General features: G+C 73.7%; 36 protein-coding genes and 1 pseudogene. 23 read left to right on the plus strand and 14 right to left on the minus strand.

The features are described 5' to 3' along the window. Positions 1-45: 45 nt before the first annotated feature. The 3 genes from ACTT8P_RS25125 to ACTT8P_RS25135 form a co-directional block, all read right to left on the minus strand. Entirely contained in the window at positions 46-1,866 is a 1,821-nt protein-coding gene (locus ACTT8P_RS25125; protein WP_442834004.1) for a thiamine pyrophosphate-requiring protein, read from the minus strand. A gap of 142 nt (positions 1,867-2,008) precedes the next feature. Further along, positions 2,009-2,419: a four-helix bundle copper-binding protein gene (locus tag ACTT8P_RS25130; RefSeq protein ID WP_442834005.1), complete on the minus strand. Its 411-nt coding sequence runs from the start codon at positions 2,417-2,419 to the stop codon at positions 2,009-2,011. Between the two features lie 20 nt (positions 2,420-2,439). Next, on the minus strand, positions 2,440-2,781 hold the full coding sequence (locus tag ACTT8P_RS25135) for a plasmid stabilization protein (RefSeq protein ID WP_442834006.1): 342 nt from the start codon (positions 2,779-2,781) through the stop codon (positions 2,440-2,442). A gap of 141 nt (positions 2,782-2,922) precedes the next feature. Here ACTT8P_RS25135 and ACTT8P_RS25140 point away from each other — a divergent pair, with 141 nt between their 5' ends. Both ACTT8P_RS25140 and ACTT8P_RS25145 read left to right on the plus strand, forming a co-directional pair. After that, positions 2,923-3,726, plus strand: coding sequence for an SDR family NAD(P)-dependent oxidoreductase (locus ACTT8P_RS25140; RefSeq protein ID WP_442834007.1), 804 nt, complete (start codon positions 2,923-2,925; stop codon positions 3,724-3,726). A gap of 78 nt (positions 3,727-3,804) precedes the next feature. Next, positions 3,805-5,067: a cytochrome P450 gene (locus tag ACTT8P_RS25145; RefSeq protein WP_442834008.1), complete on the plus strand. Its 1,263-nt coding sequence runs from the start codon at positions 3,805-3,807 to the stop codon at positions 5,065-5,067. A 195-nt stretch (positions 5,068-5,262) separates the two neighbouring features. On the opposite strand, the gene ACTT8P_RS25150 is transcribed toward ACTT8P_RS25145, so the two are convergent. Then, entirely contained in the window at positions 5,263-8,064 is a 2,802-nt protein-coding gene (locus tag ACTT8P_RS25150; protein ID WP_442834009.1) for an AAA family ATPase, read from the minus strand. Between the two features lie 150 nt (positions 8,065-8,214). Between ACTT8P_RS25150 and ACTT8P_RS25155 the strand changes: the two genes are divergently transcribed. From ACTT8P_RS25155 to ACTT8P_RS25200, 10 genes are all read left to right on the plus strand, one after another. Next, positions 8,215-11,088, plus strand: coding sequence for a LuxR C-terminal-related transcriptional regulator (locus ACTT8P_RS25155; protein ID WP_442834010.1), 2,874 nt, complete (start codon positions 8,215-8,217; stop codon positions 11,086-11,088). A 100-nt stretch (positions 11,089-11,188) separates the two neighbouring features. Beyond that, positions 11,189-12,178: a polyprenyl synthetase family protein gene (locus ACTT8P_RS25160; RefSeq protein WP_442834011.1), complete on the plus strand. Its 990-nt coding sequence runs from the start codon at positions 11,189-11,191 to the stop codon at positions 12,176-12,178. A gap of 28 nt (positions 12,179-12,206) precedes the next feature. Continuing rightward, a complete protein-coding gene (locus tag ACTT8P_RS25165; protein ID WP_442834012.1) occupies positions 12,207-14,228 on the plus strand; it encodes a tryptophan 2,3-dioxygenase family protein in 2,022 nt (673 codons plus the stop codon). An 85-nt stretch (positions 14,229-14,313) separates the two neighbouring features. Further along, positions 14,314-15,336 carry a polyprenyl synthetase family protein gene (locus ACTT8P_RS25170; protein WP_442834013.1) on the plus strand — a complete coding sequence of 341 codons (1,023 nt, stop codon included), beginning with the start codon at positions 14,314-14,316 and terminating at the stop codon, positions 15,334-15,336. A gap of 62 nt (positions 15,337-15,398) precedes the next feature. Beyond that, a complete protein-coding gene (locus ACTT8P_RS25175) occupies positions 15,399-16,568 on the plus strand; it encodes a cytochrome P450 (RefSeq protein ID WP_442834014.1) in 1,170 nt (389 codons plus the stop codon). 5 nt (positions 16,569-16,573) lie between these two features. Then, on the plus strand, positions 16,574-16,789 hold the full coding sequence (locus ACTT8P_RS25180) for a ferredoxin (RefSeq protein WP_442834015.1): 216 nt from the start codon (positions 16,574-16,576) through the stop codon (positions 16,787-16,789). A gap of 53 nt (positions 16,790-16,842) precedes the next feature. Continuing rightward, on the plus strand, positions 16,843-18,633 hold the full coding sequence (locus ACTT8P_RS25185; RefSeq protein ID WP_442834016.1) for an FAD-dependent monooxygenase: 1,791 nt from the start codon (positions 16,843-16,845) through the stop codon (positions 18,631-18,633). A 2-nt stretch (positions 18,634-18,635) separates the two neighbouring features. Further along, positions 18,636-19,025 carry a limonene-1,2-epoxide hydrolase family protein gene (locus tag ACTT8P_RS25190; protein WP_442834017.1) on the plus strand — a complete coding sequence of 130 codons (390 nt, stop codon included), beginning with the start codon at positions 18,636-18,638 and terminating at the stop codon, positions 19,023-19,025. A 2-nt stretch (positions 19,026-19,027) separates the two neighbouring features. Beyond that, positions 19,028-20,221 (plus strand): hypothetical protein, encoded by a 1,194-nt coding sequence (locus ACTT8P_RS25195; protein WP_442834018.1) that lies wholly within the window; start codon positions 19,028-19,030, stop codon positions 20,219-20,221. A gap of 26 nt (positions 20,222-20,247) precedes the next feature. Further along, the gene (locus ACTT8P_RS25200) at positions 20,248-21,018 is read left to right on the plus strand and encodes a transmembrane-type terpene cyclase (protein ID WP_442834019.1); all 771 of its coding nucleotides are present in this window, start codon (positions 20,248-20,250) and stop codon (positions 21,016-21,018) included. On the opposite strand, the gene ACTT8P_RS25205 is transcribed toward ACTT8P_RS25200, so the two are convergent. The 4 genes from ACTT8P_RS25205 to ACTT8P_RS25220 all read right to left on the minus strand — a co-directional run bounded on the left by ACTT8P_RS25205 (position 20,998) and on the right by ACTT8P_RS25220 (position 25,939). Next, positions 20,998-21,642 (minus strand): response regulator transcription factor, encoded by a 645-nt coding sequence (locus ACTT8P_RS25205; protein WP_442834020.1) that lies wholly within the window; start codon positions 21,640-21,642, stop codon positions 20,998-21,000. The genes ACTT8P_RS25200 and ACTT8P_RS25205 overlap by 21 nt on opposite strands. A gap of 305 nt (positions 21,643-21,947) precedes the next feature. Continuing rightward, positions 21,948-23,099 carry a flavodoxin-dependent (E)-4-hydroxy-3-methylbut-2-enyl-diphosphate synthase gene (gene ispG / locus ACTT8P_RS25210; RefSeq protein ID WP_442834021.1) on the minus strand — a complete coding sequence of 384 codons (1,152 nt, stop codon included), beginning with the start codon at positions 23,097-23,099 and terminating at the stop codon, positions 21,948-21,950. Then, entirely contained in the window at positions 23,096-24,925 is a 1,830-nt protein-coding gene (locus ACTT8P_RS25215; RefSeq protein ID WP_442834022.1) for a 1-deoxy-D-xylulose-5-phosphate synthase, read from the minus strand. Before ACTT8P_RS25215 ends, ispG begins: the two co-directional genes overlap by 4 nt. A 12-nt stretch (positions 24,926-24,937) precedes the next feature. Next, on the minus strand, positions 24,938-25,939 hold the full coding sequence (locus ACTT8P_RS25220) for a 4-hydroxy-3-methylbut-2-enyl diphosphate reductase (RefSeq protein WP_442834023.1): 1,002 nt from the start codon (positions 25,937-25,939) through the stop codon (positions 24,938-24,940). A 285-nt stretch (positions 25,940-26,224) separates the two neighbouring features. Between ACTT8P_RS25220 and ACTT8P_RS25225 the strand changes: the two genes are divergently transcribed. Next, positions 26,225-26,989 (plus strand): IclR family transcriptional regulator, encoded by a 765-nt coding sequence (locus ACTT8P_RS25225; RefSeq protein ID WP_442834024.1) that lies wholly within the window; start codon positions 26,225-26,227, stop codon positions 26,987-26,989. A 19-nt stretch (positions 26,990-27,008) separates the two neighbouring features. Here the strand turns inward: ACTT8P_RS25225 and ACTT8P_RS25230 are convergent. The 4 genes and pseudogenes from ACTT8P_RS25230 to ACTT8P_RS25245 all read right to left on the minus strand — a co-directional run. After that, positions 27,009-27,301: pseudogene (locus ACTT8P_RS25230) on the minus strand (UTRA domain-containing protein); the annotation flags it as partial. A 9-nt stretch (positions 27,302-27,310) separates the two neighbouring features. Continuing rightward, the gene (iolD, locus tag ACTT8P_RS25235) at positions 27,311-29,182 is read right to left on the minus strand and encodes a 3D-(3,5/4)-trihydroxycyclohexane-1,2-dione acylhydrolase (decyclizing) (RefSeq protein ID WP_442834025.1); all 1,872 of its coding nucleotides are present in this window, start codon (positions 29,180-29,182) and stop codon (positions 27,311-27,313) included. Continuing rightward, positions 29,179-30,060, minus strand: coding sequence for a 5-deoxy-glucuronate isomerase (iolB, locus tag ACTT8P_RS25240; protein WP_442834026.1), 882 nt, complete (start codon positions 30,058-30,060; stop codon positions 29,179-29,181). Before iolB ends, iolD begins: the two co-directional genes overlap by 4 nt. Before the next feature lie 29 nt (positions 30,061-30,089). Continuing rightward, on the minus strand, positions 30,090-30,968 hold the full coding sequence (locus tag ACTT8P_RS25245; protein WP_442834027.1) for a Cgl0159 family (beta/alpha)8-fold protein: 879 nt from the start codon (positions 30,966-30,968) through the stop codon (positions 30,090-30,092). A gap of 271 nt (positions 30,969-31,239) precedes the next feature. Here ACTT8P_RS25245 and ACTT8P_RS25250 point away from each other — a divergent pair, with 271 nt between their 5' ends. The 5 genes from ACTT8P_RS25250 to ACTT8P_RS25270 all read left to right on the plus strand — a co-directional run bounded on the left by ACTT8P_RS25250 (position 31,240) and on the right by ACTT8P_RS25270 (position 35,888). Further along, a complete protein-coding gene (locus ACTT8P_RS25250; RefSeq protein ID WP_442834028.1) occupies positions 31,240-32,277 on the plus strand; it encodes a sugar ABC transporter substrate-binding protein in 1,038 nt (345 codons plus the stop codon). Then, positions 32,277-33,317: an ABC transporter permease gene (locus tag ACTT8P_RS25255; RefSeq protein ID WP_442834029.1), complete on the plus strand. Its 1,041-nt coding sequence runs from the start codon at positions 32,277-32,279 to the stop codon at positions 33,315-33,317. Before ACTT8P_RS25250 ends, ACTT8P_RS25255 begins: the two co-directional genes overlap by 1 nt. Positions 33,318-33,322: 5 nt before the next feature. After that, a complete protein-coding gene (locus tag ACTT8P_RS25260) occupies positions 33,323-34,168 on the plus strand; it encodes an ATP-binding cassette domain-containing protein (RefSeq protein WP_442834030.1) in 846 nt (281 codons plus the stop codon). 1 nt (position 34,169) lies between these two features. Beyond that, positions 34,170-35,072 carry a sugar phosphate isomerase/epimerase family protein gene (locus ACTT8P_RS25265; protein WP_442834031.1) on the plus strand — a complete coding sequence of 301 codons (903 nt, stop codon included), beginning with the start codon at positions 34,170-34,172 and terminating at the stop codon, positions 35,070-35,072. A 402-nt stretch (positions 35,073-35,474) separates the two neighbouring features. After that, entirely contained in the window at positions 35,475-35,888 is a 414-nt protein-coding gene (locus ACTT8P_RS25270; protein WP_442834032.1) for a VOC family protein, read from the plus strand. Between the two features lie 14 nt (positions 35,889-35,902). Here ACTT8P_RS25270 and ACTT8P_RS25275 read toward each other — a convergent pair whose 3' ends face one another. Beyond that, complete coding sequence (locus ACTT8P_RS25275; RefSeq protein WP_442834033.1) at positions 35,903-36,907, minus strand: Gfo/Idh/MocA family protein; 1,005 nt, start codon at positions 36,905-36,907, stop codon at positions 35,903-35,905. A 56-nt stretch (positions 36,908-36,963) separates the two neighbouring features. Next, positions 36,964-38,136, minus strand: coding sequence for a Gfo/Idh/MocA family protein (locus ACTT8P_RS25280; protein WP_442834034.1), 1,173 nt, complete (start codon positions 38,134-38,136; stop codon positions 36,964-36,966). Between the two features lie 127 nt (positions 38,137-38,263). On the opposite strand from ACTT8P_RS25280, the gene ACTT8P_RS25285 reads away from it, so the two are divergent. The 5 genes from ACTT8P_RS25285 to ACTT8P_RS25305 all read left to right on the plus strand — a co-directional run bounded on the left by ACTT8P_RS25285 (position 38,264) and on the right by ACTT8P_RS25305 (position 42,907). Continuing rightward, positions 38,264-39,271, plus strand: coding sequence for a LacI family DNA-binding transcriptional regulator (locus tag ACTT8P_RS25285; RefSeq protein WP_442834035.1), 1,008 nt, complete (start codon positions 38,264-38,266; stop codon positions 39,269-39,271). Between the two features lie 129 nt (positions 39,272-39,400). Beyond that, the gene (locus ACTT8P_RS25290) at positions 39,401-40,051 is read left to right on the plus strand and encodes a GntR family transcriptional regulator (protein ID WP_442834036.1); all 651 of its coding nucleotides are present in this window, start codon (positions 39,401-39,403) and stop codon (positions 40,049-40,051) included. A gap of 93 nt (positions 40,052-40,144) precedes the next feature. Beyond that, a complete protein-coding gene (locus tag ACTT8P_RS25295) occupies positions 40,145-40,855 on the plus strand; it encodes a 4-carboxy-4-hydroxy-2-oxoadipate aldolase/oxaloacetate decarboxylase (RefSeq protein WP_442834037.1) in 711 nt (236 codons plus the stop codon). Continuing rightward, positions 40,852-41,976: a 4-oxalomesaconate tautomerase gene (locus tag ACTT8P_RS25300; RefSeq protein ID WP_442834038.1), complete on the plus strand. Its 1,125-nt coding sequence runs from the start codon at positions 40,852-40,854 to the stop codon at positions 41,974-41,976. Before ACTT8P_RS25295 ends, ACTT8P_RS25300 begins: the two co-directional genes overlap by 4 nt. Further along, entirely contained in the window at positions 41,957-42,907 is a 951-nt protein-coding gene (locus ACTT8P_RS25305; protein WP_442834039.1) for a catechol 2,3-dioxygenase, read from the plus strand. Before ACTT8P_RS25300 ends, ACTT8P_RS25305 begins: the two co-directional genes overlap by 20 nt. Positions 42,908-42,961: the final 54 nt, after the last annotated feature.

Raw genomic sequence — 42,961 nt, forward strand, 5'->3', positions numbered from 1 at the left:
CGACGGGTCCGTCGTGGCGCACCTGTCCCCGCTGGCGCGCCTGGGTCACTTGTCGCCTTCGGTGCTGTCGCCCTGGCGCTTCCCGCCGGGCAGCATCTCCTGCACCTTGGCCTTGAAGCCCTGCCGGACCATGCCGGTGCGGTCGCTGTCACCGTGCAGGATCGCGGAGGCGGCCGCCTCGATCTGGTCGAGGGAGGCGTGCGGCGGGATCGGCGGGACCGCCGGGTCGGTGCGGAAGTCGATGACGAAGGGCCGGTCGGCGGCGAGCGCCTGGTCCCAGGCGGACTCGACGTGCTTGGGCTTCTCCACCCGCACCCCGTCCAGGCCGATACGCCGCGCGATGTCCGCGTACGGCAGGTCGGGGATGTGCTGGGACTCCTCGAACTGGGGCGCGCCGGACATGGCCCGCATCTCCCAGGTGACCTGGTTGAGGTCGCCGTTGTTCAGCACGGCCACGATCAGCCGGGGGTCGGACCACTCGCGGTAGTACTTCGCCGCCGTGACCATCTCCATCATGCCGTTCATCTGCATCGCGCCGTCCCCGACGAGGGCGATCGCGGGCCGGCCGGGGTGGGCGAACTTGGCGCCGATGGCGTACGGCACACCGGGGCCCATGGTGGCCAGGGTCCCCGACAGGGAGCCGCGCATCGCGCCGCGCAGCCGCAGGTGACGGGCGTACCAGTTGGCGGCGGAACCGGAGTCGGCGGCGAGGATCACGTCGTCGGGCAGCTTGCCGTCCAGGGCGTGGACGACGTACTCGGGGTTGACCGGGTCGGCGCCGACGGCGGCTCGCCGCTGCATGACCTCCCACCAGCGGGCGACGTTCTTCTCGACCTTCTCCCGCCAGGTCCGGTCCTGCTTGCGGTGCAGCTTGGGCAGCAGCCGCTGGAGTGTCGCGCGGGCGTCACCGACGAGGTTGACCTCGTTGGGGTAGCGCAGACCGATCATGTGCGGGTCGATGTCGATCTGTACCGCGCGGGCCTGGTCCAGCTCCGGCATGAACTGCGTGTACGGGAAGCTGGAACCGATCATCAGCAGGGTGTCGCACTCCTGCATCAGCTCGTACGAGGGCCGGGTGCCCAGCAGCCCGATGGAGCCGGTGACGTAGGGCAGATCGTCGGGCAGCGCGTCCTTGCCCAGCAGGGCCTTGGCGACCCCGGCGCCCAGCACGTCCGCCAGCCGTTCGACCTCGGCGCGGGCACCGCGCGCGCCCTGGCCGATGAGCACGGCGACCTTCTCGCCGGCGTTCAGCACCTCCGCGGCCCGCTCCAGGTCCTCCTCGGCCGGCACCGGCACGTAGCGGCTCAGCCCGAGACTGGAGGGCACCATCTTGAAGGCGTGCGTGGGCGGGCTGTAGTCCAGTTCCTGCACGTCGGCGGGGAGGATGATCGCGGTGACCGTGCGCTTGGCGTACGCGGTGCGAAAGGCCCGGTCGATCAGGTTCGGCAGCTGCTCGGGCACCATGGCCGTCTCGCAGAAGTCCGAGGCGACATCCTTGTACAGACTGGCGAGGTCCACTTCCTGCTGGTAGGAACCGCCCATGGCACTGCGGTTGGTCTGACCGACCAGCGCCACCACCGGCACGTGGTCCAGCTTGGCGTCGTAGAGCCCGTTCAGCAGATGGATCGCGCCCGGACCCGAGGTGGCCGCGCACACCCCGATTTTGCCGGAGAACTTGGCGTAGCCGACGGCCTGGAACGCGGCCATCTCCTCGTGCCGGGCCTGCACGAACTTCGGTTTGTTGTCCGCCCGTCCCCAGGCCGCCAGCAGGCCGTTGATGCCGTCGCCCGCGTAGGCGAAGACATGGTCGACCTCCCAGTCACGCAGTCGTCGGAGAATGTAGTCGGACACCTTCGTGCTGGCCATGCGAGCTCCGTTTCTGCGGCAGGGGGCGTGGGGGCGCGCCACTCCACGGGAGAGTGGGTAACCGCGCGGCCGTGCGGGAAACGTCGCCGGCACCGGGCGGGACCGGCCGCGTGGGCGTCGGCCCGGGGAGGTGGGAAGGCCGTCAGCCCAGGGAGGTGAGCAGGTCGTTGCACGCCTGTTCGCAGCGGCGGCACGCCTCGGCGCAGACGCGGCAGTGCTCGTGCCGCTCGGCGTGGCTCGCGCACTCGGCACCGCAGGCTTCGCAGACAGCGGCGCACGCGGTGAGAACAGCCCGCGTGAGGCCGGTGTCGTAGCCCGTGCGGCGGGAGAGGACGGCGGCGGTCGCGGCGCAGATGTCGGCGCAGTCGGCGTCGGTCCGGACGCACTTGGCCAGCTCGGTGATCATCTCCTCCGACAGGCAGGCGTCCGCGCACGCGGTGCACGCCTGGGCACAGGCGAGGCACTCCTCGACGCAGCGGGCGAGCCGGTCGCGGTCCACCCCGCCCGGGTCGGCGGGGTGGGCGGCGAGCACGTCCTTGACCACGGTGCTCATGGCGACCTCCTGGATGCGGGTCAGTTCCGGCCGAGGGCCTTGGCGAGCTGGTCCTTGTTCATCGTGGACCTGCCCTCGACCCCTTTCTCCTTCGCTTCCCGGTACAGCTGCTCGCGGGTCGGTCCCCCGCCCGGGTTCCCGCCGCGGGAGGAACGGGACTTCTCACCGCCGCGTCGCGACGGCGACTTGCCCTTCGTGGAACTTCGGCCGGCGGACCTCGCCTCCCCGGACCGCGCACGCTCCTTGTTCACGGTCCGGGCGGCGATCTCCTTCGCCCGGCCCTGGGACGCCCCGCGGTCCTCGGCGCTGTCCTTGATGTGCTCGTACTGGCGCTCCCGCTTGGCACCGGATCCTGCCGGCATGCTTGTCTCCTCCTGCTACCGGTCGTGCGAACAGTGCGACCTGATGAGTGCCGGACCGGGTTGCCTGCGTCGCGGTGACCAAACAATTCCGGCCCGGCTTCTCAGCTGTGTGCCCCGGGCCGGGGCGGTTACCCGGCCGTCATGACTGAGACACGGCCCCTTGCCCTGATCACCGGCGCGTCCAGCGGCATCGGCCACGAGCTGGCCCGGCAGTTCGCGCTGGGCGGCTACGACCTGGTGGTGAACGCGGAGAACGAGCGGCTGGAGACCGCCGCACAGGAACTGCGGGAGACGGGTGCGCGGGTCCGTGCCGTGCGCGCCGACCTCCGGTCGGGCGAGGGGCGCTTCCGGCTCCTGGACACGCTCGACGGTCTGACGGTCGACGTCGCCGTTCTCAACGCGGGCGTGGGCCGGGGCGGCGCCTTCGTCGACACCGACCTCGCCGACGACCAGGAGGTCATCGACCTCGACGTCACCGCGACCGTCCGGCTGGCCAAGCCGCTGCTGCGGGCCATGGTGACACGCGGCGCCGGCCGGCTCGCGTTCACCTCGTCCGTCGCCGCCACGATGCCCGGCTCCTTCCAGCCTGTCTACAACGCCTCCAAGGCGTTCGTGCAGTCTTTCGCCCAGGCCCTGGCGGAGGAGGTGAAGGACACCGGCGTGACGGTCACCGCCTTCATGCCGGGCCCGACGGACACGGACTTCTTCGACCGGGCGGACATGGCGCAGGACACCCGGATCGGCACGATGGACAAGGACGATCCCGCGCAGGTGGCCGAGCAGGCGTACCGGGCCATCGTGACGGGCGAGAAGAAGGCCGTGACCGGTTCGCTGAAGGCCAAGGCACAGGGCCTGGCCGGCAAGGTCCTCCCGGACGGGGTGAAGGCGGCGGCCCACCGGCGGATGGCGGAGCCGGGGTCTGGTGCCGAACCGGGCTCCGGGTGACCGGCGGGACGCGGAGGCGGCCGTGCGGTGATCGAACCGCGCCGGTGTCGCGCCAGCCGTCGTGGGCACTGGAGGGGCATGAGCGCCCGCCGACCGGTTCCCGAGTCCCTGGCCCTGCTGACCGAGGGGTACGCCTGGCTGCCCGACCTGATGCGCGCCGAGGGCGACAGGGCACGGACCCTGCGCGTCCTCGGCCACCCCGCCCTCGCGGTGCGGGGCCCGGACGCGGTCCGCTTCTTCTACGACGAGGAGCACGTCCGGCGCCACGGCGCGCTTCCCGGTCCGGTCCTGAGCACCCTTTTCGGACACGGGGCGGTGCACACCCTCGACGGCGACGCGCACCGGCAGCGCAAGTCGCTCTTCCTGCCCCTGCTGGAGGCCGACGCGGTGACCGGTTCGGCGAAGCACATCGCCGAGGCCTGGGACGAGGCCGTACCGCGTTGGCGGACACAGCCGCAGGTGGTGCTCTTCGAGGCCGTCGGCCGGGTGATCGCGCGTGGAGTCTGCCGCTGGGCGGGCGTGCCCCTCACCGAGGACGAGGAGGAACCGCTCGCGAGGGACCTGCTGGCCATGGTGGACGGCTTCGCCACGGCGGGACCCCGGCACTGGCGGGCCCGGCGGGCCCGGACCCGCCAGGAACAGCGGTTCGCGGACCTGGTGGGCTCGGTCAGGTCCGGGGCGGTCGACACCCCGACGGGTTCCGTGCTGGACCGCGTCTGCCGGCACCGTGACGCCGCGGGTGCCGAGCTGCCACCCCGGATCGCGGCGGTGGAACTGCTCAACGTCATCCGCCCCACCACCGCGCTGAGCTGGTTCGTGACCTTCGCCGCGCATGCCCTGCACCGCTGGCCGGAGCACCGGGAGCGGCTCCGGTCGGGCGAGGCGGCGTTCGCCGAGTCGTTCGCCCATGAGATCCGCCGGTTCTATCCCTTCGCACCGTTCCTCGGCGGTCAGGCCGTCACCGACCTGACCTGGCAGGGCCACCGCGTCCCGGCCGGCGGCCTGGTCCTGCTGGACGTCTACGGGCAGAACCACGACGAGCGGCTGTTCGAGGACCCGTACGCATTTCGCCCGGAGCGCTTCCGAGACCATCCGCCCGGCCGGGACGACCTGATCCCCCAGGGCGGCGCGGACCCCCGGACCGGCCACCGCTGCCCTGGCGAGGCGCTGGCGGTCGGCGTCCTGGAGACACTTGCCCAGCGCCTCGCCGGCCTGGACTACGAGGTACCGCCACAGGACATGACGATCCCCCTGAACCGCATCCCCACCCGCCCCCGCAGCGGAATGATTGTCAAGCTGGTCGCAGTCGGGCGTACAGCCGTACCGAGTTCGTCGGCGTGAAGTCCGTCCACAGGCGAAGTCTCCTGACGAAGTGGGTCCCTGCTTCGGCGTCCCGCCCGGCCCTGCCGGGCAGCCGTTGCCATGACGCCTCGACGCAGGTGCGGCCCACCGGCGGTCAGAAGTCTTTCGAGGACCGTCGAAAGGCCCAGGGAATGCCCAGGGCGTGCCCAGGGAGCCGGCCGGACCGGACCGGGGTCACGCCGGGTACTCGCCCGTCAGCATCGCCGAGGCGAGTTCCACCCGGGAGCGGTAGCCGGTGCGGCGGAACAGTCTGCCCAGGCGGCTCTCCACGCTCTTCTCGCTGCACATGAGCACGGCGGCCAGTTCACGGTTGGTCAGTCCCTCGGCCACCAAGGTGGCGAGCAGGTGCTCGTTCTCGGCGCTGGTCAGGTTCCGGCCGGGCACGGCGACCTTGTGCGCGCGCATCAGGCTCCGCAGCTGGGCCCGGCGCAGCAGCGCGTCGAGGTCGCCGTAGAGCGCGTACGCCTCGTGCAGCAGGGCCGGGTCGCCCAGGTGGTGACTCACCACGGTGGCCAGCGTGTCGGCCTGTTCCAGCGGCTGGGCGCGCCGCCGCGCGAGCCGTACCGCCTCCTGTGCCGCCGCCCGGTCGTGGTGGGCCACGGCGGTGGCGAGCAGTCGGCACAGCCGGGCCCGGCCGGTGCCGAGCAGTTCGGCGACCCGGCCGGCCTCCGCCACGCAGCGCAGGGCCGCGGCCCGGTCACCCGCGGCCAGTTTCGACAGGGTCCGCTTCAGCCACAGTTCGTCGGTGCCGACCACCAGCCCGCTCCGGACGGCCTGGGTGAGCCCGTCCTCGACCACCCGGTCGGCCCGGTCGGCCGCGCCCAGGGACCGGTGCAGATACGACTCCGGCCCGGCCAGCAGATGGAGCATCACCGGCTGCACCTCCCGGGCCCGGTCGATCACCTCCCGGGCCCGGGCGAGCCGGCCGCGGGCACCGAGGATGACGCTCGACTCCCGGCAGGTCAGGGTATGGACGGGCAGATCACCGACCGACAGGCCGGTGGCCAGACTCTCCCGGGCCAGGCTGAGCGCCGGGTTCCACCGGCCGCCCTGGCTGTCCGCCACCACCCGGTCCGGCACCGGCCGGTAGGTGGAGGGCATCCCGTGGGCGGTCAGCACCTCCTCCGCCCGGTCCAGTTCGCCGAACGTCAGCAGGACCCGGGCCAGCTGCGACAGCCGCTCGAACCGGTGCCGCGCCCCCGCCGCCCACAGCGGCCAGTGCGCCGGGGCGGCGACGGCCCGGTCGAACGGCTCGGTCCGGCCGACGAAGATCCCGATGCACTCGGTGAGGATCATGCCCAACGCGGCGACGACATCGTTGTCCTGGCTCCACACCTCCCGCCCGGCCGCCAGCTGCTCGTCCGCCTCCCGCCAGCGGTCGAGCTGGCACAGCGCGGCACACCGGGTGAGGACGCGGTGCCCCTCGCCGCCCGGCAGCGAGCGCCAGCCGTCCGCGCAGAACGCGGTGAGCGCCGCCCGGTCGGAGATCCCGCCGAGCGAGACGACGTACACCATCTCCAGTTCCAGCAGGGCCTCCGAGCCGACCAGGTCGGCGTGGTCGGACAGCACCGTCCAGGCGCTCTCCAGCGCCTCGGCGTACCGCAGATGGATGCAGCAGGTGGAGGCGTGCGCGACCAGTGCGCGGGCGCGCCGCTCCGGCTCCGTGATCAGGTCGATGGCGGCCCGCAGCCAGCGCTCCGCGAAGTACCCGTCGTCCAGCATCGCGGCGGTGCCCGCGGCGAGCAGTTCGACGGAGGCCCGCGCCGGGTCCACGAAGCGGCCCGCGGTGACCAGTTGCTCCGCCCGGTACCGGTCGTCCGCTTCGGCCTCGCCCGCCCACAGCGCGGTGACCGCCAGCCGGGCGAGCCGGCGCCGCTCGTACGGGCCGAGGCAGGTGGTCAGCGCGGACGCGAGCAGCGGCACCCGGAACCGCCAGTGGTCCGGCCCCGGCCCCTGCCGCAGCTCCCCCTCGGCGTACAGTTCGGCCAGCGCCGCCCGGACCTCGTCCGGCGAGGCGTCCACGGCCGCGGCGACCAGCCCGGTCGCCGCGGCGCCCAGCGGATGCAGCACGGCCATCGCCTTGGCCACCGGCCAGACCAGCCCGCCCAGTTGCTTCAGATGCTCCACCGGCGGCAGCGCGGACGGCAGCAGCGGCGGCCAGTCCGGTGACGCGAGGTAGGCGTGCCGGTCGAAGACCCGCAGCGAGCCGCTGCGCCGGTGCCCCGCCAGGGCGGTGAGCACGGCGGCCGGCCGGCCGCGGCACTCCCGGCGCAGATACCCGAGCAGCGACGCCGACGGCTGGGCCTGTAATCGCCCGGCGACCAGGGCGCGGACCTGCGACTCGCCGAGCGGCCGCAGCGACACCACCGCGGCGAGCCCGGCGGCGCGCAGCCGGTCCAGCGCGGCCCGGTCGCCCGCCGGGTCGGCCGGTGACGGGCGCAGCGCGCAGACGAACGTGACCGGTCCGCCCGCCAGCGTCCGGACCATCGGCAGCAGTACCGCGCGGGAGTCCGGGTCGGTCCAGTGCGCGTCGTCGACCAGGACGGTGAGCTTGTCGCAGGCGCTGAGCGACGAGCGCAGTTCGGCGGCCAGCTGACGGGGCAGGTCCGCACGCGGCGGCGTACGCGGGGAAGGGCGCGGGGCCGGGGCGGCGGGCCGGGCCGCGCGCCGCGGGTCACCGGCCCGGTTCAGGGCGACGAGCTCCGCGGAGAGCCGGGAGACCAGGGAGAAAGGGCGGTCCCGCTCGTTGCGCGCCACCCGCAGCGTCAGGGTGGCGACGTCCCGCGCGGCCAGCTCGTCCCGGACGGCGCTCAGTACGGAGCTGCGCCCGATCCCGGTCGGGCCCGTGACAAGGACCAGTGCGGCGGCGTCCGGCGAGGTGGCGAGGTCGACGACGCGTGCCACGGAGGCGTCGCGGCCGAACAGCGCCTGCGCCGGCCCGTCCGCGACGGGCGCGTCGCGCCAGTGGTTGATCACTTCACCAGTATGCCCAGCGCATCGGTCCGTAGGGCCTCCTGAACGTTACAATCACGTGCTCTCCCAAGGGAGTTGACGAGGCGAGCCGGCTCCGGCAGGGCGACGGTCCCGGGGTCGCGCCGCACCAGGCGTCGCGAGAGGAGGCCGGCGGTGGCCCGAGCACGTGCCGCGGTACGGGGCAGGGACCAGGAACTCGCGGTACTGCGCGCGGCGCGGACCGACGACGGCGGCAGACTGATCGTCCTCATGGGACCGGCCGGCATCGGCCGGACCGCGCTGCTGGACGAGGCCGGACGGATGCTGCGCGCGGCCGGGGCGCGGGTCCTGCCGGTGCGGCTGGGCACCGGACCGGACAGCGCGGGCGACGACGCGTTCGCCCTCGCGGCGCTGGCGCGCGCGGTGCGCGACCGGTTCGAGGAATTCCAGGAGACCGGGCTGGCGGACGCGCTCGGTGCGGTGGCCCGGCTGGGCGAGGCGGCCGGGCGGGACACCGGCGGCTGGACACCGGCCATGGTCACCGCGCTGGGCGGCCTGTTCGACCGGCTCGTCGGCCGCGGCGGCCGTACGGCCGTCCTGGCCGACGACGCGCACGCGGTCGCCGAGCCCGCCCCGCTGCTCACCGCGGCCCGCCGGTCCGGCGCTCTGGTGGTCGCCACCTGCGAGGAGCGCGCGGCGCACGCTCCGGGACCGGCCGAACTGCTGGCCACCGCCGACCAGGTGGTGCGGTTCGGACCACTGGCCGACGACGTGGCCGAGTCCCTGGTGCGCCGCGCGTACGGGGCGCGACTGGACGAGGCGCTGCCGGATCTGCTGCGCACCGCTCTGGGGCCGCTGTTCGGCAACCCCGGCACCGTGCTGGGCACCCTGGCCGACCTGCGCGGACGCGGGCGGCTGAGCATCTTCCGCGGCCGGCTGTGCCTGCGCACGCCGGCCGAGCCGATCGAACTGCCCGCCGGGCACCACCTGTTGCGCCGGGTGGCGGCGGCCGGCCCCCCGGCGGCGCGGCTCGCGGCCGCGGTCGCCCTGTGGGAGGGCGTGGGCGTCGGCGACCTGCCGCTGCTCGCCGAGGCGCTCGGGACCGGCCTCGACGACTGCGGACGGCTCCTCGACCGGCTGATCGAGGCGGAGGTGCTGGTCGCCGACCCGGCGGGCCGGGTGAGCTGCCGGTGCCCCGCCCTGGCCGCGGCCGTCGTCCGCTGCGCGGGCAGCGGCTTCGGCGTCGCGCTGCACGCGTCGGTCGCCGAGCGGCTGCTGGCCCGGCAGCGGCGGGGCGACGGAGTCGACCCCGTGCTGATCGCCGACCACGTCGCGCGCGGCGGGGCGTCCGTCGTGCTCGACGCGGCCGAGGTCGGCCGGCTGCTCGGGCTCGCCGCGGACGCCGAGCGGGAGCGGCCCGAGCGGGCGGCCCTGTGGTGCGTGGCCGCGCTGCGCCGCCTACGCCCCGGCCAGCCGGAACACGCCCGGACGCTGACGCGGCTGCTGCACCTGGTCGCCCGGACCGGACAGTACGAGCTGCTGCGCGAGGCGCTCGGCCAGTACGCGCACTACGCGGAACAGGGCCGCGACCCCGGCTCCCGGGCGCAGATCCACCTCGCGGCGGTCCTGGTCGCCCTGCACTCCGGCCGCCCGCCGGCCGAGCAGGCGGTGCGGTCGCTGCTGGACACGGGCATCACCGGCCGCGAGCGGTTCGGCTTCGCCCAGTGGTGGTTCGGCCGCCCGCCGGCGCCGGCGCCGGGGCGGGGGGCGGCGATGTGCGGGGACCTCGGTTCGGGGGAGGGGGCGGTGGGCCCGGCCCTGTCCGGAGCGGCGCCCCCCGTCCCGAGGGAGACGGCGGTCGCAGAGGTGCCGTCGGCCGTGGGAAGGGCGGCGACCGCGGGGGCGTTTCCGGCCGCGGGCGTCGTGCCGGGTCTGGCGGCGGTCGAGCGGATGGCGCTGCTGAGTACCGCGTTGACCGGTGACCCCGGTGCCTACGAGCGGGCCTGGCGGCGGTCCGGGCGGGCGGTGGGGCTCCCCGGGCCGGGCCGCGCCGCCGTGCCGGTCGTCGACCTCGCCACCATGACGCAGCTCGCGCTCGGCGCCCGCCACCGGGTCCCGGTCACCGGCGTGCTCGGCGTGTACCGCCGGGTCGTGCACGGCTACACCGGGGCCGACTGGACGCAGGCCATGTCCGCGGTCCGGGAGCTGGAACTGGCCGACTGCGAGGACACGTTGGTGCACCACGCGGCCCGGCTGCTGGCCGCCGACATGGACGCCGCGCGCGGCGAGCCCCGGCAGGCCGCGCAGTGGCTGGCCGACGTCGCCCCGGTGCCCGGCCTCGCCGTGCTGCGCGCCTGGGTCAGGATCGGCCTGTACAGCCGCACCGGCCACGACCGGCGGGCCGCGCCGCTGGCGCTGCGGGTCAGCCGGCGGCTGCGCGCGGCCGGCCTGCACGAGGGACTGCACCTGCTGCTCACCCGGGCGATACGGGTCGCCGCCTTCGTCGACGACCACGACGGCGCCGCCGACCTGCTGGCGGAGATCGAGCTGCTGCGCCCCGAGGCCGGACCGGAGGCCAAGGAGAGCCTGCTGCTGGCCCGGGGCCTGGTGCGCCGCGACGTCCGGCAGGCCCGGATGGCCACCGCCATGACGAAGGTGCGCGGTGATCTGCCGGCCCTCCTGGAGTCGTACCTCGTCATCGCCCGGTTCGCCGAGAACCCGCGGCCCTGGCTGCGCGACGCCCACGCCCTGGCCACCCGGTGCGGCGCGGCCGCGCTGCTGGAACGCGTCCGCGAGGTGACCCGCGAACGTGGCGTCCCCGCACCGCGGGCCCCCGGCCGCCGGGAGGACCCGGCCGTCACCGAGCGGCGGGTCGTCGAACTGATCGGCGAGGGCCTGACCAACCGGCAGATCGCGCTGCGCCTCCAGCTCAGCGAGAAGACCGTCGAGAACTACCTGACCCGGCTGTTCGCCCGCACCGGCTGCCGGTCCCGGGTCGAGCTGGCCGCGGCCAGCCTGGCCGGCCGGCTCACCCCGACGGTGACCTGAGAGCCTCTCCGGGACAAAGATGCCATCCCTGGGTCCCACTCGGGCCGAGGCCGCCCGGCGACGACGACAGGCCCGCTGAGGGCTGCCTAACGTCGTGCTCATGACCGACATCGATGTGCCTCAGGTCGCTGATCCCGAAGTGGCGCACATCGTGCGGGCCGAGGTCGAGAACCGATGGCCGCACGACGTTTCGGGACTCGACGAACTGGTGCGGTACGGACTGATGCCCTTCGGCAAGATGATGGGCCCCTGGCTGGCGATCCGCTCCAGCCTCGCGGTGGGAGGTGACATAACCACCGTGCTGCCCGCGGCGGTGGGCCTGGAATGCGTACAGGTCGGCGCGATGATGCACGACGACATCATCGACAGCGACGGGGAGCGGCGCGCCAAGCCGGCCGCGCACACCGTGTTCGGGGCCTCGGCCGCGATCGTCGGCGGCGACGGACTGTTCTTCCACGGCTTCGCCGCCCTCGCCGAGTGCCAGCAGGCCGGCGCCTGTGCCGCCCGGGTCGCGCAGGCCACCGCGGTGCTGGCCCGAGCCGGACTGCGGATCGGCGACGCCGCCCTGCGGGAGATCCGGATGAGCCGCGGCATCTGCTCCGTCGACACCTACCTCGACATGATCGCCGACAAGAGCGGCGCGCTGCTGTGGATGGCCTGCGGCGTCGGCGCCACCCTGGGCGGCGCCGACGACACCGCCCTCAAGGCCCTCAGCGAGTACAGCGACCAGCTCGGCATCGCGTACCAGATACGCGACGACCTGATGGCCTACGACGGCACCCGGGCCGGCAAGCCGAACGTCTCCGACGTGCGCAACGGCCGCCCCACCCTGCCGGTGCTGCTCGCCCACGAACGTGCCTCCGCGCCCCAGCGGGAGCGGATCGAGACCCTGCTCGCCGACGTCTCCGTACCGGTCGCCACGCGCTACGAGGCGATGGCGGAACTGGTGCACGCCTACGACGGGACGGCGGCGGCGCGCGAGGTGTCGCACCGCCATGTGCGGATGGCCGCGGCGGCGCTCCAGACCCTGCCGTCGAGCGTCCACCGGGACGCGCTGATGGATCTCACCGTGCCCGGTCGTCTGGTGTAGCGCGGACTCATCCCGAGGAGTTGGCCCGATGTCCTCCCCGACCTATGCGACCTATCTGCGTCTCGACGAGCTCCTCTCGTTGCAGCAGCCGCTCACCCCGGCGGACCAGCGGGACCTGAGCGACAGCGAGCGGCTGTTCATCGTGGTGCACCAGGCGTCCGAGACCCTGCTCAGCCAGGTCCTCGTCGACCTCAGACACATCGAGGCCGCCCCGTGCGGACCGGCCTGCTTCGCCCACCGGGTGCGCCGGGCGACCCGGGTGATCGACGCGCTGACGGGACAGCTGACGCTGCTGCGCCACGCGCTGCGCCGGGAGGAGTTCCTGCGGTTCCGGGACCGGTTCGGCACGGCCAGCGGGCTGGAGTCGGAGCAGTTCCGCGAACTGTTCACCCGGGTGAGGCAGTTGACGAAGTACGACGGCGACGGCGCCCCCCGGCCGGCGGGGACCGACCCGCTCGGCGAACTGGACGACGCCGTACGGCGCTGGCGCGGCACCCACCTGGAACTGGTCAGCCACATGCTCGGCGACCTGGCGGGCACCGGCGAGACCTCCGGCGCCGAGTTCCTGGCCGCCCGGCTGGACGGCACACCGGGGGACGGGCCGCCGGTCCGACCGCAGGACGCGCGACCGGCCCGGCCGGCGGCGCCGCCGGTCCCCGAGCCGGCCCCGGCCGCCCCCGCCACGCGCCCGTCGCTCGGACACGTGGTCGTCCTCGGCGGCAGTGTGGCCGGCCTGCTCACCGCGCAGGTCCTCGCGGACCACGCGGAACGGGTGACCGTACTCGAACGCGACCACGGCGACCAGTACGGCGACGGCCCCGCGCCCCGCTCCGGGGTGCCGCAGTCCCGGCACACCCACGTCCTGCTGACCAGCGGGATCAACGCCCTGGACGAGCTGTTGCCCGGACTGCCGGCCGAGCTGATGGAGGCCGGTGCGCCGCGCCTGGCGGTGCCCGGGGACCTCGGGGTGTGGCAGGCGGGGCAGTGGATATCCCGCCGCAACCCGTCCGAGCCGATCATGACCCCGTCGCGTCCGCTCCTGGAGCACCACGTCCGCCGCCGGGTGCTGGCCGACCCCCGCATCGAGGTGCGGACCGGCACCGAGGTGACCGGACTGCTCGGCCGCCCCGGCCGCATCACCGGCGTCACCGTCCGGGACCGGGGCGGCGACCACCCCGCCCCGCGGGAGGTGACGGCCGATCTCGTGGTGGACGCCACCGGGCGGGGCAGCCGTACCCCCCAGTGGCTGACCGGCCTGGGCGGCCGGCCGCCCGCCGAGGAGGTGGTGGAGACCGGGCGGGCGTACGCCACCTGCGCCTTCCACGCCGACGACCCGGCCGCCGACCTGCGCGGCTTCTACCTGGTGCCGGACGCCGGGCAGCCGTACGGCGCGATCGTGCTGCCCGCCGAGGGCGGCCGCTGGCTGGTCACCCTCTCCGGGCCGCGGGACCGGACCCCGCCCACCGACCCGGAGGGCTTCGTCGACTTCGCCGGCCTGCTGCCGCACCCGGCCGTCCACAAGTGGCTGAGCGCGGCCCGCCCCCTCACCCGGCCGGTGGGCTACCGGCACACCGCCAACCGGCGCCGCCGCTACGACCGCCTGGGCCGTGAGACCACCGGACTCCTCGTCGTCGGGGACGCGCTGTGCGCCCTCAACCCGGTCTACGGGCAGGGCCTGTCCGCCGCCGCCCTGAACGCGGTGGCGCTGAAGCACGAACTGGCCGGCCCCTACGCCCCTTCGGCGCACGCCCTGCAACGGGCGGTGCTGAAGTCCTCGGGCCGGGCGTGGGAGGTGGCGACCGGCGCGGACAGCCCGATGCCCGGGGTCACCGGCAACGCGGTGCGCACCGGCCCGGTCGCCCGGCTGCTCAACCGCTACCTCGGCCGGGTGCGCGACCACGTGCCGAGCGACCCGGTGGTGTGCGCCGCCAACCGCGACGTCCTGTTCCTGCTGACCCCGCCGCACACCCTGCTCACCTCGCCCAAGGTGCTGCGGCGGGCGCTGCTGAGCACCGCCGTACCGACCTCCCGTGACCTGCCCACGCCGTGACCACTCCCTGCCGACGAAGGTGCAGCATGCGACATACCCGCGTTCCCCGATGCCCGGTCCGCTCCGCCACCGGCCGGTGGGGCTCATGACGACGACACCCCTGCGGACCCTGACCCCGGTGCTCGACACCGGCCGGACGCTGGTCGGACCCGCCCTGCGCGACGCCGTCCGGGCCCATCTGGGACCGGAGATGAGCCGGGTCGCGCACTACCACTTCGGGTGGGCGGACACCGAGGGCCGGCCCACCGGCAGCTGGGGCGGGAAGATGGTCCGGCCCGCGCTGGCCCTGCTGTCGGCGCGGGCGGCGGGCGCGCCGGCCGCCGACGGCCTGCCCGCCGCGGTCGCCATCGAGCTGGTGCACAACTTCTCCCTGCTGCACGACGACATCATGGACGGCGACCGCACCCGCCGCGGCCGGGCCACCGCCTGGACCGTCTTCGGCGTCCCGGACGCCATCCTGGCCGGGGACGCGCTGGCCGCCGCGGCCACCTCCGTGCTGCTGGCCGCGCCCGGCCCGGGGGCCCGCCCCGCCACCCTGTCGCTGATGTCCGCCACCCAGCGGATGATCGACGGCCAGGCCTCCGACGTCGCCTTCGAGCGGCGCGACGACGTGACCCTCGCCGAGTGCCTGCGGATGGCCGGCGACAAGACCGGCGCGCTGCTCGGCTGTGCCTGCTCGCTCGGTGCCGAACTGGTCGGCGGCGACCCGGACCTGGTCGGCCGGCTGGCCGCCTTCGGCGAACACATCGGGCTCGCCTTCCAGCTCGTCGACGACCTGCTGGGCATCTGGGGCGATCCGGACCGGGCCGGCAAACAGGTGGGCGCCGACCTGCGGGTCCGCAAGAAGTCGCTGCCCGTGGTGGCGGCCCTGAACGCGCCGGACACCGACGAACTGCGCGCCCGGTACCTGAGCCAGGAACCGCTGACCGAGCGCGCCGTAGAGCGCGTCGCCGACCTGGTGGAACGGGCCGGCGGCCGGGACTGGGCGCGCGACGAGGCGGCCCGCCGGATCGCCGAGGCCGAGCGGTGCCTGGCGGCCGGCGTCCCGGACGACGTACGCGGCGAGCTGCTGGAGGTCGCCGGGTTCATCCTCGGCCGCCAGCTCTGACCCGCCCCCTTTGTCGAACACCTGACGCACCTGACGCACCTGACGAAGAGAAAGGCCCTCTCATGACCGAAGCCACCGAGATCCCCATCGGCGGCCGGGCCGCCGCCTGCCCGTTCGCCCCCGTCGCGGAACTGTACGAGGCGCAGAAGGACGACGCACTGCGCCGGGTCTCGGTGCCCAGCCCGATGCTGGGCGCCTTCGACGCGGTGGTCGTCACCCGGTACGAGGACGTCAAGAGCGTGCTCGCCGACGACCACCTGCGGATGGGCGGGTCCATGCCCTACCAGGCGGGCAACCTGCTCAGCTACGACGGCCCCGAGCACACCCGGCTGCGGCGCATGCTGACCGGGTCGTTCACCACCAAGCGGGCCCGGGAGCTGCGCCCGCAGATCGCGGGCGTCGTCGACTCGGCGCTGGACGCGGTGGCGGCGGCCGGTCCCGGCGCGGACCTGGTGCAGCTGTTCTGCACGCCCATCCCGACCCTGGTCATCTGCGAACTGCTGGGCGTGCCGTACGCCGACCGCGAGGAGTTCCAGCAGCGCACCGTGGTCGCGCTGGACTTCAGCTCCAGCCGCGAGGTCCAGATGCAGAAGGCCGCCGAGATGGAGGCCTACATGGCCGGGCTGGTGGCCCGCCACCGCGAGGAGCCGGGCGACAACGTACTGGGCCGGGTGGTGCGCGAGTTCGGCGACCAGCTGACCGACAGCGAACTGGCCGGCATCGGCAACATGCTGCTCATCGCCGGCCACGAGACCATCGCCAACACCCTGTCCGCCGCCATCGCCCTGCTGCTCCAGCACCCCGACCAGCTCGCGGTGGTGCGCGACGACCCCGAGGCGGTCGACGGGGCGGTCGAGGAACTGCTGCGGTACTGCGCCCCGGCCGCCATCCTGCCGCGCCAGGCGTCCGGAAACATCTGCGTGCGCGACCAGGAGATCAAGGAGGGCGAACGGGTGGTGGCGTCCGTACTGGCCGCCAACCGGGACCTCGGCGACGCCGACCAGGACCTGGACCGCCTCGACGTGCGCCGCCCGGTGCAGCGCCACCTCACCTTCGGCTTCGGCCCGCACCAGTGCCTGGGCCAGCAACTGGCCCGGATGGAGCTGCGGGTGGCGCTGCCCGCGCTGTTCGCCCGGTTCCCGGACCTGCGCCTCGCCGTCCCGCAGGAAGAGCTGGACTACCGCACCAACGCCCTGGTCTTCGGGGTGAACAGCCTGCCGGTCGCCTGGTGAGCGGCATGGAAGTGGAGACGGACCGGGCCCGGTGCTTCGCGGTCGGCAACTGCGCCGCGCTGGCACCGGCGGTCTTCGACCAGAGCGACGAGGACGGCACGGTCGTGGTCCTCGACGCGACTGTGCCCGAGGCCGAGCACGCGGCGGTCCGGGAAGCGGCCCTGCGCTGCCCCGCCTCGGTCATCACCGTGCACGAACACACCCCGGCCCGCCATGACTGACCCGCGGCACCGGACAGACCGCCAAGCACCGGAAAGACCTTCAGGGGAAAGCAATGCATGAGACAGAGGTGCCCGTCCTGGTCGTCGGCGGCGGGGGCTGCGGACTGGCCGCGTCGGTCTTCCTGTCCGAGGCGGGCGTGCGCCATCTGCTGGTGGAGCGCCGCGAGTCGACGTCCGTCCTGCCCCGGGCGCACTACCTGAACCAGCGCACCATGGAGATCTTCCGGCAGTACGGGATCGCCGGCGACGTCTACCGGGCCGGCTGCCCGCCGCAGCACATGAGCGAGGTGGTCTGGAGCACCTCGCTGGCCGGCGACGGACCGGTGGACGCCCAGGTGCTGCACCGGATGGAGTCCTTCGGCGGCGGCCGCCCCACCGGGCCCTACGCGGCCGACAGCACCGGCCCGTCCACCAACCTGCCGCAGCACCGGCTGGAGCCGCTGCTGCGCGACCACGCCGAGCGACGCGCCCCGGACAGCCTGCTCTTCCACCACGAGCTGACCTCGTTCACCCAGGACGAAGACGGTGTCACCGCGCTGGTGACCGACCGCACCACCGGCGAGGCCCGCACCGTGCGGGCCCGCTATCTGCTGGGCGCCGACGGCGGCCGGAGCGTCGGCAAGGCCCTCGGCATACCGATGGAGGGCGCCGGCGGCGGCTTCACCATCCTCTCGGTGCACTTCAGCGCGGACCTGTCGCGCTGGTGGCCCGGTGACTCGGTGCTGATGACCCACATCATCAGTCCCGAGGGCGAGGTGTCGGTGGTGGTCGCGACCGGGCCGAGCTGGGGGCTGGCCTCCCAGGAGTGGGCGCTGCACTTCAGGCTGCCGCCCGGTGCCGAGGCCGACCTCGGCGCTGAGGCGATCGCCGCCCGGGTGCGGCAACTGCTCAGGCTGCCCGAGGAGTTGGACGTACAGGTTCATCACGTCAGCGAGTACCGGCCGGAGGCGGTGGTGGCCCGGTCGCTGCGCTCGGGGCGGGTGTTCCTGGCCGGGGACGCCGCGCACCGGCAGCCGCCCGCCGCCGGCGGCGGCCTGAACACGGCCGTCCAGGACGCGCACAACCTGGCCTGGAAACTCGGCGCCGTCCTCGGCGGCCGGGCCGGTGCGGCACTGCTGGACTCCTACGAGTCGGAACGGCTGCCCGTCGCCCGGCGCAACGTGAGCTGGGCGATGACCTGTCTGCTCAACTACGGGGTGCTGTTCGCGAGCCTCGGCGTGGTGCACGGCCGCCCGGACGCCACCTTGGCCAACTTCACCGAACTCCTCTCCGACACCCCGATCGGCCGCACCCGGCGGACCGTGACCCGCGAGGTGTTCGGCACCCAGCGCATCGAGTACCAGGCCCACGACATCGAACTCGGCCACTCCTACGAGGCCGGCGCGGTGGCCCCGGACGGCACCGAGCCGCCGCCGCGCGACCCCACCGGCGCGGCCTACCACCCGGTCACCCGGCCCGGACACCGGCTGCCGCACGCCTGGCTGCGGCACGGCGACACCCGGGTGTCGACCCACGACCTGGTCACCGGCCACCCCGGCTTCGTACTGATCACCGGCCCGCTGAGCGAGAGCTGGGCGGTCGCGGCCAAGAAGGCCGCGGACACCCACGGGGTGCCGGTCACCGTGGTGTCCGTCGGCCGCCGGGCCGGCACCGCGGACTACTGGGACGCCGACGGCGGCTGGGCCGCGGTGCGCGGCACCGACGACGACGGCGCCCTGCTGGTCCGGCCGGACCACCACGTCGCCTGGCGCGCCGCGCACGCCGGCCCGCACCCGGACCGGGACCTCGGCGCGGCGCTGCGACGCGTCCTCGGGCACCCCGACGCCACGACCACCGGGAGCTGACCATGCCCGCCACCGACGCCGAACGCGTCGTGCACGCCTTCCTGACCGGCATGGGACCGACCCCCGACGACATCCGCAGGGTCATGGACGGCTTCCTCACCGACGACTGCGTCTGGCAGAACCCCGGCGCCCCGGTGTGCCGGGGCAAGCGGGACATCCTCGCGCTGCTGCCGCCGGACTTCGCCCGCCTGGAGGTCCGGTTCCGGCACCTGGCCACGGCCGGTGACACAGTGCTGGCCGAGCGGACCGAGAGCATGTACCGCGCCGACGGCAGCCCGATCGCCCGCCACCTGAACGTCATGGCCGCCTTCGAACTGCGGGCCGGCCGGATCAGCGCCTGGCGGGACTACTACGACCACACCCATCTCATCTCCGAGCGCCCGGACTGGTGACCATGACGCACAAGCGAACGGACCTGCTCGACCTCCGCGCCGACCTGGTGAGCCGGGTGCACAAGTTCGGCCCGGTGCTCGCCGAAGGGACCGCGCAGGGGGAGCGGGAGCGCAGACTGCCCGACGCCACCGTGCGGGCGATCGACGAGTCGCAGGTGAGCCGGGTGTGGACGGCACGCTCCTACGGCGGCCTGGAGGCCGACGTCCGCACCATGAGCGAGGTCGCCAAGGCGCTGTCCCACCACTGTCCGTCCACCTCGTGGGTGGTCAACAACATCAACGGCTCCAACCTGCTCGCCGCGAAGTTCCCCGCGGCCGCCCGGGACGAGGTGTTCGGCGCCGACCCCGGCGCCAAGCTGGCCTCGGTGTTCGCCGCCACCGGCACCGCCGTGCGCACCGACGGCGGCTTCCTGCTCACCGGCAGCTGGCCGTACGCCACCGGCATCCTGCACGACGACTGGGTGATCCTGGTGGCGCGGGAGGTGGACGCGGCCGGGGAGCCCGTGGGCGGGCTCTCGCTGCTGGTGCCCGCCGCGGACCTGACCGTCGAGGACACCTGGCACACCGTGGGCATGCGCGCCACCGGCAGCCACACCGTCGTCCTGCGGGACACCTTCGTGCCCGCGCACCGGGTGATCCCGGCCGAGGTGCAGCGGGGGCGGGAGAACGCCACCGACACCACCCTGGCACCGCTGTTCCGCACGGCGGCGATCGCCGCCATGGGCGTGGTCTGCGCCTCCGTGGTGGTCGGCATCGGCCAGGCCGCGCTCGCCCACGTCGTCGACAAGGCTCCCGGCCGGGGGATCGCGCCCAGCAAGTACACCAGCCAGCCCGGCTCCCAGACCTTCGTCTCCGCGCTCGGCGGCACCGCCCTGACCCTCGACGCGGCCGACCTGCACGTGACCCGGGCCGCCGACGTCATCGACGAGGCCGCGCACGCCGCCGTCGGGCTCCCGGAGAACGAACTGCGCCGCATCCGCGGCGACGTCGGCCAGGCGGTCAACCTGGTCACCGTCGCCCTCGACGAGCTGATGTGGGCGCACGGGGCGGCCGCCTTCGCCGAGTCCAACCCGCTCCAGCAGTACTGGCGCGACGCCAACACGGCGGCCCGGCACGCCCTGCTCAACCCGCGCATCGGCCGGGAACTGTACGGCGGCGCGTTCTTCGGCCTGGACCTCGTCGTGCCCAGTCTCTGAACCCACCCACCCAAGGAAGCTCCCCCATGGTCTGGTTGCCCCCCGTCCTCATCCCGATGTCGCAGGTCGCGCCGGTCACCCAGGGCCCGGCCGACGTACCGGACGCGCTCTTCTGGGCGCTGGCCGGCCCGACCGCGCTCGGCTGGCTGCTGACCTATGTGCTGGCCATCCGGCAGGCGCTGGTGGACCGGCGGGTGGGCATCCCCGCCTACCTGGTGGCGGTCAACTTCGCGTGGGAGTTCAGCCTGACCTTCGTACTGGAACAGACCCCGTCGCAGCGGCAGATCAACTTCCTGTGGGTGCTGTTCAACGCCGTCCTGCTGTACCAGGCGCTGCGGTACGGGCCGCGGGACTACCCGGCGCTGGGGGCCCGGGTCTTCAGGTGGTCGTTCCTGGGCGTGCTGCTGTGGGCGGCGGTGATGGTCGTCGTGGGGGCCAACGAGTTCCACGACCGGGAGGGCATGTACACCGGCATGATCATTCAGGTGCCGCTGAGCGCGGCGTTCCTGCTGATGCTCAAGCGGCGCGGGTCCAGCGTCGGACAGTCCATGCAGCTGGCCGCCGCCAAGCTGGTGGGCTCCCTCTTCGCCGGACTGACCGCCTTCGTCCTCTACCCGTCGCACCACCTGCTCCAGGTGCTGGTGCCGACCTACGTGGTTCTGGACGTCGCCTACGTGGTGCTGCTGCGCCGGACGATGCGCCTGGAGGGACGGCCGCCGTGGGCGTGGCGCGGGCCGGCGGCCGTCCCGGAGGCGGGCACCGAGTCCGGTGCCCGGTCAGATCACGCCGCTGCGTAACGCGTAGGCCACCGCGTGCGGCCGGTTGCGCAGGTTCAGCCGCCGGGTGACCCCGAACACGACGCGTTTGACCGCCCGTTCCGACAGGCACATCCGGTCGGCGATCTCAGCGGTGTCCAGACCTTCCGACATCAGCCGCAGGACGTCGATCTCCCGGGGGGTCAGCCCGGAGGTGTGCAGGCCGTGCGGTGAGAGCACCTCGCGCTGCATCCGCTCCAGCTGCCGCAGCAGTTCGCCGAGCAGCTGGGCGGGGAGCACGCCGCCGCCGGCCGCGGCGGTCAGCACCGCCTCCTCGATCCGGCCGCTGGTGGCGGCGGTCCGCGGCAGCACCGCGACCACGTTGCACTCCACCGCGACGAACAGTTCGCCGCGGTCGATCTCGGACGGGATCAGCACCACCGGCACCCGCAGGGTGTTCTTGATCCTGCGCAGCAGCGATGTCACCTCCACGGTCATCCGCTCGGCGACGACCACGGCGACGTCGACGGGATCGGGGCGGTCCGCCGACACCACTTCGATGTGCTGGGTGGCGGCGAGATGGCCGCTCACCGCCGACTGTGTGAGCGGGTCGGGCGCCCGCACCAGTGCTTTGGTGGTACGAGTCGGGGCATGGGGGGTGGTCATGGTGAGTCCTCCAGGAACAAGACAGCGTGTGCGCCTGGGCATTCGGTCGCGATGCCGGGCGCCGACGGTGGTACTTCCCGAGCCGGTTCGCGTCGCCGCGGGGTCGTCCGCTCAACACTTCCCAGTGGCATATGTCATGGGCATGACCGGCGTCGAATCGCACTGTTCCAGCACGTCAAAGCTCCCCGAGAGTGGCCTGAGGTGGTCCGTGACAGTCGGATAACGATGTCAGAAACCCTACTGGGGCCGACTTCGGGGAGCCGGGTGATCACGCTGTTGCCGTTGCCGAAGGGGGAATCCCTCGTTCAGCCGGCGACGACCTCCACGGCGCCGCCGTCGACCGGTTCCATGGTCTCGGCCAGGAGCAGGGCCTCCTCGATCAGGGTCTCCACGATCCGGTGCTCGGGGACCGTCTTGACGACCTGGCCCTTGACGAAGATCTGCCCCTTGCCGTTGCCGGACGCCACTCCGAGATCGGCCTCCCGGGCCTCTCCGGGACCATTGACCACACACCCCATCACGGCCACCCGCAACGGTACTTCCATGCCCTCCAGCCCCGCGGTGACCTCGTCGGCGAGCTTGTAGACGTCCACCTGGGCCCGGCCGCAGGACGGGCAGGAGACGATCTCCAGCTTGCGCGGGCGCAGGTTCAGCGACTGGAGGATCTGGTTGCCGACCTTGGCCTCCTCCACCGGCGGCGCCGACAGCGACACCCGGATGGTGTCCCCGATGCCCTGGCGCAGCAGCGCGCCGAACGCCACCGCCGACTTGATGGTGCCCTGGAACGCCGGACCGGCCTCGGTCACCCCCAGGTGCAGCGGATAGTCGCAACTCTCGGCGAGCAGCTCGTAGGCGCGGATCATGACCACCGGGTCGTTGTGCTTGACCGAGATCTTCAGGTCGTGGAAGCCGTGCTCGGCGAAGAGCGACGCCTCCCACAGCGCCGACTCGGCCAGCGCCTCCGGGGTCGCCTTGCCGTACTTCTTCATCAGCCGCGCGTCCAGCGACCCCGCGTTCACCCCGATCCGGATCGGCGTGCCGTGGTCCTTGGCCGCGCGGGCGATCTCGCCCACCTTGTCGTCGAACTTCTTGATGTTGCCCGGGTTCACCCGCACCGCGGCACACCCCGCCTCGATGGCGGCGAACACGTACTTGGGCTGGAAGTGGATGTCGGCGATCACCGGGATCTTGGACTTCCGGGCGATCGCGGGCAGCGCCTCGGCGTCGTCGGCGCTCGGGCAGGCCACCCGGACGATGTCGCAGCCGGCCGCGGTGAGTTCGGCGATCTGCTGGAGGGTGGCGTTGACGTCGGCCGTGACGGTCGTGGTCATCGACTGCACGGAGATCGGGTGCTCACTGCCCACCCCGACCGCGCCGACCGCCAGTTGGCGGGTGGGCCGGCGCGCGGCGAGCGTGGCGGCGGGCAGAGCGGGCATTCCGAGCGCGACCTGGGTCACCGCGGGGTCCTTTCCGGGAGGGAGGCGGGGGCGGGGGCGGGAGACACGGCGCCGTGCAGGGCCAGTACCGTGTCGGCGACGGACCGTGCGGTGAGGCCGTGTTCGGCGAGGATGTCCGGGCGCGCACCGTGCCGCAGGAACGCGCGGGGCAGCCCGAGCGCGTGCACCGGGGTGCGGACCCGGGCGTCGGCGCAGGCCAGGGCCAGCGCGGCGCCCACGCCCCCGGCGCGCACCCCGTCCTCCACACAGAGCGCGAGCCGGTGGCGGGAGACCAGGTGGGTCAGGGCGGGCGCGACCGGCAGCACCCAGCGCGGGTCGACGACGGTCACCCCGACGCCCGCCTCGGCCAGCAGCTCGGCCGCGCCCAGCGCGGTGCCCGCCAGGGCCCCGGTGGAGACCAGCAGGACGTCCAGCGGCCGGGACCGGGTGCGGTGCAGGATGTCCACGCCCTCCATCCGGGTCAGCGCGGCGATCTCCGGACCGGCGCCGCCCTTCGGGAACCGCAGCGCGGTGGGGCCGTCCTGGACGGCCAGCGCCTCGCCCAGCAGTTCGGCGAGCCGCACGGTGTCGCGCGGCGCCGCCACCCGCATCCCCGGCACCGTGCCCAGCAGGGCCAGGTCCCACATGCCGTGGTGGCTGGGACCGTCGGGTCCGGTGACCCCCGCGCGGTCCAGGACGAACGTCACCGGCAGGCCGTGCAGGGCGACGTCCATCATGATCTGGTCGACGGCGCGGTTCAGGAAGGTGGCGTAGAGGCAGACCACCGGATGCAGGCCGCCGGTGGCCAGTCCCGCCGCGCTGGTCACCGCGTGCTGCTCGGCGATGCCCACGTCCAACACCCGGTCCGGGAACCGCCGGGCGAACCCGTGCAGCCCGACCGGCCGCAGCATCGCGGCGGTCAGCGCCACCACGTCGGGCCGCTCGGCGCCGATCCGCTCCAGCTCCGCGCCGAACACGGCGGTCCAGCCGGGCGCCGAGCCGGAGCCGGAGCCGGCGGACGGTGACCGGCCGGTGGCCGGGTCGAGGACACCGATGCCGTGCATCCGGTCGGCCGGGTCGGTCTCGGCCGGGAGGTAACCGCGGCCCTTCTCGGTGACACAGTGCACGACGACCGGCTGCTCCAGTTCGGCGGCGAGCCGCAGGGCCCGCTCGACGGCGCCGAGGTCGTGCCCGTCCACCGGCCCGAGGTAGGCCAGGCCGAGGGTCTCGAACAGCGACGGGCCCGGCGGCCGGCCGGCCCGCAGCGCGGTCAGGTGCTCGGCCAGCGCGCCGACCGTGGGGTCGTAGGAGCGGCCGTTGTCGTTGAGGACCACCACCACCGGCCGCCCGCCGCGGCCGAGGTTGTTCAGCGCCTCCCAGGCCATCCCGCCGGTCAGCGCGCCGTCCCCGACCACCGCGACCGTCCGGCGGCGGGGCGCGCCGCGCAGCCGGTCGGCCCGGGCCAGGCCGTCGGCCCAGGACAGCGCCGTGGAGGCGTGCGAGTTCTCCACCAGGTCGTGCGGGGACTCCTCGCGCAGCGGATAGCCGGACAGCCCGCCCGGCGCGCGCAGTGTGTCGAAGGCGGACCGCCGGCCGGTCAGGATCTTGTGGACGTAACTCTGGTGTCCGGTGTCGAACACGATGCGGTCGGTCGGCGAGTCGAAGACGCGGTGCAGCGCGATGGTCAGTTCGACCACGCCCAGGTTGGGACCCAGATGGCCGCCGCTGGCGCACACCTTGTCGACCAGGAACTCCCTGATCTCCCGGGCCAGTTCGGGCAACTCCTCGGCGGGCAGCTCCTTGAGCTCCCGGGGACCGGTGATACGGCCGAGCACACTCGGTGACACGTCTCTCCTCGCTCAGCTGGGACGGCCGTCCGCCGTCCGCCGCGCGGTACGGCGAACGGGTGAGGGAAGGTCGAAACTCACGGTCTCGCGCGCGATCTCGCGCTCCTCGACCTGGACCGGGCCGAACGCGCCCAGCCGGTCCACCACCTCGGTGACCAGGGCGGGCGGTGCCGACGCGCCGGCCGTCAGCCCCACGGTGCGCACCCCCGCCAGCCACTCGGGCCGGATGTCGGCGGCCCGGTCGATCAGCTCGGCGCGGGTGCCCTCGCGGCGCGAGAGCTCCACCAGGCGCACCGAGTTGGAGGAGTTCTCCGAACCGACCACCAGGACCAGGTCGGACTCCCCGACGATGGCCTTCAGCGCGGCCTGCCGGTTGGTGGTGGCGTAGCAGATGTCCTCGCTCGGCGGTTCCTGGAGCAGCGGGAACCGCTCCCTGAGCGCACCGACCACCTCGGCGGTCTCGTCGACCGCGAGGGTGGTCTGGGTGAGGTAGGACAGCTGCCGCCCGGTGCCGGCGGCCAGGTCCTGGACCTCGTCGGGCGTGGAGACCAGCACCATCGACTCCGGTGCCTCCCCGAGGGTGCCCTCGACCTCCTCGTGACCGGCGTGCCCGACGAGCACGATGGTGTCGCCGCGGGCCGCGAACCGGCGGGCCTCGGCATGGACCTTGGCGACCAGCGGGCAGGTCCCGTCGATGACCTCGAGACGGCGCCGGTCCGCCTCCCGGCGCACGGCGGGGGAGACCCCGTGCGCGGAGAACACCACCGTCGCGCCGTCCGGCACCTCGTCCAGCTCTTCGACGAACACCGCTCCTCTGGCCGCGAGGTCGTCGACCACGGTGACGTTGTGCACGATCTGTTTGCGGACGTAGACGGGGGCGCCGCGCTGCTCCAGAGCGCGCTCCACGATCTCGATGGCCCGCTCCACCCCCGCGCAGAAGGACCGGGGGCCGGCCAGCAGGACGCGGCGGGCGACGCCGTCCCCCGGGGACTCGGACGAGCTCACATCAGCCATGATCAGGACAGTAGGGACGGAGCGGCGCCGGGTGCTACGGCCGTTTCCACTTTCCGGAACGGTCGTTGGGCGGGCGCCGGGAGGCCCGTACGCCGGGCCGGCGAAGGGCCGACAAAAGGGCCCGATCCCGAGCACCCTGGGGACAGCAATCCCGGCCGCCCTTGAGAACGCCGTCGGCCCGCCGGTAGACCGGAACCCGGTGACGTGGGCGGCGGCGACGGGAGCACCCCGGTGGACGGTGAACGGCATCCTCAGGCACCGCGCCCGGGGACGACCGCCGGTCCGGTGCTTCAGACGGCGGTGCCCGCGGCCGTGGGCGGCCCGCTGCGCAAGGCGGTGGCCGTGCTGGAGGCGCTGGCCGAGGCGTCCCGCCCGCTGACCCTGTCGGAGCTGTCCCGGCTGGTGAACCTGCCGAAGTCGACCCTGCACCGGCTGATGCGGGCGCTCACCGACATCGGTCTGGCGGTGCGCCGGGAGTCCAAGTCCTACGAACTCGGCACGTACCTGTCCCGGCTGGCGGCCACCGGCGGCCCCGCCGGGGTGCAGCGCCTCAGCTACCCGGTCACGCCGTTCCTGCTGGAGCTGTTCCAGCACACCCACCGGATCGTCAGCCTCGGCACCCTGGCGGGGACGAAGGTCCAGCACGTCGGCACCCTCTACGGGCAGGAGCACGCCCGGCTCGCGATGGCCCTGCGGCAGCCGGTGCCCGCGCACTGCTCGGCGGCGGGCAAGCTGCTGCTCGCGATGAACAAGCGCGATCCGGCGGACCTCTTCGACACGGCCACCGCCGGCACCGTGGTGAACCGGGCCCGGGCGGACGCGATGCGGCGCGAGTTCGACCGCATCCGGCGCACCGGACTGTCCTACGCCCGCAGCGAGTTCATCCCCGACCTGGTCGAACTGGCCGCCCCGGTCCGGCTCGGGAAGTCCGGCCCGGTGGCCGCGGTGGTCCTGGGCGACACGGTGAACACCAGGGACCTGCGCAGCGTCGCCCGCGCCCTGCTCGACACCGTCGACGCGATCGAACAGCGACTGGCCGAGGCCGGCTGACCCCCGGCGGGCGTCCCGCTCAGGTCCCGGCCGACAGCTGGAAGCCGAAGGCGTACCGGGACGCCCGGTACAGGTGCCTGCCGTGGTCGACGGGCCGGCCCGCCGCGTCGTACGCCGTGCGGCGCATGGTCAGCAGTGCGGCGCCGGGCGTCTCGTGCAGGTGGGCGGCGTCCGCGGCGGTACCGGCCGCGCGCGGCGTCCGGTACCGGCCGGTGGTCTCCAGCCGGGCACCTCCAGGGCGGCGGCCAGCTCCGGCCCGGCGGCGACGACTTCGTGGCGCGGCATCCGGGTGCCGGGGCCCCGGCCGGCGGCCGCCGGCGGTCACAGATGCCGGCGGCGGCCGGCGGCGGCCCGCTCGTAGACCGCCCGCGCCTCGGCGGCGGCCGGCCGCGCGGCCACCTCGGCCACCGGCACGTCCCACCACGCCTCGGCCGGCGGCGCGGTCGGCGCCGGGTCGGTCTCCACGTACACGCAGGTCGGCCGGTTGGCGGCGCGGGCGGTGGCGAGCGCCGCGCGCAGTTCGGCCACCGTCCTGGGGCGCAGTACGGCCATGCCGAGGCTGGCCGCGTTGGCCGCGAGGTCCACCGGCAGCGGGTCGCCGGTGAACGAACCGTCGGCGGCCCGGTACCGGTACGCCGTGCCGAACCGCTCGGCGCCCACCGACTCGGAGAGCCCGCCGATGGAGGCGTAGCCGTGGTTCTGGAGGACGACCAGCTTGACGGGGAGGTTCTCCTGCACGGCGGTGACGATCTCGGTGGGGTTCATCAGGTACGTGCCGTCGCCGACCAGCGCCCACACCGGCGTGCCCGGCGCGGCCTGCTGGACCCCGACGGCGGCCGGGATCTCGTAGCCCATGCAGGAGTAGCCGTACTCCAGGTGGTACTGGCGCCGGGACCGGGCCCGCCACAGTTTGTGCAGGTCGCCGGGGAGCGACCCGGCGGCGTTGATCACCACGTCCGGCTCGCCGACCACCTGGTCCAGCGCGCCGATCACCTGCGTCTGCGTCGGTACCGCGCTGTCGTCCCCGGCCCGCAGCGCGGCCTGCACCACCCGTTCCCAGCGCTCCTTGCCGGCGCGGTACTCGGCCGTGTAGGCCCCGTCCACCCGATGGCCGCCGAGCGCCTCGGTGAGCGCCTCCAGGCCCGTGCGCGCGTCGCAGACCAGGGTGCGGGCGGCGAGCTTGTGGGCGTCGAAGGCGGTGATGTTGAGGTTGAGGAACCGCACCCGCGGGTGCTGGAACAGGGTGCCGGAGGCGGTGGTGAAGTCGCTGTACCGGGTGCCGACGCCGATCACCAGGTCGGCGGCGCGGGCCAGCGCGTCGGCCACGGCGGTACCGGTGTGGCCGACGCCGCCGACGTCGGCCGGGTGGTCGTGGCGCAGGGCGCCCTTGCCGGCCTGGGTGCACGCGACGGGGACGCCGGTGGCGTCGGCCAGCGCGCGCAGGGCGTCCTCGGCCCGGCTGTGGTGGACGCCGCCGCCCGCGACGATCAGCGGGCGGGCGGCGGCCCGGATCGCGCCCGCCGCGTCGGCCAGTTCGGCCGGGTCGGGCGCGGGCCGCCGGACCCGCCAGACGCGGTCGGCGAAGAACTCCGCCGGCCAGTCGAACGCCTGGGCCTGCACGTCCTGCGGGAGGGCGAGGGTGACCGCGCCGGTCTCGGCGGGGTCCGCCAGCACCCGCATCGCGCTCGGCGCGGAGCCGAGCAGCGCCTCGGGGCGGGTGATCCGGTCGAAGTACCGGGACACCGGGCGCAGGGTGTCGTTGACCGAGACGTCAGCTGCCACCGGGTGCTCCAGTTGCTGGAGCAGCGGGTCGGCGGGGTGGGCGGCGAAGTAGTCGCCGGGCAGCAGCAGCACCGGCAGCCGGTTGACGGTGGCGAGGGCGGCGCCGGTGACCAGGTTGGTGGCGCCGGGGCCGATCGAGGTGGTGACGGCCTGCGCGGAGAGCCGGTCCAGATGCCGGGCGTACCCGACCGCCGCGTGCACCATCGCCTGTTCGCTGCGACCCTGGTGGTACGGCATGACGTCCGCGTACTCGACGAGGGCCTGGCCGATCCCGGCCACGTTGCCGTGCCCGAAGATGCCCCAGGTCCCGGCGATCAGCCGGTGCCGGACGCCGTCCCGTTCGGTGTACTGGGCGGCCAGGAACCGGACCAGGGCCTGGGCGGTGGTCAGCCGGTGGACGCGGGTGCTCATACGTTCCTCTCCGGTGCGGCGTAGAGGGGGAGCCGGGGGTCCACGGGCTGCTCCGGCCAGGTGGCGCGGACCCAGGCGTGGCCGGGATGGTCGCTGATCAGCCAGGCCCGTTCGGCGGCCGGGCCGGCCATGACGTTGAGGTAGTACATGTGGTGGCCCGGCACGGCCATCGACGGTCCGTGCCAGCCGTCCGGGATGAGGACCACGTCCCCGTCGCGCACCTCGGCCAGCACGTCGGTGCCGCGGCCCCGTCCGGACGGCGAGACCCGCTGGTAGCCGAGGCCGGGCAGGCCGTCGTGGGCGGCGAACTCGAAGTAGTAGATCTCCTCCAGCTCCGCCTCCCGGCCGGGGCGGTGCTCGTCGTGCTTGTGCGGCGGGAAGGAGGACCAGTTGCCGCCGGGGGTGATCACCTCGACGGCGATCAGCTTGTCGCAGTCGAAGGTGTCCGCCGCGGCGAAGTTGTTGACCTGGCGCGAGCAGTTCCCGGTGCCGCGCAGTTCGACGGGGACGCAGGAGGCCGGGCCGTAGCGGGCGGGCAGCCGGCGGGCGCAGCGGGCGCCGGTGAGCGCGAACCGGCCGCCGGCGGCGGAGGTGACGGTCGCGCGGGCGTCGCGCGGGACGTAGGCGAAGTCGCTGACGGCGCTGAACACGTCCGGGCGGCCGTGCAGTTCGAAGACCGCGCCGTCGGCGGTCACCGTGCAGCCGCCGGCCAGCGGCAGCACGATCCACTCGCTGTCCCCGGCGTCGAAGGTGTGCGCGCCGCCCGGGGGGAGGGTGAGGACCCGCAGGCCGCTGTACCCCCAGCCGGCGCGCTGTGGGGTCACGTGCACCGCGTAGCGGCCGTCCGCGGCCTCGCCCGCGGCCAGGTGGTACGTCATCGCCGTCTCCCTCTCCGTGGGCGGCCCGCTCACAACAGTCCGACCGCAGTGTCCACCGCCTGCTCCACACTGCCCTGCGCCGGGTAGAGCAGCGAGCGCCCCACGACCAGGCCCCGCACGGTGGGCAGCCGCAGCGCCTCGCGCCAGCGCGCGTACGCCGCCTCCTGATCGTTCCCCACCTCGCCGCCGAGCAGCACCACCGGCAGGGTGGCGGTCCGCAGCACCTCGGCCATGTCGTCCGGGTCGTCGGTCACCGGAAGTTTCAGCCAGGTGTAGGCGGAGGTGCCGCCGAGCCCCGAGGCGATCGCGATGGACCGGGTGACCGCCTCGGCGGACAGGTCGGTACGGACCCGGCCCGCCACGCGGCGGCACCAGAACGGCTCCACGAACAGCGGCAGCCGGTGCGCGGCCATCGCGTCCACGGCCCGCGCGGCCGACTCCAGGGTGGCCAGCGACCCCGGGTCGTCCGGGTCGATGCGCAGCAGCAGCTTGCCCGCGTCGAACCGCAGCCGGGCCAGGTCCTCGGCGCGGTACCCGGTGAACCGGTCGTCCAGCTCGAAGGCGGCGCCCGCGAGGCCGCCGCGGTTCATCGAGCCCACCGCGACCTTGCCCTCCAGCGCGCCGAGCAGCAGCAGGTCCTCCAGGACGTCGGCGGTGGCCAGCACGCCGTCGACACCGGGCCGGGACAGCGCGGTGCACAGCCGCGCCAGCAGCTTTGCCCGGTCGGCCATCGCGAGCGGGCGGTCCCCGACGCCGAGCGCGCCGCGCGCCGGATGGTCGGCGGCCACGATCATCAGCCGTCCGCTGTCGCCGAGCAGCGGGCGGCGCACCCGGCGGGCCGCCGCCTCGGCGATCGCCTCGGGGTGCCGCGCTCTGACCGCGGTGAGGTCGGCGGGGGTGAGGGGCACGACGGGACTCCGTTCGGGAGGGCAGGGGTAGGTCCGGTCGCCGGGGGTAGAGATCGGTCGCCCTTTCGGGGGCGGGACGCTTTCAGGTGTAGGACGACGGACCCGAACCTGTCAATACTTTGTACGGACATACGGACCTGCTGGTGAAACGATGTCTTGACAAAGTATTGACAGCGCGGACGCGACCCACTTGTATCCGGTCCCAGCGCAAGCCTTCTCCACCCCTTCTCCACGGCACTGGCTCTTCCGTCGACAGTGAGGTGCAGGAAAGATGGACCGCTCCGCTCCCGCCCGCCCCGCCCGTCCCCGCTCCCGCGGCTTCGGCCCCGTCCTGGCGCTGGCCGCGGCGGCGGCGCTGACCCTGGCCGGCTGCTCCAGCGGCTCCGGGGGCAAGGACGCCGACGAGGAGGGCGCGTCCGGAGCCTCCGCCGGCCGGGCGAGCACCCCCCGGATGACGGTTGCCCTGGTCACCCATCAGGCGGCCGGCGACACCTTCTGGGACATCGTCCGCAAGGGAGCCGAGGCCGCCGCCGCCAAGGACAACATCAAGCTGATCTACTCCAACGACCCGAACGCGGGCAACCAGGCCAGCCTGGTGCAGAACGCCGTCGACCAGAAGGTCGACGGCATCGCGGTCACCCTCGCCAAGCCGGACGCCCTGAAGAGCGTGGTGGGCAAGGCACGGCAGGCCGGGATACCCGTCGTCGGGCTCAACTCCGGCCTGAGCGACTGGAAGCAGATGGGCCTCACCGAGTTCTTCGGGCAGGACGAGAGCGTGGCCGGCGAGGCGTTCGGCAAGAAGCTCAACGAGGTGGGCGCCAAGAAGGCGGTCTGCGTCCTGCACGAGCAGGGCAACGTCGGCCTCAACCAGCGCTGCGACGGGGTGAAGAAGACCTTCGACGGCACGGTGGAGAACCTCTACGTCAACGGCACCGACATGCCGTCCGTGCAGTCGACGATCACCGCCAAGCTCAAGCAGGACAGCTCCATCGACCACGTCGTCACCCTGGGCGCCCCCTTCGCGATGACCGCGGTGCAGTCGGTCGAGGAGGCCGGCGGCAAGGCGAAGGTCGCCACCTTCGACCTCAACAAGGAACTGACCGGCGCCGTCCGGACGGGCGACATCGAATTCGCCGTCGACCAACAGCCCTACCTCCAGGGATACTTGGCGATCGACGGGCTGTGGCTCTACAAGAACAACGGCAACTACAGCGGCGGCGGTGAGCAGCCGGTGCTGACCGGCCCGGCCTTCGTCGACGAGTCCAACGTCGAGCGGATCTCGGAGTACGCCGCGAAGGGCACCCGGTGATGAGCGCCGCACCCCAGGCGGTCACCGCCGGACCGAGGCCGGCCGGGCGCCCGTTCGCCCTGCGCCTGTTGGCCCGCCCCGAGGTCGGCGTCCTGCTCGGTGCCGTCGCCGTCCTGGTCTTCTTCCTGATCGCCGCCCCCTCGGTACGCCAGGGCGGCTCGATGGCGACCGTCCTCTACCAGTCCTCCACCATCGGCATCATGGCGCTGCCGGTGGCCCTGCTGATGATCGGCGGCGAGTTCGACCTGTCGTCCGGGGTCGCCGTGGTCACCTCGGCGCTCACCGCGAGCATGCTCAGCTACCAGCTGACCGTCAACGTGTGGACCGGTGTGCTCGTCGCCCTCGCCCTCTCCCTCGGCGTCGGCGCGTTCAACGGCTGGGTGCTGGTGAAGACCCGGCTGCCCAGCTTCCTCGTCACCCTCGGCACCTTCCTGATCCTCCAGGGCGTCAACCTCGCCGTCACCAAACTCGTCACCGACAACGTCGCCACCGACGACATCAGCGACATGGACGGCTTCGGCCAGGCCAAGGCCCTGTTCGCCGCCTCCTTCGACGTCGGCGGCGTCGAGGTGAAGATCACCGTGGTGTGGTGGCTGGTCTTCGCCGCGCTGGCCACCTGGGTGCTGCTGCGCACCAAGTACGGCAACTGGGTGTTCGCCGTCGGCGGCGACCAGGACAGCGCCCGCGCGGTCGGCGTACCGGTGACCTTCACCAAGATTTCCCTGTTCATGCTGGTCGGCTTCGGCGCTTGGTTCGTCGGCATGCACCAGCTGTTCACCTTCAACACCGTGCAGTCCGGCGAGGGCGTCGGCCAGGAGCTGATCTACATCGCCGCCGCCGTCATCGGCGGCTGCCTGCTGACCGGCGGCTACGGCTCCGCGATCGGCCCGGTCTTCGGCGCCTTCATGTTCGGCATGGTGAACCAGGGCATCGTCTACGCCGGATGGAACCCCGACTGGTTCAAGGCGTTCCTCGGCGCGATGCTGCTCGGCGCCGTCCTCATCAATCTGTGGGTCCGCCGCGCGGCGACCCGGAGGTGAGCCCCATGACCGACACCCCCGTCACCGCACTGGTCCAGCTGCGCGGCGCCGGCAAGTCCTACGGCACCGTCCGCGCCCTGCACGGCGTCGACCTCGCCGTCCACCCCGGCCGGGTGACCTGCGTGCTCGGCGACAACGGCGCCGGCAAGTCCACCCTCATCAAGATCGTCTCAGGGCTGCACCAGCACACCGAGGGCGAGTTCCTGGTCGACGGCGAACCGGTCCGCTTCAGCACCCCGCGCGAGGCCCTGGACCGCGGTATCGCCGCCGTCTACCAGGACCTGGCCACGATCCCGCTGATGCCGGTGTGGCGCAACTTCTTCCTCGGCTCCGAACTCACCCGGGGCCGTTGGCCACTGCGCCGCCTCGACATCGCCCGCATGAAACGCACCGCCGACGAGGAACTGCGCGCGATGGGCATCGCCCTGGACGACCTGGAACAGCCCGTCGGCACCCTCTCCGGCGGCCAGCGCCAGTGCGTCGCCATCGCCCGCGCCGTGCACTTCGGCGCCCGGGTGCTGATCCTGGACGAGCCCACCGCCGCGCTCGGCGTCAAGCAGTCCGGTGTGGTACTGAAGTACATGGCAGCCGCCCGCGAACGCGGCCTCGGCGTCATCTTCATCACCCACAACCCGCACCACGCCTATCTGGTCGGCGACCACTTCACCGTGCTGCGCCTGGGCACCCTCGACCTGTCCGCCACCCGCGCCGACATCACCCTGGAGGCGCTGACCGACCACATGGCGGGCGGCGCCGAACTGGCCGCCCTCAAGCACGAGTTGGCCGACGTCGGCGGAGTCGACACGGCCGCGCTGCCGACCGCCGCCGCTCCGAGGGAAGGAAGCACCTGACATGGCCCCCGTGCTCGACCGCATCCGGGTGGGCTCCGCCCCCGACTCCTGGGGCGTCTGGTTCCCCGACGACCCCCAGCAGGTGCCCTGGGAGCGGTTCCTGGACGAGGTCGCCGAGGCCGGCTACTCCTGGATCGAACTGGGCCCCTACGGCTACCTCCCCACCGACCCGGCCCGGCTCACCGACGAGACGGCCCGGCGCGGTCTGAGCGTCTCCGCCGGCACCATCTTCTGCGGCCTGCACCGCGGGCCGTCCGCATGGGCCGCCACCTGGGAGCAGGTCGGCCGGGTCGCCGCCCTGACCCGGGCGACGGGCGCCCGGCACCTCGTCGTCATCCCGTCCTTCTGGCGCGACGACAAGACCGACGAGATCCTGGAGCCCCCGGAGCTGACCCGCGAGCAGTGGACCCACCTCACCGAGGGCATGGAACGCCTGGGCCGCGAGGCGAAGGAGACGTACGGCCTGGACATCGTCGTCCACCCGCACGCCGACACCCACCTCGACACCGAGGAACACGTCGAACACTTTCTCGACGCCACCGACTCCGCCCTGGTCAACCTCTGCCTGGACACCGGCCACTACGCCTACTGCGGCGGAGACAGCGTCAAGCTCATCGAGACCTACGGCGAGCGGATCGGCTACCTGCACCTCAAGCAGGTCGACCCGGAGATCCTCGCCGAGGTCCGGGCGGCCGGACTGCCGTTCGGTCCGGCCGTGCGGCGCGGGGTGATGTGCGAGCCGCCGAGCGGCGTACCCGAACTGGCACCGGTGCTGGCGGCGGCCCAGCGCCTGGACGTGGACCTGTTCGCCATCGTCGAACAGGACATGTACCCCTGCGAACCGGACCGCCCGCTGCCCATCGCGCTCCGCACCCGCCGCTTCCTGCGCACCTGCGGGGCGTGACGGGCCCTGGGCGGGCCGTCGGCTGCGGTGGCGCGGGGCCGGGCCGAGCCGCTCGTACGGTCCGGGCGCCTGGGCCGGGCCGGTGGGCTGCCGCCGGCAGCGGGCCCGGCCGGGCCGGTGTCCCGCGCCGACTGGCCGCCCGGCCCGGGGCGGCTGCTCCGTCCGGTCCGGGAGGTCTGGCTGGTCCGGCTGGTTCGGGAGGTCTGGCGGGTCCGGCTGGTCCGGCTGGTCTTCCGGCAAGAGCCGGGCGCGCCTGACCGGGTCGGCATTCCGCACGGGCAGGATGCCTGGTCCGGGCCGGCGGCCCGGACCGGGCGTCCCGGGCCGGCTCGGCGGGCCGTTGTCAGTGGGGCGCGCTAGCGTCGGTGACGATGGCCCTTCGTCCCGTTCCGGGAGGCAGTCATGACCTCGTGTCTCAATCCGTACCTCAGCTTCGACGGCGACGCCCGACAGGCGATGGAGTTCTACGAGGAGGTGTTCGGCGGCACCCTGACGCTGAACACCTACGCCTCGTTCGGCGGCTCGCCCGGCCCCGACGCCGACAAGATCATGCACGGCATGCTGGAGACCCCGAGCGGCTTCACCCTGATGGGCGCCGACGCCCCGCCCGGCACCGAGCACACCCCGGGCAACGCCTACTCGATCAGCCTCAGCGGCGACGACGACGCCGAGCTGCGCGGCTACTGGACCAAGCTGTCGGCCGGCGGCACCGTCGACGTGGCGCTGGAGAAGCAGATGTGGGGCGACGTCTTCGGCATGTGCCGGGACCGGTTCGGCGTCTCCTGGATGGTGAACATCGGCGAGCCGCGGAGCTGACCGCGCCGCCCGCGTCAGGCCCGGCGCACCTCCGCCACCGGCACCGGCCGGTGCTCCCGCAGCGACAGCGTGCACGCCTCCGCGATCCAGCCCGCCGCCAGCGCGTCCTCCACGGTGCACGGCGACGGCCGCGACCCGGCGACCACCTCCGTGAACGCGGTCAGTTCCGCGCGGTAGGCGGCGGCGAACCGGTCCAGGAAGAAGTCGTGCGGGACACCGGCGGGGAAGGTCACGCCCGGCTCCGCCGAGCGCAGCGGCAGCCGGTCGTCCAGGCCGACGGCGAGCGAGTCGGCGAAGCCGAGCAGTTCCATCCGGACGTCGTGGCCGCGCCCGTTGTACCGGCTGTTGGACACCACCGCCAGCGTCCCGTCGTCCAGCGTGAGCAGCGCCCCCGCGGTGTCGGCGTCACCGTGGTCCCGGATGTACGCGGCACCCCGGTTGCCGCCACTCGCGTACACCTCCATCACCTCGCGGCCGGTCACCCAGCGGATCATGTCGAAGTCGTGCACCGAGCAGTCCCGGAAGATGCCGCCGGAGGCGGCGACGTACGCGGCGGGCGGCGGCGCGGGGTCCAGCGTGGTCGACCGTACGGTGTGCAGCGGGCCCAGCGCACCGGCGCGCACCGCCGCCCGCGCCGCGCCGAACCCGGCGTCGAAGCGCCGGTTGAAGCCGATCTGCACCGGCACGTCCCGCCCCGCGACGGCCTTCAGCACCTCCATGCCCTCGGCCATGGTGCGGGCGACCGGCTTCTCGCAGAACACCGGCACCCCGGCGGCCACCCCGGCCCGGATCAGCGCCGGATGGGCGTCGGTCGCCGCCGCGACGACCAGGCCGTCCACCCCGGCCGCCAGCAGCGCCTCGGGGGAGTCCGCGACCAGCGCGCCGAACCGGTCGGCGGCGGCCCGCGCGCGACCGGCGGCCGGGTCGGACACGATCAGGGACTCGACGGCGTCGAGCCCGGCGAGGGTCTCGGCGTGGAAGGCGCCGATGCGGCCCAGACCGAGGATGCCGATACGCATGGAGGGTGCTCCTGACAGAGGGCCGAGCAGGGGAGAGGCGGGGAGAGGCGCGCTGGTCAGGCCGACGGATCGACGGTGACCCACGCGCCGCTCGCCGCCGACCGCTCCATCGCGTCCAGCACCGCCGCGCCGCGCACCGCGTCCGTGAGGGTCGCGCCGTACGGGGTGTCCTCGGCGATCGAGCGCAGGAACCGGTACGCCTCCACCACCTTCAGGTCGTCGTACCCCATCGCGTTGGCGGCGCCCGGCTGGAACGCGCCGAACTCGCCGTCGCCCGGACCGACGTACACCGTGCTGACCGGCTGGTCCTGGTAGCCGGTGCCGCGGCTGACACCCAGCTCGTTCATCCGCCGGAAGTCCCAGAACACCGCGCCCCTGGTGCCGTGCACCTCGAAGCCGTAGGCGTTCTGCTCGCCGACCGAGACCCGGCACGCCTCCAGCACGCCCCGGGCGCCGGAGGCGAAGCGCAGCAGGCAGCCGACCCAGTCGTCGTTCTCGACCGGGCCCAGGACGCCGCCCGTGGCCCGGGTGTGTCCGGCCGTCGCGGCGGCCGGCCGGGCCCGCTCGGGTACGAAGACGGCCGTGTCGGCGGTCACCGCCGCGATGTCGCCGCACAGGAACCGGGCCAGGTCCGCGCCGTGCGAGGCCAGGTCGCCCAGCACCCCGCTGCCGCCGCGCGCCCGCTCGTACCGCCAGGTCAGCGCGGACTCGGGATGTGCGGCGTAGTCGCTGAACAGCCGGATCCGGACATGGGTGACGGCGCCGATGTCCCCGCTCGCGATCAGGTCCCGGGCCGCCTCCACGGCGGGCGCGCCCCGGTAGTTGAAGCCGACCGCGCTCCGGACGCCGGCCTTCGCGACGGCGGCGGCCACCGCCCGGGTGTCCGCGGCGCCGAGCCCGACCGGCTTCTCGATCCACAGGTGCTTGCCCGCCCCGGCCAGCGCGACGCCGATCTCGCGGTGCAGGAAGTTGGGGGCGGTGACGCTGACCGCGCCCACCCGGGGATCGGCGGCCACCTGCCGCCAGTCGCGGACCGCCGAGGCGAACCCGAACCGCGCGGCGGCCTCCTCGCCCCGCCCCGGCACCTCCTCGGCCACCACCACCAGCTCCGGACGGACGGTGAGCTGGGGATAGTGGTGCCGGACCCGGGCGTAGGCCTGCGTGTGCACCCGCCCCATCCAGCCGAAACCGATGACGGCGACACCGAGCGTTTCCTGTGGCTGAACCATGGGAGCCCTTCATTTGGACCGGTCCATCACCTCTTCACGCCACCCTGGGGACTCTCCGCCCACGGTGTCAAGGCTTTGACAGGCGAGGCGGTGCGTGGAACGGTCCAGCCATGAAGCAGGTCCAGCCATGAAGCAGCCGACCATCCGGGACGTGGCCGAGCGGGCCGGAGTCTCCAAGTCGCTGGTGTCACTGGTGCTGCGCGGCGCCGACGGTGTCGGCCCCGAGCGCCGGCAGGCCGTGCTCCGCGCGGCCGAGGAACTCGGCTACCGGCCCAACGCGGCGGCCCGCAGTCTGAGCGAGCGCCGCACCCGCACCGTCGGCGTCCTCCTCAACGACCTGCGCAACCCCTGGTTCGTGGAGCTGCTCGACGGACTCAACGCCCTGCTGCACGACAACGGCCTGCACGTAGTGCTGTCCGACGCCCGGCTCAACCGCCGCTCGGGCCAGGGCGACGCCGCCGGCCCGCTGCGCGACCTCGGTGTCGACGGACTGGTGGTGGTCGGCACGCTGCCCGACCCGGCCGCCCTGGAGGACATCGCCGCGCGCGTCCCCGTGGTGGTCGCGGGCGCCCGGGAAGCGGTGCCGCCCGGTGTGGACGTGGTGGCCGGCGACGACGAGCGCGGCGCCCGGCTGGTCACCGAGCACCTCATCGGCCTCGGCCACCGCCGGGTCGCGCACCTCGCGGGGTACGGCGCGGTCGGCGAGCTGCGGCGGCGCAGCTTCGAGTCGGTGATGCGCGCGCACGGCCTCGCCGCGGCGGCCCGTACCGAGCCGTGCGACATGACCGAGGAGGGCGGCCACCGCGCCACCGTCCGGCTGCTCGGCGGACCCGGGCAGCGGCCCACCGCCGTGTTCGCCGTGAACGACATCGCCGGGGTCGGCGCCCTGTCGGCGGCCGAGGAACTGGGCCTGCGGGTGCCGCACGACCTGTCCGTGGCCGGCTACGACAACACCAGCATCTCCCGGCTGCGGCACCTGTGGCTGACCACGGTCGACAACGCCGGCCACGAGGTCGGCCGCCGCGCCGCCCGCCGTCTGCTCGACCGGCTGGCCGGCCCCGCCGGACCGGGCGGCCTGCACCTGGCCGTGCCCTCGCTGGAGATCCGCGGAACCACCGCCGCGCCCCGCCGGTGACCACGTCAAAGACCGCGCACAGCACCCGCACCGCACCCGCACCGCCACCCCGTAATTCGGCGAACAAAATTGTTGACAATCTTGTTTGGATAGATTTACGTTCGACGAGCACTCACTCAGGGAGGGCACATGCCGAAACAAGCCGGTCCGAGCACCGGGGAGCAGGCCAAACAGCTTGCGCTCGGACAGCTGCGAGAGGCGATCCTGCGCGGCGACATGGCACCGGCCCAGCGGCTGGTGGAGAACGAGCTCGCCGAGCAGTTCGGAGTGACCCGGGCCAGCATCCGGGCCGCGCTGATCGACCTCGAATCGCAGGGGCTGGTGGAGCGCATCCGCAACCGGGGGTCGCGGGTGCGGGTGGTGACCGTGGAGGAAGCGGTCGCCATCACCGAGTGCCGGCTGGTCCTCGAAGGGCTCTGCGCGGCCAAGGCGGCCGTCGCCGTCACCGACGAGCAGGTGGTCGAGCTGACCGAGCTGGGCACGGCGATGACCAAGGCGGTGGCCGGCGGCGAACCGCTGACCTACTCGGAGCTCAACCACCGGCTGCACACCAGGATCCGGGAGTTCTCCGGCCAGCTGACCGCGCTGGAGCTGCTGGAGCGGCTCAACGCCCAGCTGGTCCGCCACCGCTTCCAGCTGGCGCTGCGCCCGGGACGGCCCCAGCAATCCCTGAACGAGCACCTGGCCATGATCGAGGCGATCGAGGCCAGAGACCCGCAGGCGGCCGAGGCAGCCGTCCGCGCCCACCTCACCAGCGTGATCGAGGCGTTGCGCGACTGACCCGCCGCAAGGCGGGCGCGCAGAGGGCGGCGGCCCGGCCCGAAGAGGAAGAGATCCCGTGTACGCGTACCCGCGAACCCCGAAGGAGCAGGCATGAGCGGCGTCATCGTCACCGACCCGCCGAAGGCGGAGGCCAAGGACGTCGAGGCCCTGTCCGGGTACGGCGTGGCCACCGTGTCCGAGGCGATGGGCCGCGCCGGCCTGCTCGGCCCGCACCTGCGCCCGATCCAGCAGGACACCCGGATCGCCGGCACCGCCGTCACCGTGCTGTCCTGGCCCGGCGACAACCTGATGATCCACGCCGCCGTGGAGCAGTGCGGCGAGGGCGACATCCTGGTGGTCACCACCACCTCGCCCTGCACCGACGGCCTGTTCGGCGAGCTGTTCGCCACCGCGCTCCAGCAGCGCGGGGTGCGCGGACTGATCATCAACACGGGTATCCGGGACACCTCCGAGCTGCGCGAGATGAACTTCCCGGCCTGGTCCGCCGCCGTGTCCGCGCAGGGCACGGTCAAGGCGACCGGCGGCAGCGTCAACGTGCCGGTCGTCATCGGCGGCCAGGTGATCAACCCGGGCGACGTCATCGTGGCCGACGACGACGGTGTGGTCGTCGTCCCGCGCGAGAAGGCCCAGCAGACCGCCGAGGCGTCCGAGGCCCGGGAGAACAAGGAGGCCGCCACCCGCGCCGCCTTCCAGGAGGGCCAGCTCGGCCTGGACCGCTACGGGCTGCGCGAGAAGCTGGTCCAGCTCGGGGTCACCTACCAGTCGTACGAGGAGTACACGCGCGGCGGGGACGCCTCGTGAGCGCACCCGACGAGGTCCGCTGCACGCTGATGCGCGGCGGCACGTCCAAGGGCGCCTACTTCCTCGCCGAGGACCTCCCCGGCGACGCCGCCGCCCGCGACGACCTGCTGCTGCGGGTGATGGGCAGCCCCGACCCGCGCCAGATCGACGGCCTGGGCGGCGCCCACCCGCTGACCAGCAAGGTCGCCGTGGTCTCCGCCTCCGACGACCCCGAGGCCGACGTCGACTATCTGTTCCTCCAGGTCAACGTGGACACCCCCGAGGTCACCGACCGGCAGAACTGCGGCAACATCCTGGCCGGGGTCGGCCCGTTCGCCGTGGAACGGGGCCTGGTGCCGGCCCGGGACGGTGAGACGTCCGTCCGCATCCGGATGCGCAACAGCGGGGAACTGGCCATCGCCACCTTCCCCACCCCGGGCGGCCGGGTCGACTACACCGGTGCCGCCGAGATATCCGGCGTGCCGGGCACCGCCGCCGCGGTGGTCATCGAGTTCCCGCAGGGCAGCGCCCCGCTGCTGCCCACCGGCAACGTCCGTGACACGATCGCCGGCACCGAGGTGACCTGCGTCGACAACGGCATGCCGGTGGTGCTGATCCCGGCGACCGCGCTGAAGGTCACCGGCTACGAGGAGCCACGCGACCTGGAGGAGGACGTCGCCCTCGCCGACCGGCTCCGCGAGATCCGGCTGGCGGCCGGGCGGCTGATGGGCCTCGGCGACGTCGAGTCCGTCACCGTGCCCAAGCTCAGCCTGCTCGCGCCGCCCCGGCACGGCGGCGCGGTCACCACCCGCACCTTCATCCCGGTCCGCTGCCACACCTCCATCGGCGTGCTGGGCGCCGCCAGCGTGGCCGCCGGACTCCGGCTGCCCGGCGGAGTGGGGGAGGGCATCGCGGACCTGCCCGGCGGTGACCGGGTCCGCGTCGAACACCCCACCGGCTTCCTCGACGTCGAGACCGCCGTCGAACCCGGAACCGAGGGCACACCCCCGGTGGTCCGCCGTACCGCCGTCGTGCGCACCGCACGGAAGATCTTCGACGGCACCGTGTTCCCCCGCTCGGCCGAGACGGCCCCCACCCCCGCGCAGCCCTCTGGAGGCAACGATGACTCCGCCGCTCGGTGACATCGCCCATATCGGTCACACCCAGCTGTTCACCCCCGACCTCGACGCCAGCGTCGGCTTCTTCACCGACTTCCTGGGCCTGACGGTCAACGGGCAGGACGGCGACACGGTCTACCTGCGCACCTACGACGACTACGAGCACCACAGCCTGGTGCTCACCGCCCGCGACACCCCCGGCCTCGGCCGGCTCGCGCTGCGCACCTCCAGCGAGGACGCCCTCCAGCGCCGGGTGACGGCCCTGGAGCAGGCCGGCCGCGGCGGCAAGTGGGTCGAGGACGAGCCCGGCCTCGGCAAGCTCTACCTCACCACCGACCCCGACGGACACGAGCACGCCCTGTACTGGGAGAGCGAGTACTACCAGGCGCCCGACGAGCTGAAGCCCGCGCTGAAGAACCAGCCGCAGGCCAAGCCCAACCGGGGCGTCGGAGTGCGCCGCCTGGACCACATCAACTTCCTCGCCTCCGACGTGCTCGCCAACGCCGAGTTCCAGGAACACCTGCTCGGCGCCCGGCCCACCGAGCAGATCCGGCTCAACACCGGGAAGATCGCCGCCCGTTGGCTGACCTTCACCAACAAGTCCTACGACGTCGTCTACACCGAGGACTGGACCGGCTCCGAGGGACGGCTGCACCACATCGCCTTCGCGACCGAGAACCGCGAGGACATCCTGCGCGCCGCCGACCTCGCCATCGACACCGGCGTGTTCATCGAGACCGGCCCGCACAAGCACGCCATCCAGCAGACGTTCTTCCTGTACGTCTACGAGCCCGGCGGCAACCGGATCGAGCTGTGCAACCCGCTCACCCGCCTGGTGCTGGCGCCCGACTGGCCGCTGATCACCTGGACCGAGGACGAGCGCAAGAAGGGCCAGGCCTGGGGTCTGAAGACGATCGAGTCGTTCCACACCCACGGCACACCGCCGGTCGCCTGACGCTTCGCGATCCAGGGGGGTGGGGGGGGGGGGGGGGGGGGGGGGGGGGGGGGG

This window comes from Streptomyces sp. JW3 (assembly GCF_052216785.1).
Taxonomy (GTDB): domain Bacteria; phylum Actinomycetota; class Actinomycetes; order Streptomycetales; family Streptomycetaceae; genus Streptomyces.

Coding starts and splice junctions, on each gene's coding strand:
- ACTT8P_RS25125 (WP_442834004.1), bottom strand. CDS start 1,866: ATGGCCAGCACGAAGGTGTCCGACTACATTCTCCGACGACTGCGTGAC.
- ACTT8P_RS25130 (WP_442834005.1), bottom strand. CDS start 2,419: ATGAGCACCGTGGTCAAGGACGTGCTCGCCGCCCACCCCGCCGACCCG.
- ACTT8P_RS25135 (WP_442834006.1), bottom strand. CDS start 2,781: ATGCCGGCAGGATCCGGTGCCAAGCGGGAGCGCCAGTACGAGCACATC.
- ACTT8P_RS25140 (WP_442834007.1), top strand. CDS start 2,923: ATGACTGAGACACGGCCCCTTGCCCTGATCACCGGCGCGTCCAGCGGC.
- ACTT8P_RS25145 (WP_442834008.1), top strand. CDS start 3,805: ATGAGCGCCCGCCGACCGGTTCCCGAGTCCCTGGCCCTGCTGACCGAG.
- ACTT8P_RS25160 (WP_442834011.1), top strand. CDS start 11,189: ATGACCGACATCGATGTGCCTCAGGTCGCTGATCCCGAAGTGGCGCAC.
- ACTT8P_RS25165 (WP_442834012.1), top strand. CDS start 12,207: ATGTCCTCCCCGACCTATGCGACCTATCTGCGTCTCGACGAGCTCCTC.
- ACTT8P_RS25170 (WP_442834013.1), top strand. CDS start 14,314: ATGACGACGACACCCCTGCGGACCCTGACCCCGGTGCTCGACACCGGC.
- ACTT8P_RS25175 (WP_442834014.1), top strand. CDS start 15,399: ATGACCGAAGCCACCGAGATCCCCATCGGCGGCCGGGCCGCCGCCTGC.
- ACTT8P_RS25180 (WP_442834015.1), top strand. CDS start 16,574: ATGGAAGTGGAGACGGACCGGGCCCGGTGCTTCGCGGTCGGCAACTGC.
- ACTT8P_RS25185 (WP_442834016.1), top strand. CDS start 16,843: ATGCATGAGACAGAGGTGCCCGTCCTGGTCGTCGGCGGCGGGGGCTGC.
- ACTT8P_RS25190 (WP_442834017.1), top strand. CDS start 18,636: ATGCCCGCCACCGACGCCGAACGCGTCGTGCACGCCTTCCTGACCGGC.
- ACTT8P_RS25195 (WP_442834018.1), top strand. CDS start 19,028: ATGACGCACAAGCGAACGGACCTGCTCGACCTCCGCGCCGACCTGGTG.
- ACTT8P_RS25200 (WP_442834019.1), top strand. CDS start 20,248: ATGGTCTGGTTGCCCCCCGTCCTCATCCCGATGTCGCAGGTCGCGCCG.
- ACTT8P_RS25205 (WP_442834020.1), bottom strand. CDS start 21,642: ATGACCACCCCCCATGCCCCGACTCGTACCACCAAAGCACTGGTGCGG.
- ACTT8P_RS25220 (WP_442834023.1), bottom strand. CDS start 25,939: ATGGCTGATGTGAGCTCGTCCGAGTCCCCGGGGGACGGCGTCGCCCGC.
- iolD (WP_442834025.1), bottom strand. CDS start 29,182: ATGAGCACCCGCGTCCACCGGCTGACCACCGCCCAGGCCCTGGTCCGG.
- iolB (WP_442834026.1), bottom strand. CDS start 30,060: ATGACGTACCACCTGGCCGCGGGCGAGGCCGCGGACGGCCGCTACGCG.
- ACTT8P_RS25250 (WP_442834028.1), top strand. CDS start 31,240: ATGGACCGCTCCGCTCCCGCCCGCCCCGCCCGTCCCCGCTCCCGCGGC.
- ACTT8P_RS25255 (WP_442834029.1), top strand. CDS start 32,277: ATGAGCGCCGCACCCCAGGCGGTCACCGCCGGACCGAGGCCGGCCGGG.
- ACTT8P_RS25260 (WP_442834030.1), top strand. CDS start 33,323: ATGACCGACACCCCCGTCACCGCACTGGTCCAGCTGCGCGGCGCCGGC.
- ACTT8P_RS25265 (WP_442834031.1), top strand. CDS start 34,170: ATGGCCCCCGTGCTCGACCGCATCCGGGTGGGCTCCGCCCCCGACTCC.
- ACTT8P_RS25270 (WP_442834032.1), top strand. CDS start 35,475: ATGACCTCGTGTCTCAATCCGTACCTCAGCTTCGACGGCGACGCCCGA.
- ACTT8P_RS25275 (WP_442834033.1), bottom strand. CDS start 36,907: ATGCGTATCGGCATCCTCGGTCTGGGCCGCATCGGCGCCTTCCACGCC.
- ACTT8P_RS25280 (WP_442834034.1), bottom strand. CDS start 38,136: ATGGTTCAGCCACAGGAAACGCTCGGTGTCGCCGTCATCGGTTTCGGC.
- ACTT8P_RS25285 (WP_442834035.1), top strand. CDS start 38,264: ATGAAGCAGCCGACCATCCGGGACGTGGCCGAGCGGGCCGGAGTCTCC.
- ACTT8P_RS25290 (WP_442834036.1), top strand. CDS start 39,401: ATGCCGAAACAAGCCGGTCCGAGCACCGGGGAGCAGGCCAAACAGCTT.
- ACTT8P_RS25295 (WP_442834037.1), top strand. CDS start 40,145: ATGAGCGGCGTCATCGTCACCGACCCGCCGAAGGCGGAGGCCAAGGAC.
- ACTT8P_RS25305 (WP_442834039.1), top strand. CDS start 41,957: ATGACTCCGCCGCTCGGTGACATCGCCCATATCGGTCACACCCAGCTG.